This window comes from Streptomyces sp. NPDC091289 (genome assembly GCF_044757365.1).
Classification (GTDB): Bacteria; Actinomycetota; Actinomycetes; order Streptomycetales; family Streptomycetaceae; genus Streptomyces.
Map to the genome: position 1 here is coordinate 1 of NZ_JBIVUT010000031.1, position 56,901 is coordinate 56,901.

Below are 56,901 nucleotides of genomic sequence, written 5' to 3' on the forward strand. Positions count from 1 at the left end.
CGCGCGTCCCCCTCCGGGGGAACGACGCACGACCCTACGGGTCGTAAAGATGATAAAGCCCTACGGGCTTTAAACAATTCCTCCGGAATTGTTTATGAATTCCTCCGGAATTCAAAAGACGGGCGGGTGGTCGGGCGCGTCCCAGCGCTCCGCGCCGGGAACGGTGGTGACGGGTCGTGGGGTGGTACTCCTTCCGGCTCCGCCTACAGGAGAGGCCCGCTGCGCGGGCTGCTGGCTACAGAGAGGGGGCGGCCTGGGGCGGTTGTGCGTCAACCGGCCGGACTGGGCCAACCTCTGACCCTGCATCACCACCCAGACCGGGGTACCGATTGGGAATCTCCCCCACCCCCACCCGAATTAATTACCCCCCTCGAGACATCACAGATGATGCAGCATGTTGAGTGGCCTGACTGCGATCCGCAACACCACCTTGAGCATCGGCGCCTGAAATCAAATATCAGCTAGGGATTCTCTGCAAAGCTTCGCGAATTCATTAAGTTGCCGAAGAAATTCAATTCTTTCGATGCTGTCCACACTATGTCCGTGTTTTTGAAGAAAGAAAATCCCGTTTAGTGTGACCGATAGTTCCAGTGCGGCCTCACCCAAGTGGTCAGGGGACTCAAGGCGCACGAGTTGGAGGATTTGATCCAGTTCCTTGTCGTCCTCTTCAATTGAGACCGTGGTACCTAGGCGGCTATAAATGCGCCGGGCCAGAGTAATGAGGCTGGCGTAGGTTTCTCGCCGGATCTGCCGCAGCCACTGTTGGTGTTGGGCGTCGGCTTGTCGGTCAGCTTGGTATCGCGCCGCCCGGAACGCGATGAGCGCAGCACCCCACGCTCCTGTCGCTCCCAGTACCGCGCCGCCGAGTGCCCCTACGAGTCCTGCCACTGTCGCGTCCACGCAAGAACTATGGGTGGCCGAGCTGCGCCACGGCCAGGAGCTCCGGCCCGATCCGCGGCAGGTGCGGTCGGCGTGGGAGGCTGCGCGGGTCCGGGGCGGGCGGCTGGCGTGTGGTGCCGGTGACGGAACGACCGCCCCGGGCGACTTTCACCTGCTACTGCCGTGTCGCACGCGCACGACACGAGCGCACCGTGGGGCCGACCGGGGTGGTAAGGAAGAATTCGGGCCGCTGCTCCTGGTCGTGCTCCCCGCCGGCTGTGACCGCGATCGTGACCGGACCTGTGACCGCCCCGGAAGGGCGGCCGACCCGTGTCGGCATGCGCACGAGAGCGCGGCACGCCCGGCACGGGGCACCCGCGGCACGCGTCGGCCTCCGCCCAGCCCGGCCGGAGTCCGTCCATCAGTCCGTCCAGGCCCTGTCCGGTGCCGTCCGGCTGGACAGGGCCTGGACGGGGCCCAGAGGGCTCCTGGACGGCTCCTGGCGGATGTCCGGCGGGCCCCCTGGACGGACCGCCGGACGGACTCTGGCCCCCGTCGCCCGGCCGGGGCCGGCCTTGGTTCCGGCCCGCACTTCGTGGGGCGAGCACCTCGGCTAAGAGCCGATGCGTTTCTGGTTCACCCTTCGCGGCTGATCAACGCAGTCGATGGGTTCTCAGGCTGCAACTGTTTATGCCGAAAGCAGGCACAGTTTCAGCGCTAATGCTCGATGACCTGCTGTCTTGCCGCCTACGGTCCTACTTGGGGGTCCTAGGTAGTCATGGATCTACCAGTTCCTCCGGCGCCGGTGACGACGGTGTGCGGGACGAGGGGCGGCGTTGGGTCGGAGCGTGTGGTCGGGCGCATGCTCTTCGGCGGGGGGCACCGTCGGGGTGCCGACGGAAGGAGCGAGGCCATGGGCGAACGGGTGATGACCCAGGAGGAGTCGATCGAGTATCTGCTGCGGCGCTCCCAGCGGCAGGGCGATACGTTCCCGATCCGCCGGGAGTTCATCCAGGCTCGCGTCGAGGGACGGCTCGGAGAGCCGACCACCGGACCGGGGCCACTGTCCGATCTGCTGCGGGCTCCCCACGCCCTGGAACTGCTGCTGCTGGTCTACGCCGTCACCACCGGTGTCGACTTCGGCGTCACCGAGCGCTCGCAGCTCTGGGGTCGGGCGGCCGGGATCTACCTGCTCCCCGACCGGAAGGCGAGTATGGCCGTCTCGCGGCAGTGGCAGCACCTGGAGAAGCTGGGCCTGATCGAGCGGCGGCAGCACGGTCGCCTCAAGCGCATCATCAAGCGCCGAGAGTGCGGCCTGGTCGGGGAGAGTTCTGAGGCCTACACCGTTCCCACCGGCGCCAAGGGCGATGTCTACTTCCGGGTCCCCTTCACATACTGGCGCGAGGGCTGGCACCAGAAGCTGGACATGCCTGGCAAGGCTGTTCTGCTGGCCGCGATGAGCCGGCGGAGAGAGACCTTCACCCTCCCGCAGGACACCCGCGGTGCCCGTGCCCTGGGACTGAGCCGCCACACGGTGACGCGAGGCATCGACGAGCTGCTGTCTCACGAGTTGCTCGTGAAGTCCGGTGCCGAAGAGGTGGTGAACGTGCGCACCAAGCGCGGCTACGAATGGGTGAACACCTACCAGCTGGCCAAGCCGTTCAACATCAACCTGAGCAACTCGGAGATCGAGCGCCTGAAGGCCGAGCGCATGGAGATCGAGCGCGCGGAGGACGAGCGCCTGGAGGCGAAGTACCAGACGCTCAAGGAGGTCGAACTGACGGTCGAGGAGGTCGAACTGCTGGCTCTGGGGGGCAACGCCCGCAGGAAGGCCCGGGGCAGAGGCCGGCTCCGCCATCCCGGCGGGCCGAGGCAGGCTTCACCGGGGCAGCCTGGGTGACCGCCACCGACCACCTGTGGTCGCGCGGTCGGGGACCGCCGGACCCGTCCACCGCCTCGAACACGGCGATGCGCACATACGACAAAGGGAAGCTGCAGGTCGATGCTTGCCGGCTGACCTGAGACTTCCCTGTCGTGATCACGGAATTTCGCCGCTTGTCCTCCGGTCCGTCTCGCAACAGCCGAAAGGGTCGAACTTCTATGACCTCCATCGAACGTACCTCAAACCACCGCCCGAGCATCAGCCCAGCCCTGGCCTGGGCACAGCTCTGCACCGCAGTGGCCTGCGTCTCCATCGCCCTGATCCTGCAGCTCACGGGGGCGACCGCGCTGGCCCTGCCCATCGCGGCCATGGGTGCCGCCGTATTCGGTATCCAGATCACCGTCCACATCAACCCCTCCACCCGCCCGGCAACCCAGGCCCGTCCGGCGGCCGCCGGACGCCGACGGCCGCGGTGGTGGCGCACCTGACCCAGAAACCCGGAGGGTGGCACCCCACCAGGGGGTGCCACCCTCCGGCATGTGTGCGGAGTGGTCACGGGGTCGGCTGGTGGCCGTTCTCGTTCAGAGGTGCCGCCGCCGCCGAAACCGCGCTCACCGTGCAAGGCCCAGCACCGGGGCTGGTGATCGGCTGTACGGGCCGCTAAGAGCTAATCTCCGCCCGGGTGAAGGGGCTGAGGCCCGGGGCGGAGGATCGCCGCTCAGAACGGCGCTGGGGCCTTCTCTGGGGCCTCTTCTGCCGTGGCCGCCTCCACGGCGGCGTCCCGGACCGCTTCCCACTCCCGCAGGACCCGGTCACGGTCGCGCTGGGAGGCGTGCGGCAGCGGGCGCAGTACGGGTCGCCGGGCATGGCGGCGCGGCCGCAGGGGCTGGTGTGTCCGGGGCAGGTGCCGTCGGTGGTCGGGGCACGGGGAGGGCGGCGTCGATCCGGGCGTAGCGGGCCTGGTCCTGGCAGGTGGCGTACTGGTCGCCGGTGCGGGTGCGGGTGCGGGCGGTGCAGGTGTGTCCGTCGTGGCCGGGGCAGAGGGGCCAGCCGAGGTGTTCGGCGCAGTGGGTCGCGCCGACGACGGCGAGGGGCGGGCAGCGGCCGTCGTCGGCGTCGCAGACGGGGTGCCGGTCGATGCCGCGCCGCAACTGCTCCTGCTGCTGTTCCAGGTTGGCCCACGCGGGCGGGGTGGGTGTCGGGCCGTCTTCCCAGCGGCGCCCCTCCCCGGGTGCTGTGCGGTCCGGGCCGGGGGCCTGGTGGGGCACCGCGGCGGTGCCGGCTGCGGAGCCGGGGACCGGCATCGTGGCGGCGGCCTTGAGACGGCCGGAGATCACCGCGCCGACCGTGCGGTGCAGCGGGTCGGGCAGCGAGCGGGCGATCACCTCCCACAGCAGCGGCACCGGCCACCTTGCCGCGAGGAGCCCGGACACCATGAGGCCCTGGTCCCGGAGCGTGGCTCCGGTGAGCAGCAGCTCGGGGTGTGCCGCGCCGATCGCACCCAGCAGATCGATGCCGGGCGAGGAGTCGACCCGCACCGGACCACGGGCCGGGGCACCTCTGGGTATCTGGGTCAAGCGCCAGTGCACCCTCTACGGCAGCCTCCACCCCGACCAGCAACACCTGCTCGCCGCGATCGGCATCACCCGCGACGCCGCCCGGGCGCGGGTCGGCCCGCGTGACTCCCGCCGGCTGACCACCACCCCGCGCTTCGATACCGACGTCGCCCATGCCCGCTCGTACACGGCCCAGCACGGACACCTCGCCGCACGCTCGAGCAAGGAACACGAAGGGTTCCCGATCGGACGCTGGCTGGCCGAACACCGCCAACGCGCCCGCAAAAGAACCGCGACATCACCGTCCAGCACGGCCGCCTCACCCCGGACAAACACACGCGACAAGACGGCTTCTCCCTCGGCACATGGCTGAGCCGCCAACGCCGCAACGCTCGCGCCGGCGCCCTCTCCGCCACCACCGCAGCCGCCCTCGCCAGCTTGGATCCGTGGTGGAACCCGCCCTGGCCCTACCCCTGGCACCGCACCTGGCAGCAATACCGCACCACGATCAGCGGGAACGAACCCGTCCCGGACACACTCCAACGGTGGGCCAGAGCGCAGCGCAGGCAATGGAGTACCCTCCACCCCGCCCAACAACATCTACTCACCCACACCGGCATCACTGGACGAGATCGCAGTGTCCGACAGACCGGCGGGTAACCCGTAGTGACCATCCACTCCACCATGGTCAGGGGCGCTCCCATCGTCTGAGATATGATCTTCGATCGCCCTTCTACGCTGACGCGCCCTCTGCGACGTTGGGATCCCGGCTCTCCCGTGCCTCATCAGACGCTAGAGTTTTCCCACGTCGCCCCGAAGTGGCGTGATTCAACGGCGCGTTAACGGCTGCTGGCCACCAGCGTGTCCGTGCTGTACTGCAAGGGAGCATTGTGCGACTCGTCGAACTCAGCGTCACTAATTTCCGCTCGCTGGGCGACGTCCAGAGCATGCCGATCCATAAGCAGACCATCCTGACGGGCCACAACGACTGCGGGAAAACGGCGACTTTGGACGCCATCGCCTTCCTGCTAGGCGAGCGCCCCCTCGCGGACAGCGATGTCTCTCAGTTTGCCGAGAGTGAACCCACGCGCGCTGCCCTGCCGGCGGCCGACGATGTTGGGGCACCGGTCGCGGTGACGGTGGAAGGGCGGTTCGACCTATCCGAAGTCGAGAAGAAGGCCCTGGGGCTCAGCTCTTCCATCCAGGTGCGCCGTCGGCACGTGGAAGGCGAAGGCGTCTCGCTCGAGTGGCTGGCGCAGGTGCCGCAGAATCCCGCACTACGGAACATCTCCTCGCTGAAGGTGCCTGAGCTCCGCACCCTTGCCTCCGATGTAGGCGTCAAGTTGCGGGAGGACCAGCCGAACGTCAAAGCGAGCTGGACCGAGGTTCTCGAGGATTATGTGGCCTCAGCCCCAACGGTTGCCGGTTGGACGCAGGCGCCCGAGCACGTCGTCAGCGCCCTGCCTCAGCTTCTCTATTTCCGAGGCGACGCCGCGGAGACTCCTGACACTGTGGTCCGCAGCATCCTGACCGCGAAGTTGCGTGAATACACCCTGCGTGAGGAGACCCGACAGAAGATCACCGATCTGGAGTCCGATTTTTCCGGCCTACTCAAGGACGATGCCAGCCGCCTGCAGAAGTTGGTCGAGGAACGATGCGCCCTTGACTCCTTCTCGCTGGAACCGACCGTGCAGTTCCGGCCGACTGTCAGTGGCGTCTCGATGACTGCTGCGGCACCGGGCCAGCGGGCTGTATCACTGGCTGCGGCCGGGGCGGGCCGGTCCCGCAGGATTTCGCTGGCCCTGTGGGAGGCCAGTCAACAGCTTCTCTCAGAATCAGCAAGGGACGGCGCCGCGGGCGGAGTGATCATCGCTTATGACGAGCCCGACACGCACCTTGACTATGAGCACCAGCGTCGCATCATGGACATGATCAAGGTATCGGCGTCCGCCGAGCAATCCACCGTGATCGTTGCCACCCATTCCCTGAACCTGATCGACGGCGTCGACATCCAGGACATCGTGCATCTCAACAGTAGGGATGGGCGAGCCTACGTACAGTCACTCGGCGCAGAGGACAGCGACGAGGATACTCGGCGCTTCCTCTCGAACATGGCGGTTTCCCTGGGCTTCCGCAACAGTGTCCTCCTGCACGAACGGTGTTTCGTCGGGGTGGAGGGCCCCACCGAGTACGCGGCACTGCCAGCACTGTTCAAGCTGGCGTTCGGCTACCCGGTCCAGTCTGCGGGCATCGCGCTGTGGGACTGCGGCGGCAACGACGGTGCCCTCAACTTCGCCAAATTCCTCAAGAAGCACAAGCGCACCGTCTTGTTCCTGGTCGATGGTGACTCGATCCGCGACAAGGAAAAGGAGTTCAGCCTCAATCGTCTGGAGAAGTACGGTTTCACCGAGAAGGACTGCCTATTCCTCGGAGACCCGAACGAGCTGGAGGACGTCTTCAGCGATGATCAGTGGGCCGACACCATGAATGCCGAATGGCCCCGCAAGGACGAGCAGCAGTGGACGTCCACCGACGTTGCAGCTCTGCGCAGCACCGGCAAGTTCAGCAAGTCGCTTCACACCCTGCTGTACCAGCACTCCGAGCATGCCCCTCGCAAAAAGGAGAGCATGGTCGTCGAGCTGGCACAGCGACTGCGGCAGCCCTCAGATGTTCCGCCAGCCTTGGTGAAATCGTTCAAAGATGCGATCAAGGTGGCCAGCGAGGCCGGGTTGCGTCACTGGGCCGAGAACGAGTGAGCCAGCCGCGCTGAACGGCGGGCTTTCATTCGGCTAAGACGCTGCTCACGGGTAGGCGCCTCCCATGAGTGCACTCCGGCAGAAGCCACCCACCGTCGGCCATGTCTGCTCTTCTCCTCACCGCACCACCGGCACCCGGACGGCGCGGGAGGATCTGTATGCCGAACACGCACTGCCATGGCACCCACCTCAACACTCTCCACTCGGTCCGTCACTGGCGTACTCAAAGAGTGCCACGCAGCACTGACAATCGGCAGACCGAGAACAGAGCCCAAGCAAGCTGGCACCTCCTGAAAACTCCCGGCAATGACCTGGGCAGGCTGCTAGACGGCAATGGGGCGTCGGCGTCCGTCGCTGGTGGCGTCGATGGGCGCTCTGCAGACGAAGCTAGCGCAGGCATCCACGGCGATCCCGGTACGGGGCGATGCCTGCCTGCCGCACCGGTCGCTGGGGCGATCCCGAGCTCCTGGGCGAGGTCCTCTTGATCGTCGTCAGCTATGGGCGCAGGCACGGCCGTCGGCAGAGCACCGCACGGCGGTGAGACCGCCCCTCGCCCCGCGCCTGACGGTCAGCTTCTTGGGAGATGCGATTACCTGCCCTCACCAGGTTCTGTCGGTGCCCACAGCGCTGCCGACAACCCTACGCATGTCCTATACGTCGTCGAGGCTGGGCTGGCTCCATGGTTGGTCGGGGGGCGGGCCTTGGGCGCCGAGGAGCTGGGTGATCTTCTCGGCTTCATCGCTTGAGAGATCGGAGAGCAGGCGCGTCGTTGTTCCGAGGAGGGCGTCCAGCGGTACCTGGGTACGTGCGCCGCGGGCGCTGGCGATCCCGGTGGCGAAAATGCACTGGAGAGTCTCGCCGGAGGGGATGCGGGCTACGGCCTCGATGACTCCCTCGGCCTGTCCCAGCGCGTCGCTGATGCCGTCGAGTCGGGTGTCGTGAGAGATGTCGTCGCCGGGCCCGCCGTAGCCGACGTGGCGGTCCGTCACGACCATGCGCAGAGAGGTCAACGGGATGCCGAAGCGGTCGGCCCTGTTCCTCACTTCGTCGAGGCGGGGCAGGTCGTGTTCCTGGCCGGACGGGAGCTGGCGCTGGGACTGGGCGACCAGCACGTGGAAGCGTGGGGTCTGCAGGATCAGCTGGCCGGCCTTCACTGTCCAGCGCCACGGGCTGATGTCCGCGTCTGCCACGCCGGGCACGATCATGCAGACGCGGCTGGTCCAGAGCCGGATCGCCTCACGCATGAGGTACTGGAGGTTGCCGGTGCCTGCAGCCGGGGTGCGCAGCAAGGTGGGGAGGCTGATCATGCGGACGACCCGGTTCCAGAACGCGGTATCGGTGATGTCCTCGGATTCCAGCAGGTACATCAGGGCCGTCTCGTCGAGATGGCCGACGCCTCGCTGAGGTGCGGGGAAGCTGGCGAGCGTGGATCCGCCGCCCTGCCAGAGCGCGGCGAGGAAGGCTGACATCCGGTCGGCGACGTCGGTGGTCATGCGTGCGGTGAGGGCGTCGACAGCATCGCGGGTGGGAACGCGTTCTCCCGCGCGGGCGGCTTCCGCTCCCTGGACGACTGTGTTCAGCAATTCCTCGGTCGCCGGTCTGTCGAGGGTGCCGCGGCCGCCTTCGAGGACGGAGCGGGACACCAGCTGAGGGATGCCGGGAGAGTCGTCGGCCGGCTGGAGTGCGCCGAGCGCGGAAGTGTCGAGGAGGAGCGAGGTGCTGCCGCCGGGTAGCGGGGGGAGGTCTCCTCTTTGCCGTGTGGAAGATAGTTGACCGAGCGCGAGAAGCACCGGCCGGTCGGCACGGGGAAGGCGCTGCAGGTCGTCCTCGAGTTCGCGCTGGTCCGATGTGGTGCGCAGGTAGATGAACCGGCGGGGTGTACGGAGTCTGCCGGGCCATTCCAGGACCATGTCGGGGACGTGGGTGTGGTTGAAGAATTCGGTCTTGGTGACGGTGGCGCCGGGGTCCATGCGGCACAGGTGCCGGGCGACGATGTCCTTGACCTGGGTGAACATCATCCGGTCGTCGGGCTCGTCCATGGCCTGGGAGATCGACTGTTCGACGAGGTTCACCACGAGCCCTCTCTGCGGGTGAGTTCGGCGGCGACGATGGCTGCCCAGTCCTTGAGCGGCAGGAGAGTCTCCTGCTTGTCCGAGAGGACGATCAGCCACAGGCGTGCGGCGACCGACTGGGCGAGTTCGCTGTCCAGGAGTTTTCGGGCTTCCTGGGTGTCGCTCGTGCCGAAAACGCGGCTGCTGTGCTGAAGGACTGCGCTCTCCACCTGGCCAGGTGAGTTGAGGGTGGACCAGGAGTTCGCCCGGAACGGTGCCCAGGTGATCCACATGAAGTGGTCGCTGAGAAGGTGCTGGGCCTGGGCGGCCACGTAGCACTTGGCGAGGAACTCGTCGAACTGCGTGCCCTGATCGCTGGGTTGCGCGTAGTTCTTGACCTCCGCGCAGAACATGTCGTTCTGGTAGGGATCGCCGCGCATGGCACCGCCCAGATCGAAGGAGAAGGTTCGGCCCCCGTACGGCCAGGCGAGGGTCAGCCGACGGCCGCAGGACTCCGAGTCCGTGTTCGCGTACGCACCGAAGATGCGCATCGTGCCCTCGAGCCACTGCTTGGCTCTTCGAGCCCCCGAAAAGCCCTTCACCTGAGCGTCTTCACCAACCACCACAGGCGTAGCTTAGTGCGATCGGGTCATCACAGTGTGCTCGAACGGGCTAATCTCCCACCACACTGAGGGGGTTGGCTTCAGGAAGGGGCAGCTGCGGCCCTGAGGAAGTGAGCCAAAGACGGCCGCGGGATGGAAGGAACTGCCGCGAAGACGCCCTCCTTGATCGGCGGACACGAGACCGTGGTGGAGTGATCCTTCCTCCCGGCCTTCTGCGTACCGCTCCCCTGCGCGGAGAGACGACGTCGTCGCTGATCTGCCGCATCGCCAGCCGCTACGGGCTCGAAGCGAAGGCGTTGCGGTCCTGCTGGAAGTGGCGCAGCCACGCGCCTCGGCACGACGGCGGGGGCGCGCGGGCAGACGCCGAGGTGTTGTTGAACACGGCGGGGCGGCGGCTCCTGGCAGGTCTGTGCGGCGTGGAGGAGGGTGTGCTGGCGCGGGCGCTGCCGTCCTGGGGGCGGGAGGATGCCAGGCTGCCGGCCGCGGATGCCGGGGAGCCGGTGGCGGCGTGGCGGATCGGTGGTGCGGTTGCCGGGCCGGTGGCGTTCGGCTGTCGTCTGTGCACGGCCCGGCGTACGGGGACGGCTGGGCGGGCGGTGCTGTACGCCCCGCGGTGGAACCGTGTGTGTGCACGGCACGCGCGGTGGCTCCTGGACGCGGACGCCGACCAGCCCCACGAGCATCTGGACGTGCGGCGTCTGCCGGAGGTGGTCGCGGCGCAGCGGCGGTGGGCGGGGGTGGCGCGGCGGGCGGTGCGGGCGGGGGCCGAGCCGGAGAGGGTGTTCGCGCTGGCGCAGGCGGTGGTGGCCCGGTGGTGGGAGCAGGCCCTGCACTGGGAGCGGGAGAAGGTCTGGCCGCGGCGGTTGCATCAGGTCGCGGGCGGTGATGCCGGGGGTGATCTGGAGTGGTGGCGGATCGTGGGGCGGGACGCGGTCGTCTTTCCCGAGGTAGTGGCCGTAGCCGATGTGTTGCTTGATCCGGCTATGGCCCAGTTGGTGTGGGTGGACAGCGGTGCCGGGCAACCGCGAGTGCTGCCCGTCGATGGGTTGTTCTGCCGTCGGCTCGGTGAGCGGGTGGGGCGGGAGTGGCTGGGGCCGCTGGCTGCGGCGGACCATGGCGGTCCGCTGATCGCGTGGATGGGCAGCGTCATTCGGCTGCGCCGTGGGGCCGGTGGGCCCCCCGGATACGACAACGACCCCTGGTGGCTGCGCCGGGAGCATCAGCCGGTGACGATGGCGGGGCAGTTGCGGGTGCTGGGCAAGGAGAAGAAGGCACCCGGTTCGGGGACGATGTGGCGGGCGGTGGTGCCGGCCGAGCAGCGGAGCGGATCGGCAGTCTCCTCGGTAGTGCCGAGGAGCAGTTGCTGCAGCTGCGCGGCGTGCAGAGCGGGCCGACCGCCGAGGTCGCCCGGCAGCTGCTGCAAGGTCTCGGTCGCAGTGCTGGTCTGGTCGAGGCGGCCTGGAAGCGGACCGCGGTGGCGGCGGTGAACGGCGGGGTGCCGTTGGAGGAGGTGGCCCGGTGGGCGGATATGTCCCCCGGGACGCTGAGGAGGATGCTGACGGCGGGCGGTCAGGAAGAGGGCGGCTGAGAGCAAGGTGGGACCGGGCGCATCGGCTGTTAGCTGATACGGCACTCGTTTGTGGCAGAAACCCTGAAAACGACGATGCTTGTCGGCGGGAGCGGCTTGGCTGACGCGGGTGATCAGCACAGGAGAGGCCGCCCGGCCCGGGGGCCGGGCGAGGCGAGTGGCCGTGGATCGTCGGAGCGGGTTCGAGGCGGTGTTCCTCGATCCGGTGGGGCAGTCGGTTCAGCAGCGGTGGGCGGATGCCGCCATGACCGTGGGATTCGAGGAGTTGCCGCCGGTGTCGGCGTTCCCGGTGATCCCGGGGCGCCGCTGGGGGCCGGGGCTGTGGTGGTCGGCGACCACCGGGCGGCACGTGGCGGCCGGGTCGAACGCGATGCGCACCCAGTTGATGGTCCTGGACCGCGACCCCGATGTGACCGGGCTCGCGGGGCGTCCGGTGCGGTTGCTGTGGCGGGAGGAACGGGGCCGGGTGCGTTCCTGGGTGCCGCAGCTGTTCGCCCGGTACCGCGACGGCACGGGTGTGCTGGCCGACTGCCCCAGCCACATGGAGGCCGGCGGCGACCGTGCGGTGAAGGCCGCCGAAGCGGTGAGCGCGGCGTGTGAGGAGATCGGCTGGGCCTACCGGCGTCTTGCGCCGCTCGACGACGTCCTGGCCGCCAATCTGAAGTGGCTGGCCGGCTACCGCCACCCCCGCAACGTCGGCCGCCCCGGCCTGACACCTGCGGTGGTGGAGGCGTTCGCGCGGCCGCGGCCGCTGATCGAGGGTGTCGAAGCAGCCGGTGACCCGATCGAGGTCCTGCCGGTGGTCTTTCACGCCCTGTGGCACGGGCGGGTGACGGCAGACCTGGAGGCACCGCTGCATGAACGCGTCCTGGTCGGTCCCGCGGGCTGGAGTGGCCCGGGTCCGGGCACGGCGGGAGGGGCTCGGTGACCGCGCGGCGCAACGCCCGGCCGTCGGTGAAGGCCGGGGCGCAGGTCAGGTTCCGGGGTGTGAAGTGGCAGGTGGTCGCCCTGTCCGGGCAGACCATTCACCTCGTCGGCCCGGACGGCGGTGGCGAGGCGGTGCTCGCCGGGTACCTGTTCGCCGATCCCGGCTTCAGCGTCATCGGAGCCGATGTACCGCAGGCGGCCCCGCAGTGGGGGCTGTTCGAGACCGCCCCCGCCGCGGCACGTGAGAAGGCCCTGGCTTGGCAGCGGCATGTGCGGGAAGTCGAATGCGGCCTTGCCTGCGGGCCCGGCAGTGCTGGAGCGGTGCGTGAGCAGTACGACCCAGAGCGGCACACGCTGGCCGAGCGGGAGCAGGCCAAGGCCGAGGAGCTGACCGCGCTCGGGTTCGGCCGGGTGTCGCGCACCACGGTGCAGCGCATGCGGCTCGCTTATCGCAAGCAGGGCCTGTGGGGGCTCTTGGACCACCGCACCACTCGTGCCTCCAGCCCTACCGGGCGGTCCGACGAACGGGTCGTCGCCGCCGTCCGTGAAGCGCTGCGCCGCCGGCGCGGGCGCTCCAAAGGCACCATCAACGGCCTGTTCCCGCTCATCAACCAGATCCTCGAAGATCAGCATGGCCCCGGCGCGGTACCCGTGCCGTCCCAGGCGACGCTGTACCGGCTCGTCACCACACTCGCCCGCCCCGGCGAACTGCCCAGCGGTCCGGTCCGCCAGGTGCCCGCGAGTGTCGAGGGGCGGGCTTTCACCCCTGCCATGGCGCTGCGGCCGGGCGAGCAGGTCCAGATCGACACCACCCGCCTGGATGTCCTGGCCCTCTTCGACGACGGGCGTCTGGCCCGGCCCGAACTGACTATCGCCGTCGACGTCGCCACCCGCTCCATCCTCGCCGCCGTGCTGTGCCCCAGCGCGACCAAAGCCGTCGACGCGGCCCTGGTGCTCGCGGAGATGGCGGTCCCGCACCCCGCCCGCCCGACCTGGCCGGACATCCTGCGCATGGACCACGCCCGCGCACTCCCCCACCAGCGGCTGGCCACGCTGGACGAGCGTCTGGCCGGTGCGGCGGCCCGGCCGGTCGTCCTGCCCGAGACGATCGTCGTCGACCGCGGCAAAGTCTTCATCTCCCAGGCGTTCACCGCCGCCTGCGAGAGCCTCGGCATCAGTGTCCAGCCGGCCCCGCCCCGCGCCCCCACCGCGAAGGGCATCGTCGAGCGCACCTTCGGCTCCATCAACGCCCTGTTCTGCCAGCACCTGCCCGGCTACACCGGATCCAACGTCACCCGCCGCGGCCCCGACACCGAGAAAGACGCCTGCTACAGCGTCGCCCAGCTCCAGGGCCTCCTCGATGAGTGGCTGGTGCACTACCACCACCGGCCCCACGAAGGGCTGCGCCACCCGATGATGCCCAGGAAGGCCCTCACCCCGAACCAGATGTGGGCCGTCCTTGTCGCGGTCGCCGGGTACGTGCCCGTCCCGCTGACCGGGCGCGACTACCTCGAGCTGCTCCCCGTGCGCTGGCAGGCCATCACCCCCGCCGGCATCACCATCCACCACCGCACCTACGACGCGGACCTCCTCGCCCCGCACCGCAGCCAGGCATCCCCCGTCGCCGGCCGCGGCGGGAAATGGGAAATCCACTACAACCCCCACGACGTGCGCCAGATCTGGGTCCGCCTCCCCGACGGTGAACTCACCGAGATTCCGTGGATCCACCGCGACCACGTCCACCGGCCCTTCGACGAACGCACCTGGCAGCACATCCGCACCCAGGCCGTTGACGGCAACCACGGTGACGCCGAGCAGCACGAAGCCAGCCTCGCCGACGCCCTCGACCAGCTCATGCGCCGCGTCCACAGCGGCCACGCCACCACAACGGAGCAGGCCCTCCTGGCCCGCACCGCTCACCTCCCTCTCCCCGCAGCCCGCGATGGGGACCACGGCACCGAAGCACCCGCCGGCAGCCCGGCGCAGCAAGGCGACGAAGGCAACGACGACAGCATCGACGACCTCGACAACCTGCCCGACGACGACCTCAGCCCCGCCCCGGCCACCGGATTCGGGCTCTACAACGCGCACGAGGAAGCCGCCACATGGTGAACCCCAGCCAGACAAGCGCGAGCAGCACACCAGGCGGTCCCGGCGACAACGGCGGAGCCGAGCTGTCCTGGCCGCTGACCACCTGGCAGGGCTGGCACCGCTTCGCCACCACCGACCCGCCCCGGCCCGGCGACCCGCCCCGCAGCACAGAGGAACGCCTGGCCTACCACTCCAGCTTCGTCACCATCCGCACCCCCGCCATCCACACCCTGGCCACCCAGGTCCGCACCCTGATGATCCTCGGACGCCACCAGCAGACCACCGCACGGCCCTCCCTCATCGTCACCGGACCCGCCGCAGCCGGGAAACCCACCGCCCTCCTGAACGTCGGGCGAACCTGCCACCTCGCCCACACCCGCAAGAACCCGGCACCGCCCGGATCAGCGCACGCCTCGGTACCCGTCGCGTATGTCCTGGTCCCGCCCGGCGCCACCGCGAAAACCCTCATCACCGAATTCGCCCGCTACCTCGGCATCCCCGTGGCCGCGCGCATGACCCAGACCCAGATCACCGAAGCCGTCTGCCACACCTACACCCAGGCCGGCATCCAGCTCGTGATGATCGACGAGATCCACCGCCTCAACCCCCGCACCACCACCGGCGCCCAAACCGTCGACCTTCTGAAAGACCTGAGCGAACGCCTCCCCGCGACATTCGTCTACGCCGGCATCAACGTCACCGACACACCCCTCTTCACCGGCACCCGCAGCGCCCAACTCGCCGGACGCGCCACCCTCGTCGACTGCGGCCCCCTACCCGCCCGCCACGGCACCCGCCACCCCTTCCGCGACGTCATCACCGACATCGAAAACCACCTCGACCTCCAGCAGCACAAACCAGGCACCCTCCCCCGCCACGCCCCCTACCTCCACCAGCGCACCGCAGGCCGCATCGGATCCCTCACCCGACTCATCCGCCAAGCCGCCATCACCGCCATCAGCGACGGCACCGAACGCATCACCAAACAATCACTCGACACCATCCGCCTCGACCACCTCGCCGAAACCCACCACCGCCCCCACACCCGCACCCGAAACCGCTAGCCCCGCCCATCAGACAGACAAAAAGCTCTGACCAGCACAAACACCAATCGGGCCTTTACACGCTAGAACTACCTACAACACACCCAGCCGCCCTCAGCACAGAACACATAACTCCAGCTCAGATACCCCGACCCAGCTGCCAAGACCGCCCATTCCACCTCTCAGCGAACCAGCAACACCCCAGACCAGCCGCCCCGCCACACACCAACAAACCCCCCTCCCAGCGTTATCCGGGGTTGGTGATGTCGGCAGGAAGAAGGTCCGCGGCCGGTTTCTCGGCGATGGTGCTGGTACGCGTAGCAGGGCCGACCGCGGCGGCGCCGGTGGTGGTGGCGGTGGTGGCGGTGGTGGCGGCATGTTCGAGCCAGGTCCAGCCGGCGGCGCACGACGAGTGCCCGGTGGCTGGCTCGTGGGCGATCCGCTGGGCGAACTCGGCTGCCTCAGCGAGCCGGAAGCCGTCGCCGCAGGTGCTGTTGGGTGCCGAGTCCGAAGCGGATGCCGTGCTCGGCCATGGTGGTGGCCGGGGCGACGGCGTTGTTCTTCCAGGCGCTGGCCACCGGGTTGTAGCTGATGGCGGTTCCGGTATCGGTGAGCAGGGTCAGTTCGTTGGGGGGGTCGCGGGGAGGGGATCAGGGTGGTGTGGGCGGCAGGCGGCTGTGGGCCCAGCGCGCCGGTGCGGTGCAGGTATTCCAGGGGCGCAGTCCGTGCTGTACGAGGGAGTATTCGACACCGGCCAGGTGCTCGTTGGCGTGGATCTGCACGGCTGTCCCGGCTTCCGTGGCGAGACGTGCGGTGCGGTGAAGGGTCGTGGGGGTGGCGGCCTCGGGGATCGAGAGGGCGAGGGAGGGCGTGGATCAGCGGGTGACCGTCGTAGCGGGTGAGGTGCTTATCGGCGCTCGCGAGGACAGCGGTGACGGTCGCGGCGTCATCGGCGACGGCAGTCGTAGCGGCCTCACCAGTGACAGTCGTAGCGTCGCCGGCGGCGGTCGCGGCGTCATCGGCGGCGGCAGTCGTAGCGGCCTCACCGGTGACAGTCGTGGTGTCACCGGCGACGTCGTTGCACACGAGGCCGGGCACACAGCGGATCCCGGCATTATGAGCGGCCGACGCGACGACATCGACGTCCGCATCGGCGCGCGTACCGGCATCGGTGACGGTGGTGAAGCCACCGCGCAGGGCCTCCGACGCGGCCAGTTCGGCCGCGTCGGAGGCCGATTCCTCGTCCAGCGTTCCTTCCAGCGGAACCCGGACCCTGCGAAATATCTCCGCCGGCTCCCCGAAAGTGAGCGCGGAACCGAAACTCTGCGTCAGGTGATGATGGGCATCGACGAAGCCGGGCATCAGGAGATGACCGGGCAGCCGTACCACTCGAGCCCCGGATACGTAGGCGCCACTTCCCCGGGCAGGTCCGACGGCGTGGAAACAGCCGCCGTCGACGACCACCGCGTATCCGTCGACGAGGCCTTTGGCAGCGGCACGGCATCGGGTACCAGCAGTAGCGGTCCTGGAGAGCCGAGGGGGTCACGTGTGAGCCGGTTCATCGGTTGTTTCCCGTGCGTGGGGTGGTCAGCCGGGCAGTGACACGCGGCCTGGCATGGTGGGAAAAGGGATGTTGAGTACGGCGGCGACGAACGCGCCCACAGCGACACCGCTTTCGAGGAGGATGCGGACGTTCGACGGGAAGCCGGCGTACACACCGGGGACGAGGATCGGCAGCAGACCCAGCGCCAGAGCAACGGCACAGATGGACGTATTGGTGTGCCGGTCGAGGTCGGAACGGCCCGGCATCTGCACACCGAGCACGGTGATCACCGCGAATACGGCCATGGTTGTCCCGCCGGCCACAGCCGACGGGACGACACTGATCACCCGGGTCACCGGCGCGAGGAACCCGACAACGATCAGGACCACACCGGCCGCGGCGGTGACGTAACGGCTACGGACACCGGTGACCCGCACGATCCCGATGTTCTCTCCGCTGGTCACCATCAGTGGCAGACCGAAAATCCCACCGAAGAGCGAGGTCAGCGCGTCATCACGGACAGTCCCGGGAACGTCGGTAGGTGTATCGATCTCTTTCCCGACCGCCCCGGCGTTGATGGTTGATGACGGTCTGGCCGGTGGCCTCCGCCATCGGAGCGAGGCTGTAGAGCATCAACAGCACCACGGCGACCACACTGGACCGGGGTGAACCGCACGGCATCGGCTCGGGCACCTGTGGCCCCCGCGCCGCCGGCGGCTCGCATCAAGGCCGATACGGCCGAGAGGCCCGGCCAGTACCGTGCCGGCGGCCAGCCCGAGCATGACCGCGAGTTACCGCAGCGCTCCCGTGAGCAGCAGGTAGAAGCACGGCAGTGAACCCGATCGTCGCGATACCGAGCGCGAGGTTCATCGGGTCCGCGAATCCGCGCTCGCCGGGCCGGCCGGTCACCAGGACCGTACCGGCCTTCACGAGAATGACACCCATGATCGCGATCATCGTACCGATGGCCAGCGCCGGGAAAGGCCTCAGCAACCACAAAAAGGGACCCGGCAGAACAACGCCGCCGAGCCCGGCGGCTGTCTCCCACCCGGGCGTGAACCGGCCCAGCGGCTTGGCGTCTGACGCGCCTGGGTCAAGCAGGGCATCACCGTCCTCGAAGTACAGGGCCTGGTCGAGGTGCACCACGGTGGCGGCACTCACCTCGTCGGCGACAGCCTCGACGTGACCGAGCCCGTCGAGCGGCTCGTGGAACGCAGGCGCCGGCTCCCCGGCGTACTCCAAGCGCGTAAAGCCCTGGAGACCAAGCTCGCCGAACTCTTCGCGGAGCGCCGCACGGAGGAGGACCTCGCGGCCCTGCGCGACGCCCTCGCGTATACATGGCGCGGGAGATCGAGCGGCGCGAGCACCGTGTGGAGCGCGACCGCCGCTTCCACGCCGCCATGGCAAAGGGCAGCCCACAGCACACTCTCTCTCCCTCGCGGAGTTCATGCGCTCGGTCACCGGGCAGATCACAGAGCCCCACTACAAAACACCACACCAACAAGGCCGTGCTCGATCCCGAAGAGAATGATCCGCCCGAGGGGACACGACACGTCGACCGGGTCCACGGGGAGCGCAGATGGGTATGCGGCACCCCTGCATGACCGGTCGCTAAGGTCCGGCTGCTCGGCTGGGGCCCGGAGAGCGACGGCAACCGAGACGGCCCGCCCGACGACCCGCGCGCGGACGCGGCCATCCATGTCGCCCAGGCCGCACCGGACCAGGAGAGCACCGTGCCCGGGAATTAGCCACCGCCCTTGACTGGAACCGATAAGACGTGGCCTCTGAGATGCGGGGCCCCTCACCGACCCCACCGCAACCACAACCGCTCAGCAGCCGCAGCCGATCGAGCAGGGTCGAGCGGATGGGAGGGGGAGCGCTCACGCAAGGTGTGGCGCCGGGTGGCCCCTTGACCTCCATGGCTGCAGCCACTAATTTGCCGTGAACGTCGATCCCCTGCCCTCGAAAGGAGGCGACCAGCTGATGTTCACCTACTCCGACCTCGGTCGCCTCGCCGAGTGCACCGCCTGGGTTCCGGGCCGGATCGCGCACGGCTGCTGAGCACGCCCCCTCTCCTTCTGTGCCCTTTTCGTGGCATATTCCGGACTTCCCGGATCTCCGCTTTTCGCGTCGGATTCTCCGGTTTCCCGTCACCTTTTCGCGGCGCCTGGCTGTTGCGCGCCGTTTCGCGCCTGACTCCCCTCACCCGGTGCGTCTGAATAAAAGAGAGCTGTCTGACATTGACGAAGATGATGAACCGACCGAGCGCGCACCGAAACGAAGGCCTGTCATGACGGCGGCACACATCACCATCAACGGGACCGAAGCGCCGGTTTCGCCGGCCGCGCCCCACACCACGCTGCTGGACCTTCTGCGCGAGCGTGGCCTCACCGGTACCAAGGAGGGCTGCGCCGAGGGTGAGTGCGGCGCCTGCGCGGTCCTGGTCGCCCGTCCCGGGACGAACGAGCCCACCGACTGGGTGGCGGTGAACGCCTGTCTGCTTCCGGCCGCGGCACTCGACGGTCAGGAAGTCGTCACCTCCGAGGGGCTCGCCACCGACGGCGGTGCCGGCACGCCCGGGGCGCTTCACCCGGTGCAGGAGGAGATGGCGGTCCGCGGTGGCTCCCAATGCGGTTACTGCACACCGGGGTTCGTCTGCAGCATGGCCGCCGAGTACTACCGGCCCGACCGCTGCGCGCACGCGGAACCGGCCGAGAGCACCGACCCCGAGCACGGGCCGAACGGCTTCGATCTGCACGCCCTGAGCGGGAACCTCTGCCGCTGCACCGGATACCGTCCCATTCGCGATGCCGCGTTCGCCGTCGGTGCGCCCACCGAGCAGGACCCGCTCGCACAGCGTCGTGAGGAGCCCCCGCCCGCACCGGTCGCCACCGAGTACGTCCAGGGCGGCAGCGCGTTCCTGCGGAGGAACACCCTGGGCGAGACCTTGCGGTTGCTGCGCGAGCGTCCCGACGCCGTGGTGGTCGCCGGCTCCACCGACTGGGGCGTGGAGGTGAACATCCGTGCCCGCCGGGCGGATTGCGTGATCGCCGTCGACCGGCTGCCCGAACTGCGGGAGCTGCGCTTCGGATCCGACTCCGTCGAGATCGGGGCGGCGCTGACGCTCACCGAGATCGAACGCCGCCTCGACGGCCGCATCCCGCTGCTGGCGGAGCTGTTCCCGCAGTTCGCATCGCGGCTCATCCGCAACAGTGCGACTCTCGGGGGCAATCTGGGGACCGGCTCCCCCATCGGTGACAGCCCGCCGGTGCTGCTCGCGCTGGAGGCGTCGGTGGTGCTCACCGACGCCGACGGCGAGCGCCAGGTTCCCCTTGCGGAGTACTTCACCGGCTACCGGCAGAGTGTGCGCCGTCCCGGCGAGCTGATCCGCGCGGTACGCGTCCCGCTGCCGCTGTCGCCGGTCGTGGCGTTCCACAAGATCGCCAAGCGGCGTTTCGACGACATCTCCAGCGTGGCGGTCGCCTCCGCGCTCCGGATCGAGGACGGGATCGTCCAGAAGGCCCGTATCGGCCTGGGCGGTGTGGCCGCCACCCCGATCCGTGCCCTCTTGACCGAGGCGGCCCTGGAGGGCAGGCCGTGGGCGGCGGAGACCGTCGAAGCCGCGGCGCGGGTACTGCGGACGGAGGGCACGCCGATGAACGATCAGCGCGCCAGCGCCGCCTACCGCTCCGCGATGCTGGGCCAGAGCCTGCTGAAGCTGTACGCGCAGACCACCGAGGCGGTTTCCTCATGAGCCAACTGTCCCAGCGCCCCGAAAAGCCGGCCGTCGGCGTGTCGATGCCGCACGAGAGCGCCACCCAGCACGTCACCGGCAGCGCGCTCTACACCGATGACCTGGTCCATCGCACCAAGGACGTTCTGCACGCCTACCCGGTCCAGGTCATGAGGGCCCACGGCAGGATCACCGGACTGCGCACCGGGCCCGCGCTCGCCGTGCCCGGGGTGGTCCGCGTGCTGACCGGTGCCGACGTGCCCGGCGTCAACGATGCCGGCATGAAGCACGACGAACCGCTGTTCCCCGACACCGTCATGTTCCACGGTCACGCGGTCGCCTGGGTGCTCGGCGAGACGCTGGAGGCGGCCCGGCTCGGTGCGGCCGCCGTCGAGGTGGAGCTCGACGAACTGCCCTCCCTGATCGGGCTGCGGGACGCCATCGAGGCGGAAAGCTTCCATGGCGCCCGGCCCGTGATGCTCACCGGTGACGTCGACGCCGGTTTCGCCGAATCCGCGCACGTGTTCTCGGGCGAGTTCCAGTTCTCCGACCAGGAGCACTTCTATCTCGAGACGCACGCGGCGCTGGCCCTGGTCGACGAGAACGGGCAGATGTTCGTCCAGAGCAGCACCCAGCATCCCTCCGAGACGCAGGAGATCGTCGCGCACGTGCTCGGCCTGCACAGTCACGAGGTGACCGTGCAGTGCCTGCGGATGGGTGGCGGCTTCGGCGGCAAGGAGATGCAGCCGCACGGGTTCGCGGCCGTCGCCGCGCTCGGCGCCAGGCTGACCGGCCGCCCGGTCCGGGTCCGGCTCAACCGCACCCAGGACCTGACCATGTCCGGCAAACGCCACGGCTTCCACGCGGAGTGGAAGATCGGCTTCGACGCCGACGGCCGCATCCAGGCCCTGGACGCCACCCTGACCGCGGACGGCGGCTGGAGCCTGGACCTGTCCGAACCGGTGGTCGCCCGTGCGCTGTGCCACATCGACAACACCTACTGGCTCCCCAACGCACGCGTCGCCGGCCGCATCGCCAAGACCAACAAGGTCTCCAACACCGCCTTCCGCGGTTTCGGCGGACCGCAGGGCATGCTGGTGATCGAGGACATCATGGGCAGGTGCGCGCCGCTCCTCGGCCTGGACCCGATGGAGCTGCGGGAGCGCAACTTCTACCGGCCGGGGCAGGGCCAGACGACACCGTACGGGCAGCCGGTCACGCACCCCGAACGGATCTCCACCGTCTGGCAGCAGGTGCGCGCCGACGGTCGCGTCACCGACCGGCGGCGCGAGATCGCGGCCTTCAACGCCACGCACCCGAACACCAAGCGGGGACTCGCGATCACCGGGGTCAAGTTCGGGATCTCGTTCAACCTCACCGCCTTCAATCAGGGCGGCGCGCTGGTTCTGGTCTACAAGGACGGCTCGGTCCTGATCAACCACGGTGGCACCGAGATGGGCCAGGGCCTGCACACCAAGATGCTGCAGGTGGCCGCGACGACGCTGGGCATCCCCCTGCACAAGGTGCGCCTCGCCCCGACGCGAACCGACAAGGTGCCCAACACCTCCGCCACCGCGGCCAGCGCCGGGGCGGACCTCAACGGCGCGGCGGTGAAGAACGCCTGCGAGCAGATCCGCGAGCGGCTGCTCCAGGTGGCCGGCGGCCGGTTGGGCACGAACGCCTCGGACGTGCGCATCGTCGAGGGCGTCGCGCGTGCCCTGGGCAGCGCCGAGGAGCTGGCCTGGGACGACCTGGTGCGCACCGCGTACCTCCAGCGCGTGCAGTTGTCGGCCTCGGGCTTCTACCGGACCGAGGGTCTGCACTGGGACGCGAAGGCGTTCCAGGGCTCCCCGTTCAAGTACTTCTCCTACGGTGCCGCCGCGACCGAGGTGGAGGTGGACGGCTTCACCGGCGCGTATCGCATCCGGCGGGTGGACATCGTGCACGACGTCGGCGACAGCCTCTCCCCGATGATCGACATCGGTCAGGTCGAGGGCGGTTTCGTGCAGGGTGCGGGCTGGCTGACGCTGGAGGACATGCGCTGGGACACCGGTGACGGGCCGGGCCGCGGCCGGCTGCTGACCCAGGCGGCCAGTACGTACAAATTGCCCAGCTTCTCCGAGATGCCGGAGGAGTTCCATGTCCGGCTGCTGGAGAACGCCACCGAGGAAGGCGCGGTCTACGGGTCCAAGGCCGTGGGTGAGCCTCCGCTGATGCTGGCGTTCTCGGTACGCGAGGCGTTGCGGCAGGCCGCCGCGGCGTTCGGGCCCGCCGGAGTCAGCGTGGAACTCGCCTCGCCCGCCACACCGGAAGCGGTGTACTGGGCGATCGAGGCGGCTCGCCGGGCCGGTCCCTCCCCGAACGGTCACCCCGGCGACGGGTTCGCCACCGGGACCGGGACACGAACCGGGACAGAAGCGCTGAACGGTGCCTGACATGACCTGGGTCACCGCGGTCGCACGGCTGCGAGCTCGCCGGGAGGCCGGCGTGCTGGTGACCGTCGCGACCGTGCGCGGCCACGCCCCGCGCAACGCCGGCGCGAAGCTCGTCGTGGGGCGGACCGAGACGTGGGGCTCGATCGGCGGCGGCAACGTCGAGGCGGTCACGATCGATCGGGCCAGGGAGATGATCGCCGCGTCCACGCCCGTACCCGAGCTGATCGATTTCGCTCTCAATGACAAGGTGACCAACCGTCACGGCGTGCAGTGCTGTGGCGGCACGGTCTCGGTACTGCTCGAACCGCTCCCGGTGGTAAGGACGGTGGCGATCTTCGGCGTCGGACACGTCGGGATGGAACTGGCGCGCGTCCTGGCCCGTCAGGACCTCGACCTCCATCTGGTCGACAGCCGGTCCGACATCCTCGCCGAGGAACGGCTCGCGGTCCTCGCGGACGCGGTGGCGGCGGTACGGGTCCACCACACTCCGCTGCTGCCCGAGGAGGTCCTTGAGACGCTGCCACGCGGCACGCACGTCCTGATCATGACCCATGATCACGCCGAGGACGCCGCTCTGTGCGACGCCGCCCTGCGGACGGATCACCTCGGCTCCATCGGGCTGATCGGGTCGGTGGCCAAGTGGGGGCGGTTCCGCAGACGCCTCCTCACGGAGGGCGGTCACGACGAGGCCACCATCGATCGGATCAAGACCCCGATCGGGCTCGCCGACATCACCGGCAAGGATCCCGCGACCATCGCCGTGAGCGTCGCCGCCGATCTGCTGCGGGCCTTCGAGACCGAGGGGAACTGACTCTCTCCGCCGGCTCTTCACCCGGATCGGGACCGGCAGGGGCAGCCCCACACCCGTGAGCACGCCCATGCGCGTGCTCACGCACACGTGCGGGGCGGCCCCTCGTCGGCTACTCCCGTGTCACGGGGCAGCGCCCCCTTCCCCTCCCGGGATCGGAACATGGCCGCCGTCGGCTCGCATGTTCGCGACGAGCATCCCGAGTTCGGCCAGGATGTCCTCGCCGACCAGCGAAGGGTCCGCCTCGCGCATCAACACGACGTGCTCCCCGATGCGCTGAGGTGTGAGGCCGCCCGTCACCCCCCCACCCGGACGGGCCGCCCTCCCCCTCGTCCACGACTCGGGCGTTGCGCACCGGCCGTAGCTGCCCATCGCTGTAGATCCTGGCCGGCACCGCCGCGCCGAACCGCTTTCGCGCCTCTGCGCCGCTCATGGTCCTTCGCTGATCGTCCGAAACGGGACGGCTTCTCGCAGGTCCTCGGCGGCCTCTGACCGGCGGTCACCGGTGCGACCGCGCGCGCTGGTCCACTTCGCCTTCACGGACGGGAGCGCCTGGTCGTTCCCCTTCGTCCTCATTGCCGGAAGCCCTGCTCCCGGGCCTCCGATGCGTACCGGTCGTGGTCGGGTCGGCCCTGCGGGCACGCCGCCACCGGACCCGGCTCGTTCTCCTCCTTCAAGAAGATCTCGGCCTGCCCCCCTCATTGGTCGCCGCTGTCCATGCCTCCCCCGCCCTTTGGCCTGTGGCCGCTGCCCGCGCCCCGGGAGCAAGCCGCCGGCACTGTATGTCCAGGCACCGGCCGTCCGGCCCCGGTCGGTGAAGGATCACCTCTGCGGGGGACAGAGAGTGCGTGACGGCCACCCGGTTCTGGGAGGATCCGGACATGCTCATCAACCAGACCCCCGAAGCCGACGCCACAGACGCCCCCTCCTGGCACGAGGTGTACGAGCGAGCCGCACACGAGCCCAACGACCTTGTCAGGGAGGTCCGTTGCGCCGTCGAGTACGGGATGCACGACCCCCGGGACTCGGTGGAGATGCTCAGCGCGTCCGAGGAGACAACGCGGGCCGTGGTGACCGCGTTGTCGAGCCCGTGGTCCCTCTACACCCCGCAGGACGCCGCGACGGTCGCCGCGGGGCTCTTCGTCCAGTTGGAGCACCAGGCTGAGGCCCTCCAGGAGCTCGGGCGCGCGGTCGGACGGATCGCCGGGCGCGGCGAGACGGTACTGCCCGCACCGGCCGGGCCCGGGCAGCCGGCGAACCTCGCCGATGCCCTGGCGGCACTGCGGTCGGTGTCCGAGCAGGTTCGGTCTCTGGTCGCCCGGCACGCCCCCGGCATCGTGCGCACGCTGGACGCCGCGCCGGCCTCGGCCCCCATCGGGGCCGATATGCACGAGACGGTGGCGGCCGTCGCGGGGCTGCTCACCGAGCAGCACGACGGCACGGTGACGCTGAACCGGCACCACGAGGACGGGGAGTTCGAGGATCCCGATGACGACTTCGGGTGCGGCTGCGACATCACGTTCCACACCGCCGAGGACGTGTACACGTTCCACCGCGGCGACTCGGAGTGGTCGCTGGTCAAGGAGTCGGACGGCCGCGAGCTCTCCGACGGCTCCACGGTCTACGACACCTACGACACCTTGAGCGTCAGCCTCGGGACCGCCCACCCCCAGCAGCTCACCGACAGCATCCTGCGGATCGTCGCGAACGATCAGCAGGCCCAGCAGGCCCAGCAAGACTTCTCCGGTGGGCTGCGCTCCGTCCCGACCGGCAGGACCTGACCCCTCCCGGGAGGGCGACTCCTGGTCCTGGGCATCGAGCGGCCGGAACGCAACGGCGTCCCGTGGGCGACCATCGTCGGCTACATCTGGGACGCGGACATGCCACAGAGCACTGCCGGGGGGCAAACGCCGGGTCGACACCTTGCGTGTGACAGCACGGCGGTCCTGGCGTCTGTCGGGCGCGCACGTGCGATGGGTTGCCGTCGCTCCCACGCGGTGGTGCGCGAGCTTCAAGCGCACCACCGCATCCCGTCCGCTCCAGGTGCCCACGCGCACGCGCAGCTCGTCAGGGCCGAGTACGGCCGGTCAGGGCAGGATCTCGACGTAGCCGTCCGTTCCGTGTACGCGGATCCGCTGCCCGTCCCGGATGAGCCGGGTGGCCTGTTCCACGCCTACGACGGCCGGCAGGCCGTACTCCCGGGCGATGACCGCGCCGTGGGTCATCAGGCCGCCGACTTCCGTCACCAGGCCCGCGATGCCGACGAACAGGGGCGACCAGCTGGGGTCCGTGAAGGTCGTGACCAGGATGTCGCCCGCTTCGAGATCGGCCTGGGCCATGTCCAGGATGACGCGAGCCCTTCCCTCGACGGTGCCGGCGGAGACCGGCAGCCCGGTCAGGGCGCCGGACGGCACGTCGTCGCGCCGGTACGCCCCGGTGAGGGCTTCGCCGTCCGAGGTGAGCACGCGGGGCGGTGTGAGCGCGTGGTACGAGCGGAACGCGTCCTTGCGCTGCTGGATGATCCGGTCGTCCAGCCGGTTCGAGCGCACGGCGTCGTGGAGTTCCTGGAAGGTGAGGTAGAAGACGTCCTCCTTCTCGGGGAGCACGCCCGCCCGCACCAGGCGCTCGGCCTCCGCCAGCAGGGCCTGCTTGTAGACGAGGTAGCGGCTGACGATGCCGTACTTCGGGTATTCCCGGTATCCGATGAAGGTTCTGACCCGGTCGATCATCCGATTGGTCTCGTCGGCCTTCCGGTCCCCGTCCGGCAGGGCCCGCAAGCGTGACAGCACGTCCTGTTCCTTCTGCCGTGCCTTCTCCAGGCCCTGCTCGAAGTGCCGTTCGGCGGCTCCCGGCGCGAAGTTCCTCACGTGGTCGAGGATCACGGGTACGAGCGTGGTGGGCCGCTCGCGCCAGCGTGGTCTGGTGATGTCGATCTCGCCGACGCAGCGCATGCCGTACCGGTCGAGGTAGGCCGCGATGGCGTCGCGAGCCCCGGTTCCGCCCGGAAGCTTCGCCAGGTCGTCCAGGAATGCTGTGTCGTCGGTGTATTCGGCGTCCCGCAGGAACGCCACCACCTCCCCGTGCGGGCGGATCACGTCCGCGACGTCGAGCAGCTCCCGTCCCATCTCCGACGTGATGTTGCCGGGAGCGGACAGTGTCAGGGTGTCAGCCGCGTTCTTCTCGCCCAGCCACTCCCCCAGCTTGTCGTTGAGCCACCAGGTGGCCTCCATCCCCGCCATGATCGCCTGCATGCTCAGCGGATCGCTCAGGACCCTCTTGTGCTCCTCGAAGGCCTCCAGCAGAAAGTCGAACAGCGCCGGTCCGGTTTTCGTCCGGATGTCTCGCTCCAGGGTGGCGATGGAGGCCCGGCTGCGCTCGATCAGCTCGGTGACGACGGCCGGGTCGGTCGCGATCGGGACGGGTGGCGCACCGGCCGACGGCGGTCTGCCGGGAGCCATGTCCGGGAGCGACGGGACGAAGTCGCCGCGGTCAAGGACGGTCTCCAGGGCGTCCCTGATCAGCGGGTCGCCCTTTCCCATCGCGTCGAGGAGGCCGTCGCGGGTCGCGGGCGAGGCCAGCCGCGGGGTGACGTCGACGAACAGCCTTCCGCCGGCCTCGTGCATCGGCACCAGGGCCGTCAGCTGCCACATGGAGTAGCCGAGAGGCTTCATGGGGTCGGTCATCATCTGCCCGTGCCCGACGGAGACGTAGACGCGGTTCTCCTCGTCGCCGGTCCCGGGTACGAGGGCAGGGGCAGGGGCGGGGATGGGGAAGAGGGTCGTGATCGGGCGGCTCTGGACGATCCGGAAGCCGTCGTCGACCAGGCACCATTCGATGTCCTGCGGGCGGCCGAAGTGCGCTTCGATCCGCCGGCCGAGCCGCACGAGACGTACGGCCTGTTCGTCCGTCAGCGTCGGCTGCTCCTGCTGTTGCGCGTCGGCCGCCATCTCCCGCGTACCACCGGCCGGCAGGGTGTGAACGGCCCGCTGTTCGGCGGCGAGCGCCCTGGCGACGACTTCGCTGTCCCGCACCGTGAAGACGTCCGGGTTCACCAGACCGGAGACCAGGGCCTCGCCGAGGCCGAAGCCCGCGTCGATGGTGGCGGTCTTCCGGTCGCCCGTGACGGGGTCGGCGGTGAACAGGACGCCGGCCGCGTGCGGGAGGACCATCTGTTGCACGACCACGGCCATGTGGACCGCACGGTGGTCGATGCCGTTGCGCTGCCGGTAGACCACCGCCCGTTCGGTGAACAGCGAGGCCCAGCAGCGGCTGATGTGCCGGAGGACCTCTGGCGGCCCGACGACGTTCAGGTACGTGTCCTGCTGACCGGCGAAGGAGGCGGTCGGCAGGTCCTCCGCCGTCGCGCTGGACCGGACGGCGTAGGCGGCTTCCTCGCCGAGCCGGGCGAGCGCGCCGGTGATCGCCGCCGCGATGTCGCCGGGGATAGCAATCTCTTCGACGGTGCGGCGAATCCGTGCGCTGAGCGTGCGGATCGTCTCCCGGTCGTCCGGGTTCACGCGTGACAGCTCTTCGATCCGGTCGTCGAGCGCCGGAGCCTGTGCCATGACCCGGCGGAAGGCGTCCGTCGTCACACAGACACCGTCCGGCACGTGGACGCCTTCGATCCGCGACAGCCCGCCCAGGTGCGCGCCCTTGCCGCCGACGACCGCGCCCTGCGTCTCGTCGGTCTCGCGGAGCTCCACCACGTACGGCCCGGTCATCGCGACACCTCCGGGGCGGCCGTACTCCGTCGCACTGCGGTGGCCGGTCGGATCACCGGAGTCTCGCTCTCTGTCGCTCTTCTCGTCGCGCACGTTCCCATCCCCGGTCGTCTCTCCCCGTACGTCGTCAGCAACACGCGCACGTCGCGCCCTCGATTCCGCAGGTAGTGGCATCGGCCGACGATTCTGCGCCTTCACGGGGGCCTTGCCGCAAGCCCCCCGGTGAGCTATATGTTGAGAGTGGCAAGGAGAGTTCTCTCCTTGCCTTTGTGTTGTGCGCAGCTCCCTTGCGCACCGGCCCGCTCGGGCGTTCGCGGAGTCATTCCTCCGCGTCGCGGACCAGCAGGGCGATCTGTACCCGGTTCTGGACCGCCAGCTTGGAGAACAGGCTGCCGGTGTGTGCCTTGACGGTCGCGACGCTGATGTGGAGCCTCTGGGCGATCTCCGGGTTTCCCAGTCCGTCCGCGATGGCCCCGGCGGTTTCCCGTTCCCGTTCGGTCAGTGCCGACAGCCGGTCCCGGGCCGCCCGGCGGGACGCGTCACGGGCGTGGGGGGACCGCGGACCGGTGGCCGCCGCGATCACCCGTGCCGTGGCGGCCGGGGACAGTACGGGATTTCCGTCCGCGACGGTTCGCACGGCGTCGAGGATCCGCGTCGGGTGGGTGTCCTTGAGCACGAATCCGAGGGCTCCGGCGCGCAGGGCGCCGAGCACCAGGTCGTCGGAGTCGAAGGTCGTCAGCATGAGCACCCCGGGCGGCGTCGGTCGGGTGAGGAGCTCACGGGTCGCGCTGAGTCCGTCGAGGACCGGCATCCGTACGTCCATCAGCACGACGTCCGGCCGCTGCTCGTCCACCGCGGTGATCGCGGCCCTCCCGTCGGCCGCCTCCGCGACGACGGTCAGGTCCGGTTCGCCGTCGATGACCAGGCGCAACGCCATACGTACGAGTTGGTCGTCGTCGACGATGACGACACGTACCGGCTCCCGCTCGTTGTCCACTCAGGTTCTCTTCTCATGGGTGGGAATCGGCCAGGGCAGTCGCACGGTGAGGACGTACCCGCTGTCGGGTGTGGGGCGGTGGTGGAGGGTTCCGCCGGCGAGCCCGACCCGCTCGGTGAGGCCGAGCAGTCCGAACCCCGATGCCGGTGGTCGCTGTGCGGCTCTTGTGGTGGCCGGGGAGTTACGGACGCTGACACCGAGTTCGTCGCCCGCGCCGCCTTCGACGGCGATGTGGACGGGGGCGCCCGGAGCGTGTTTGGCGGCGTTGGTCAGGCCTTCCTGGACGACCCGGTAGCAGGTCCGTCCCACGAGGTCGGTGGGTGTTCCCGTCACGGTGGTGGTCAGCGTGACGTCCAGGCCCGACGCGCGGGCGTCGGCCACCAGGTCGGGGATGCGGTCGAGGGAGGGCTGGGGTGGTTCGGGGTGGCCCGGGTCCGCCCGGAGCACGCCGAGGACGTCCCGCAGTTCTTCCAGGGCCTGGTGGGAGCCCTCGGCGATGCCGCGGACCAGCAGGCGGTTCTCCTCCGCTCGGAGGTCGCCGCGGTGGTCCAGCACTCCGGCCTGCATGGCGACCAGGGAGATCCGGTGCGCGAGAACGTCGTGCATCTCGCGGGCGATCCGGTTGCGCTCCAGAACTCGTGCCTGCGCCGCTCGTGCCGTCTGTTCCCGCTCCGCGCTTTCCGCGCGCTCCCGCAGGGACCGCACTTCGACGCGCCGCGCGCCGACGGCCATGCCCACGGCTGCCGCGATTCCCGCGCTCAGGGCCGGCAACGTGAGCTGGAGCCAGAACGTGCCCGGCGGGTTCTGGATCGGGTAGAACCCGCCGGCGAACTGTGACGCGGTCACGTAGGCCAGTACGACGGCCCCGATCTCGACGGGCCGGCGGCGGGTGGAGATCGAGCCCAGCGCCACGAGGGCGGCACCGGTGGCGAGCGCCGACGCGGTCGAGGCGATCGTGACCGTCATGGCGACGGCGAGCGGGAACCGCCGCCGCCACAGCAGCGCCGTCAGACAGGCGAGGGCCACGAGCGGATCACCGGTGCGGAACCAGGAGTCCGGTCCGGCGCCCTGTGCGTGCAGCAGCACACCGATGTAGAGCCAGATCGGCACGCTCACCGCCGCGGCCGCCGCCAGCCGCCAGGTCTGCTGCCACCATCCGAGCCGTGGCGCGCCGTCCGTGTTCACCCGTTCAGTATCGCGAAGCCGTAAGGGCCGGTGAGTCAGCCCCAGGGTGGATGTGCCCTGGACCGGAGTCGTACCACCCCCTCGCCGCTGGTAGGACCGGCCTCGGGCCGCGGGGTCGATGTGGCCGGCTGCGCCGCACGGACAGACTCGTCCACGTGCCGAGACGACCGGACGCGAGACGGAGATGCCCGATGCGTGAGCGTGGCCTTGTGGCGATCGAGGCGGCCGGGATGGTGATGACGGCGCTGGCCTCCCAGGCGGTGATCCGCGGTCTGCTCGACCGGGACGCCGAGCTGCTGTGGGGTCTCATCGGACGGTTCCCCGGCGGCTCCGCGGGTCGGATGGTGTTCCTCGGGATCGTCGCGCTGCTCTCGGTGGTGTCCGGTGGCTGGGCACACATCCGGCGGGAGTCGGCCGTCGAGCGGGCCGGCGGCTGCGGGGGGGTCCGGGGCCGGGAGGCGGTCCGAACCGATCCTGGAGGACGGGCCCGCTCCTCGGTGCCACCGAGGGGGTGAAGGCCGGGGGACGGTGGCCGTCTCTCACGACCGCTTACGCCACACAGCCAGCGGCGGGCGCTGCGAGCCCGTGTTTCCGGCGCCCGTGCGCCCTTTTCCAGGAGGACATCACATGCGTAAACCCTTCTCCCTCGCCCTCGCCCTCGGCGTGGTGGCACTGGCGACCGCGATGCCGGGAGCGTCGGTGGCGGCGGCTCCGGGCGCCGTGGGCGGGGGGCCGGGCCCTGTGCGGTGGGGCCCGTGTCCCGAGGACGTCGCCTCGCCCCGTCTGGAGTGCTCGACGCTCGACGTTCCGCTGGACTACCGGCGCCCGGACGGCCGCCGGATCGAGATCGCGATCTCCCGGCTGGCGAGCGAGAATCCGTCGAAGCGCCGTGGTGTGCTGCTGACCGATCCGGGTGGCCCCGGGGGTTCGGGGCTCGGCTATCCGGCTGTTCTCGCCGCCTCGGGGCTGCCCCGGAAGGTGCTGGACTCCTACGACGTGATCGGCTTCGACCCCCGTGGCGTCGGCCGCAGCGCACCGGTGACCTGCGATCTGACGCGGGAACAGCAGTACCGCGGCAACTTCGCTCCGTACGCGCACACCCCGGCCGACGTCGCGCGGGAAGCGGGGTACGCGCGGACCGTCACGAGGCAGTGCGCCACCTCGCGGACGGCGTGGATGCTGCCGCACATCACCACCGCGAACACCGCACGCGACATGGACCGGATCCGGGCGGCGCTCGGCGAGCCGAAGGTCTCCTACCTCGGCCATTCCTACGGCACCTACCTCGGTGCGGTGTACGCGACGATGTTCCCGAAGCGCGGCGACCGGGTCGTCCTCGACAGCAATCTTGGTCCCGGCGGCTACGACTCCACGGCCATGCGGCTGTTCGCCCGGGGGCTGGAGGACCGGTTCCCGGACTTCGCGGAGTTCGCGGCCGCGCATCCCGAGTACGGTCTGGGCGCCACGCCGGAGCAGGTGACCGCGAAGTTCTTCGACCTCGCGAAGCGGTTGGAGAAGAAGCCGGTCCAAGGTGTCGACGGGACGGCGTTCCGCGGGGTCACGTTCGAACGTCTCTACGCCGATGCTCTCCTGCCTCACCTGGCGGAGTTCTGGCAAGCGGTCGACACGGACCGGCCGTTGCCGCCCTCTCCCCCGCTGCCGCCGGACCTGGAGAACCTCATGGCGGCGCGCTTCTACGTGATCTGCGGTGATTCGCGCTGGCCGGGGGCGGTTCGGGAGTACCAGCGCAATGTCGTGGTCGACCGGCTGCGGTATCCGATGCTCGGCGGCTCCACGGCGAGCATCGGGCCGTGCGCGTTCTGGCCGGCCGAGCGGGTCGAGCCGCCGGTGCGGATCGGTGACCGGGGGCCGTCGAACGTGCTCATGGTGCAGAACGAACGCGACCCGGGGACGCCGCTGGCCGGCGCCCGGGAGCTGCGGCAGGCGTTCGGTCAGAGGGCCACGATGGTGACGGCCGACCAGGGCGGGCACGGTGTCTATCCGTTCGGCGGCAATGTCTGCGCGAACGATGCGGTGACGGCGTTCCTCACCACCGGGCAGCGCCCGGAGCGGGACCTCGGCTGCGCGGCCGAACCGGGCGAGTAGGGGGAGCCCCGTGATGTTCGAGGCGTAGCGGCGGCGTCGGGCCCCGCAGCGGGTCGAACCCGGGGACGGGCGGGCGTCGGAGCGCTTTCGCCGGTGGCAGTTCGTCCTTCCGCGCCGCGTTCCGTCTTCGGGCTCGAGCGGTGCCCTTCATGAGGGCGGGGTTGTGCCGGAACAGCCACACCCGTCGCCACACCCGTCCCCACGCGCGTCGCCGCTTCCGCGCAGGTCCTCCAGCTCTTGCCGCAGGTCCTGCACCATGCAGTGGAGGGCCTGCACCGCGACGATGGCGACACCGTTGGCGTCGACCGGGTGGATGGAGCGGGCATCGGGGCCCAGGCCGAAGGAGGCATGCCAGTCCTGTGCCATGGGGTCGAGGTGCCGGACGTCTTCCTCGCCCCGGTAGCTCCACGTGCTCACGGGCAGCGCGGCCACCGCCCTCAGGATGTCGTATCCGTTCCGCTGCGCCGCCGGGGTGCTCCGGCGGCCGTCCTTGTGATCCTGCTCGTGGTCGTCCGCCTGCGTCGGCGCGGGGGGCCACCCGACCGGATCGATACGGCACTTGAGCGCACGGTCACTCGTTGGGGGCTCTCCGCCGTGGAAGCCGATGTTGTACGTCGGCATCGAGGAGGACTCACGAGTCGGCATGCCCCGTGACACGTCCTCGTCGTGGCGGGCACGCTCCGTCACCACGTCAAGAAGGTCCAGGATCGCGATCGTCTCCGGGTGGTCGTCGCCCAGGACTCTCCTGAACGCGTAGACCGTCCTTCGGCACAACGTCAGAGCCGAACGAGCACCCTGGGAGTTCAGCAGGGCGATGACCACGTTGTTCCGGACACGGAGCGTGTCGGGGTGCTCCTCCCCGAGCGCCATACCCAGGCGCTCGGCGATGTCTTCGAACTCCTCGACGGCCACCGTCGAGATGCTGGTGCCGGCCCGGATCGCCCTATGGTTGGAGGCGGCCTGCAGGGTCTGCGGATGGTTGGGGCCGAGTAGCAGCCGGGTGCGGGTGAGAACATCGGAAAGCGCGGCGAAGGCCGCTTCCTCGTCGTCCTCCAGGAGGCAGAGCGCCTCGACCTCGGCCGCGTGAATGCTGAGGGGGTGCTCCACCCCCAGCAGCGACATGCCTCCACCGGCCGCCCGGCCCTCCCGGCGGCCCAGGCGTGTGCCGCCGCCGCCGCACTGAACGTCGCCGGATGTTCGGGGCCGAAGGTTTCGACCATCGAGGGCAGAAGGTCCGCCAGTTCCACATGTGCGTGGCGCCAGTTTCCGGTGCGGCCGCCGGTGCGCGCCATTCCCCTCCCCAGCGCGCGAGGAGCCAGATGACCGGGTCGCGGTCCGGGCGGTCGGCCTCGTCGGCGACGACCTCGATGTAGCGTCGGCTCGCCTCGTGCCAGTGCCCCACGTAGCAGCTCCACAGGGCCTCACGGAGCGCGGCGAGGTGGGTGAGTAGGTGATCGCGACCCAAGTATGTCCGGCAGTCGGAACGCAGACGCGACGTCAGTTTCAGGGCGACTCCCGCCTCTCCGGTCTCGCCCGCCCGGGCGGCCCCGTCCCAGCTGCCGATCCAGCTGTCCGGTGCGCTGCGTGACTTTCGCGTGTACTGCTGGTCCACGAGGCGCTGCCAGTCCCGCTGCCATGCTGTGTGGTCGATCTGGACAGGACGCCCGTTGGCCTCGGCCACATGGGCGATGCAGCGCAGAACGGTGTCGATGACCGGCCAGTCGCCGTTGCCGACCGGGGCGTCGCGCTTCTTCAGATAGCCGTAGAGCGTCGAGCGTCTGATGGCCCCGAAGTGCGGCGTGCCGCTGCGGCGTGGCTCGGCGGCCGAGAGCTCCGCCACCTCCAGCATCCGGCGGCGGGTCACTCCTCCGTCGTGCATCAACTGCCCTGGCTCTGACCGGACCTGACGCCATGTATGCGTAGCTCCCCCAGACACACCGGCTCTCGTCGTCATCCATGTGGACGTTGCGGACGTCCGGGAATCGTTCCGCGAACCGACCTCAGCCTCGTACTCGGGCTCGTACTCATCTGCTCGGATGGCTCGCGACCGTGACCGCACTCGTGTCGGTCATCGCCGTGACCGTCCTGGCTCTGGCCGGCCACGGCAGCACGGCTGCCGCCGTCGGAGCCATCGGGGCCGGGGTGAGCGCCACCGGCGGGATCCGGGTCACCGTCCGCATTCAGCGTTGAAGTACCGGCGTGCCGTCGGACGGACCGCGGTCGCTGCTGACCTTTCGCCAGATGCCTTGTACACCAAGGCGTTTGAGCACTTTGCATCATCACCGGCGAACTTTGAACACTGTGGTGACGAAGTATGGACGCCGCCGGTAGAAGCCTCCTACTGTTCTCGGCGCAGCCACCGGAGCCCCTGTCCGGACGCGCTGCCCCACCGCACGAGCCGAACGTTCACCCCCGGGCGCCGGGTGGCCCCACCCACCGCCGCGACGTGCCCCTCGCTGCGAGGGGCCAGGAGGAAGAATGCATCCACGGCCGCTCCACCGTTGCCGCAGACATCTCACCGGCCTGCTGGTCTCCGCGTTTCTCGTCGGCGCGTTCTCCGCCGTTCCGGCCGCCGCCGCTCCGGTGCCGCGCGACGAACTTCCGCCGCAGGAGCCGGGAGTCACCCTGCGTGTCTTCGATGTGCAGGTGCCTCTCAGCGAGTTGTGCGACATCAAGACCGGACAGACGCCGAACGTCGACAAGTTGATGACCGAGATCGACTGGAGCTCTCCGGACGACTTCGGCTTCGGCGACCACTTCGTCTCCGAGGTCACGGCCAATCTCGCCGTTCCCGAGGACGGTGCGTACGACTTCCGGCTGATCAGCGACGACGGTTCGCGGCTGCGGATCGACGACTCCACCGTCATCGACCACGACGGGGTGCACGGCGCGGACCCCAAGGACGGTTCCGTCGAATTGACGGAGGGTCACCATGCCTTGAGAATCGATCACTTCGACCGTACGGGTGACCAGCAGGTCACCCTGGAGTGGAAGCCGCCCGGTGCCGGGGACTTCGCCGTCGTGCCGAACTCCGTGCTGTCCACCGACGCCGACGTCGTACGGGTGACGGCGCCGGGCCGCAAGGAGTGCGAGGGCGCCCTCGACTCCCCCGGCGACGGGCTGCCCCTGACCGAGACGCACCCGGACTACGCGCTCACCGATCTGCGCCCCGCGGGCTTCGAGCCGCAGGTCACCGCGATGGACTGGCTGCCCGACGACCGGCTCGCCGTGACCACCTGGGGCGGCACGGACAACGAGACCGGTGAGGTCTACCTCCTCGACGGCGTCCAGGGCGAGACCGGTCCCGGCAGTGTGACGGCGAAGAAGGTGGCCGAGGGGCTCAAGGAGCCCATGGGCATCAAGGCCGTCGACGGCAAGCTCTACGTCTCCCAGAAGCACGAACTCACCGAGCTCACCGACTCCGACGGCGACGACGTGACGGACGAGCGGCGAACGGTCGCGACGTGGCCGTACGGCGGGAACTTCCACGAGTTCGCCTTCGGACTGCTGTACCGGGACGGCTACTTCTATCTGAACCTGTCCGTGGCGATCGACCTGGGCGGGGCGACGACCGACCCGCAGCCGGCGGAGAACCGCGGCTCGACCATCAAGGTCAACAAGGAGACCGGCGAGGTCGACTACATCGCCGGTGGCCTGCGTACGCCCAACGGCATCGGCTGGGGCCCCGAGGGCGACATGTTCGTCCTCGACAACCAGGGCAGCTGGCTGCCCTCCTCGAAGCTGCTCCACATCAAGCAGGACCGCTTCTTCAACCACTACACCAACCCGTCCGGCCCCTTCGACGCGAAGCCGGTCACCAAGCCGGTGCTGTGGCTGCCGCAGAACGAGATAGCCAACTCCCCCAGCACGCCTCTGCAGTTGACCGAAGGACGGTTCGCCGGGCAGATGCTGTTCGGGGACGTCACGTACGGCGGTATCCAGCGCGCGTACCTGGAGAAGGTCGACGGCGAGTACCAGGGTGCGGTCTTCCGCTTCACTCAGGGCCTGGAGGCGGGCGTCAACCGGATCAGTATGGGCCCGGACGGCGCGATCTACGCCGGTGGCCTCGGCGCGGGCGGCAACTGGGGTCAGGAGGGCAAGCTGGCCTACGGGCTCCAGAAGCTCTCGCCCAGCGGCGACAAGGCCTTCGACATCCTGGCCATGCGCGCGAAGCCGGGCGGTTTCGAGCTGGAGTACACCGAGCCGCTCTCCGAGGAGACGGCCGCGAAGCTCGCCGAGAGCTACCGGGTCGACCAGTGGACGTACGCCCCCACTCCGCAGTACGGCGGGCCCAAGATCGACGAGGAGTCTCTCGAGGTCAGTGCGGCCACCCTTTCCGAGGACGGCAAGAAGGTCACGCTGACCATCCCCGGGCTCAAGGCGAACCGAGTGGTCCACGTCCGCTCCCCGCGACCGTTCTCCTCGCAGAGCGGTACGGAGCTGTGGAGCACCGAGGCCTGGTACACCCTCAACTCCCTGCCCGGCGACCAGCCCCCGGCCACCCGGTACGAGGCGGAGGAAGCCACCCTCACCGGCGGCGCGGACGTCGACACCGAGCACGCGGGCTACTCCGGCGGCGGCTTCGTCGACAACTTCGGCGAGGAGGGCGCGGCGGTCACCTTCGACGTGGAGGCCGAGAAGGCGGGTCCGTACGACGTGGGTCTGCGCTACAGCAACGGGCCGGACCCGGCCCCGGGCACCAAGACCGTGAGCGTCCACGTCAATGGCGAGAAGGTGCGGCAGATCGAACTGCTCTCCACCACCGACTGGAAGACCTGGTCGACGGGGACCGAGCAACTGGAGCTGCGCGAGGGGCGCAACACCATCACCTACGCGTACGACAGCGGCGACACCGGGCATGTGAACCTGGACATGATCACCGTCCATCCGAAGGGCACCCGTGTCCAGCTCTTCGACGGCACGGACCAGGGTGGTTGGCAGCACCCGGACGGCCGCACGCCCGAATGGCCGGTGAGCGGCGGCGAGATGGAGATCAACAACGGTGACCTGCGCACCAAGCAGGGGTTCGAGGACTTCCGCGTCCACGTGGAGTTCTGGCTGCCGAACCTCCCGCCGGACGTGACCGGCCAGGACCGGGCCAACAGCGGTGTCTATCTTCAGGAGCGGTACGAGGTACAGATCCTGGACTCCTACGGTGACGACACGCTCGCCGACGACGAGGCCGGGGCGATCTACACGAAGAAGGCCCCGGACGTGAACGCGGCCACGGCGCCGGAGACCTGGCAGACGTACGACATCACCTTCCGCGCCGCCCGGTACGACGCTTCGGGGGCGAAGACGGAGGACGCCCGGATCACCGTCGTGTGGAACGGCGTCACCGTCCACGACGACGTGGCCGTCGACGGCCCGACCGGTGGCGGGGCCGCCGAGGGGCCGACGGCGGGAGCGATCAAGCTCCAGGATCACGGAAGTAAGATCCGCTACCGGAATGTGTGGGTCGAGCCGCTCACCTAGGGCACGGCCGGATACGACGTTTCCGGGGTGGCAGCGGTCGGCTGTCGCCCCGGAGGCGTTCACTCAGGTGCTCTCGTGCGTCTCGGCGTCCCCGCCGCACCGCCGCGCCGCCGCGCCGCCACGACCTGCCCCTCCACGATTTCCCCTACCCCGGGGACCGTGCGCCCGGTGGGGCCGGCCGTCGCTATCGTGCTCCCGTGACTCGCTCCGCGCAGCGTCCGCTGCTGTTCCTCGACGTCGACGGGCCGCTCATCCCCTTCGGCGCGGCGTCCCACCCGTATCCGACCTACGGGGCGGGCCCCGAAACTCCGGGCGCCGGTGCGAATCCGCTCCTGGCCAGGATCGATCCCCGGCACGGGCCACGGCTCGCGGCGCTGCCCTGCGAGCTCGTCTGGGCGACGACCTGGATGGAGGACGCGAACGAGTGGATCGCCCCGCGCATCGGCCTGCCGCGGTTGGCCGTCGTCCGATGGCCGGAGCCTTCCGAGGGCGACGGCACGGCCGGACGGGAGGAGCGGAAGGAACAGGAGGAGCAGGAGGAGCGGGACGCGAGAAGGGGGCTGCACTGGAAGACCCGCGCCCTCGTCGCGTGGGCCGTCGGCCGCCCCTTCGTCTGGGTCGACGACGAGATCACCGACACCGACCGGGCCTGGGTCGCCGTCCATCACCCGGGCCCCGCCCTGCTCCGCCGGGTGGATCCCCGGCAGGGTCTGACGGACAGCGACTACGCGGTGGTCGGGGCCTGGCTGCGGCGCGCGGTGGACGCGTAGGCGCCCCGTAGGACGGGCCGACCGTGCTCCGTCAGGCTGTGCTTCTCCGGCAGGAGAGGACGACCAGGAACGGCCACAGTGCCTGGGAGAACGTCACCACACGCTCGGCGACACCGGGCGCCCTCGCGCTCTGCAGCTCCGCCAGGAACCACAGCGCGCTCGCGCACATCAACGCGCTCGCGGCGAGCGACACATCGAGCCTCAGCCCCCACGGCGCCGGCCTCCCGCCCCGCACGGCGGCCAGGGGAGGCCACACCGCCAGGAGCACCAGGCCCAGGGTGGCCACCGCCCCGTGCTCCAGTGCTCCACCGCTGTCCGGCGCGGGCACCAGGGTCAGGGCGAGTGCGCACAGTCCCCCGCCGGCCAGGGCCACCCGCCCGGGCAGCGCCGCCGACCGGAGCGCGTGCGCCGTCACCACGTAGCACGTCCCCAGCACCAGCAGCGCCCCCGTCATCAGCCAGTAGCTGGCAGCTCCGTAGGAGGCCAGCACGCTCAGGGTCTGCCTCGCGGGGTCGTACTCCGGGCCTTGGCGCAGTTGCGCGATCGTCCAGGAGCCGACCAGAAGCACAGGGGCGCAGCCGGAGGAGACCAGGGCCCACCAAGGAGCAGATCGCATCGAGCCAGCATAAATGTGCAGATCTTTCCTGCTGCTGATCACCGCCGTCTTTCAGCGGGCCGTGCCGCCGGCCGCGGGCGCGGCCATCGGCAGCGCTCGGGCACTCAGGCCGACATCACCCGCAGGACCAGCGCGGCGACCGCCAGCAGGGCGAGGACCACGGGCGGAGCGATCTCGTAGTCCTTGGCGCGCAGGTGGGTGATGACGGCCCCGATGAAGTACAGGAAGGCGCCGATGGCGGCGGCGGACCCGATCAGCGGCACGCCGAGGCCGATCAGGAGGCCGAGGGAGCCGGCCGCCTTGAGCGAGGCCAGGCGGGGGAACCAGGTGTCGGGAACGCCCACCTTGCCCATCGAGGCCGTGATGGCCTCGTTGCGCGTGAACGTCAGTACGGCGGAGGCGCCGAGCGCGAGGGCGAGAAGGACGCCGACCACGGCGTAGGCGATGAACATGGTTTACCTCGGAATCATCAACGATGGACAGGCCTGGATCGTTGACGACTATAAACGATTTCCCCTGTTCCACAATGGACGTCCTGATACCGTGGGGCAATGCCAGCTCAGGACAGGGCCATCCAGGAATCTGCGGGGCCGTCGACGACTCCCGGCGCTCCGGACCATCGCCTCGGCTTCCTGCTCGCCTACCACGGCAACGCGTCGCAGACCTTGATCCACAAGGCGCTCGCGGCCACCGGCATCACCCCGCGGCACATGATGACGCTGCTGCAGCTCGCCGAGGGGCCAGTCACACAGAAGGCGCTCATCGAGAGGCTCGACGTCGACCCCAGCGTCCTCGTCGCCCTCCTCAACGATCTCGAGGGCGGCGATCTCGTACGCCGCCGACGCGACACCGCGGACCGGCGCCGGCACATCGTCGAGATCACCCCGCAGGGGACATCGCAGCTCCGCACGTCGGACATGGCGCTCGACACCGTGGAGCACGAGCTCTTCGCGGACCTGTCCGAACGTGATCGGGTGGCGCTCCGCCGGCTGCTGGGCAAGCTGCGAACCTCGCCGCAAGACTTCAGCTGCACGGAGGACTGAGCCCCGGCGCTCCCCCTCCGCACCGGCGCGCGGAGCTGGAGAAGACGGTGCTCTCCCCGCCCGCAGCGCCCTTCCCGGTGCCGTAGGCCCTGTGCCCGTGTGGCGTCGGTCGTTGTCCCGTCGCCGGCGCCGTCCGGTGTCGTTTCCGCGCCGCCGCGGGCCTGCCGCACCCGGCCTTAGGCCAACAGCGTTGACGTTGCTCAAGTGCACGCCCCTCATGGACGAATCCAAGAGGCAGGCGCCGGTCCGCACGGCCCTGCACTCCGGCAGGGCCCCACTCTCCGACACGGCTCGGCTCTCCCGCACGGCCCCGCTCCCTGACGAAAGGCACATCCACCATGCGCGTACTGCTCGTCGGCGCAGGTGGCGTGGGCACGGCGATCACCAGGATCGCCGCCCGCCGCTCATTCCTGGACCACATGATCGTCACCGACTACGACCTGTCCCGGGCCGAGGCCGCGGTGGCCGCGCTCGGCGGGGAGAAGGCCCGGTTCACCGCGCTGCGCGTCGACGCCTCGGACCGGGCGGCGGTCACCGCCCTCCTCGCCGAGCACCGGTGCGACATCCTCGTGAACGCCACAGACCCCCGGTTCGTGATGCCGTTGTTCGAAGCGGCCCTGGCCGCCGGCGTCGACTATCTGGACATGGCCATGTCCCTCTCCTCCCCGCATCCGGAGCGCCCGTACGAGGAGTGCGGGGTCAAGCTCGGCGACGCGCAGTTCGAGCGCGCCGCCGCGTGGGAGAAGGCCGGCCGGCTCGCGCTCGTCGGCGTTGGCGTCGAGCCGGGGCTCTCCGATGTCTTCGCCCGGTACGCCGCGGACGAGCTGTTCGACACGATCGAGGAGATCGGCGTCCGGGACGGCGCGAATCTGGACGTCGACGGCTATGACTTCGCCCCGTCGTTCTCGATCTGGACGACGATCGAGGAGTGTCTGAACCCGCCGGTGGTCTGGGAGAAGGACCGGGGCTGGTTCACAACGGCCCCGTTCAGCGAGCCGGAGGTCTTCGACTTCCCCGAGGGCATCGGCCCGGTCGCCTGCGTCAATGTCGAGCACGAGGAGGTTCTGCTGATCCCGCGCTGGGTGGAGTCCCGCCGGGTCACCTTCAAGTACGGGCTGGGTGACGAGTTCATCGAGACCCTCAGGACACTCCACAAGCTCGGTCTCGACCGCACGGACAAGGTGACCGTGCCCGGCGGCGACGTGTCGCCGCGCGATGTGGTCGCGGCCTGTCTGCCCGACCCCGCCTCCCTCGGTGAGCTGATGCACGGGAAGACGTGTGCCGGCACCTGGGTGAAGGGAACGAAGGACGGCGCGCCCCGCGAGGTGTACCTCTACCACGTGGTCGACAACCAGTGGTCGATGCGTGAGTACGGCTCCCAGGCCGTGGTCTGGCAGACGGCCGTCAACCCGGTGATCGCCCTGGAGCTCGTGGCGAACGGTGCCTGGAGCGGCGCGGGCGTGCTCGGCGCCGAGGCGCTGGACCCGCGCCCGTTCCTCGATCTGCTCGTCGCGTACGGGTCCCCGTGGGGCCTGCGCGAGCAGTGACGGCGGGCTCACCGAAGGCTCACCGAAGGCCCACCGAAAAAAGTGGCGGAGATTTCGGGCGACGATGTCGAGAATCCGTATCCGGCTCCGTCCCCGTAGTGAAAGCGGCCGCAAGGGGCCGCACAGCACCGAGGAGCACATCATGGCCAAGTACCTTCTGCTCAAGCACTACCGCGGCGCCCCGGCCCCGGTCAACGATGTCCCGATGGACCGGTGGACGCCCGAGGAGATCTCGGCGCACATGCAGTACATGCAGGACTTCGCGGACCGGCTGGAGAAGACCGGGGAGTACGTCGACGGTCAGGCGCTCGCTCCCGAGGGCGCTTGGGTGCGGTACGACGGCGAGGGCCGTCCGCCGGTCACCGACGGGCCGTTCGCCGAGACGAAGGACCTCATCGCCGGCTGGATGATCATCGATGTCGACGGTTACGACCGCGCCGTCGAGCTGGCCGGGGAGCTGTCGGCCGCTCCGGGGGCGGGCGGGAAGCCGATCCACGAGTGGCTGGAGGTCCGCCCGTTCCTGTCCGCCTCACCCACGATCACGGAGTGACACCACGATGAACGAGGCCCTCCTGCGGAGCCTCACGCCGAGCGTCCTGGGAATCCTCGTCCGCCGCGGAGCCGACTTCGCGGCGGCCGAGGACGCCGTGCAGGACGCCCTGGTCGAGGCGGTCCGTGTATGGCCGGACGATCATTCCTCAAGCTCTCGGCTTCACTCGGGCAACGGAGACCCCGTCCGCGACCCGAAGGGCTGGCTGGTCGCCGTGGCCTGGCGGCGGTTCCTCGACGCCACCCGGGCCGACACGGCCCGGCGGCGGCGGGAGGACCTCGTCGACGAGGAGCCCCCGCCCGGTCCCGCGCCCGCGGTGGACGACACGCTTCAGCTCTATTTCCTGTGTGCCCACCCGTCGTTGACGCCGTCGTCCGCCGTCGCGCTCACCCTGCGCGCCGTCGGCGGACTCACGACCCGTCAGATCGCCCGGGCGTATCTGGTGCCCGAGGCGACCATGGCGCAGCGCATCAGCCGGGCGAAGCGCACCGTATCCGGTGTGAGGTTCGATCAGCCCGGCGATGTCGCCACCGTGCTGCGCGTCCTGTATCTCGTCTTCAACGAGGGCTATTCCGGTGATGTCGACCTCGCCGCCGAGGCGATCCGGCTCACCCGGCAGCTCGCGGCCGCGATCGACCATCCGGAGGTCGCGGGTCTGCTCGCCCTCATGCTGCTCCACCACGCCCGCCGCGCGACCCGGACCGCGCCCGACGGGAGCCTGGTGCCTCTCGCGGAGCAGGACCGGGACCGCTGGGACACCGGAATGATCGCGGAGGGCGTCGGGATCCTGCAGGCGGCCCTCGCCCGCGACCGGCTGGGCGAGTTCCAGGCCCAGGCCGCCATCGCTGCACTCCACGCGGACGCACGGGCTGCCGAGGAGACCGACTGGGTGCAGATCGTCGAGTGGTACGACGAGCTCGTGGGTCTGACGGACAGCCCGGTCGTCCGGCTCAACCGGGCGGTGGCCGTCGGCGAGGCCGACGGCCCGCGCGCCGGGCTGGCCGAACTTGCCGCGCTGAGCGACTCGTTGCCCCGGCACACGGCCGTGGCCGCGTATCTCCACGAGCGCGACGGCGACCTGGCGACGGCGGCACGGCTGTACGCGGAGGCCGCCCACAAGGCCCCCACGCTCGCCGAGCGCGACCATCTGACGCGCCGGGCCGCCCGGCTCAACGCCGACCGGCCGCGGTAAGCCGGGCCGGGGTCACGGCTCCGGTGCCCGGTCCGGCGTACGGCTCAGGCACCAAGCACCGGGCACCAGGCACCAGGCACCAGGCCCGGTGTACGGCTCAAGCGCGGCAGCGCAGCATCTCCAGCGGTGGGTTGGCGAGGAGGTCCGCCCAGAACTCCTCGCCGAACCGGCGCAGGCCGGCCTCGGACACCTCCAGGGGGACCCAGGCCAGGTCGCTGAATCCGGCCGCGCGCAGGCACTTCTCGTAGACCTCGCGGCGCGGGCAGGTGGTGACGAAGCTGATCGGCGGGTCGAGCAGCGCCGTGATCCGGACGCGCGGTCCGGTCTCGGCCTCCTCGCCGGTCCGCTCGGAGAGGAAGCCGTACGGGCTCGGGGACGGGCCGTCGAAGCGGAAGTCGGGTGACTGGGCGAGCACGAAGAACTCCCCGCCGGGGGTCAGATTCCGGTGCACATTGCGGCACATCCGCTCCATGGCGGCGATGTCTTCCGCGTAGTTGAGCAGTTGGACGGCCAGGGCGACGTCGAAGCTCCGCTCGAGGGGCGGAAGTTCGGAGACGTCGCCGACCTCGTAGTTCACGCCCAGCGGGTCGCGTCGTTCCAACTCCTTGGCTGCGGCGACCATTTCAGCGGAGATGTCGACGCCGAGCACGTCCGTGGCGCCGCGCCTCCTCAATTCCCTGCTGTAGAAGCCGGTGCCGGATGCCAGGTCAAGCACCGACCTGCCGCGTACGTCCCCGACCATGGCCAGGAAGCTCGGCACCTCCGCGTGGTGCGCCAGCGGCAGCGCCTTGAACCCCTCGAAGGCCTCACCGATCTCGTCGTACTGCTGCGTACTCAACGTTCTCCCCTCCCGTTGTTCCGTCCTGCCCTCGGCTTCGGGCCGCTCCGCCCAGGTCTTCGCGCGGCTCCGGCGGACAGTCTCGCGCGCCCCCGGCGGACCTCCGTACTGGCAGAAGCCACAAGATCGTGGGCTTCCTCCCGGCGTCACGTACGGGTCGGCGGACTCCCGCACCGCACCCGACGGGCCGTTCCCGTCGGGTGCGGTGCGGCGCGGTGCGGGGCCGGGCTCGGCGCCCGGGAGCCCTCCTGGTGGCTAGTCGCTACTGCCGCCGTCGAGCGGCGGGTTGGCGTTGCGGAGCAGCTCCTGGAACTGTCCGGAGAACCAGTGCCCGGCCACCGGGGAGTCGGGCAGGGCGCCCGTGAGGTTGAAGCCGTTGCGGCCGTTACCGGTGTACGTCGGGTCGCACATCCGGTCGAAGCCCTTGCCCTCGTCGTTGTCGACGGGTTCGCTGCTGCCGTCGGACTCGCCCGGCGGCTTGGCCCAGACGTAGGCGTCGATGCCCGGCTCGGGTGCGACCGTGGGGCGTTCACCGATGCCCGCGCCGCTCTGGTTGCACCAGTTGCCCGCGTGGATGCGGCGATCGGTGCGACTGCCGTCGACATAGGCGTCGACGTCGGTCAGCGGTCCGGGTCCGGCGGGCCGGGAGGGGCCGCCCCAGCCGTTGCGGGCGGTGTCGATGAGCATGCCGAGGTCGGCGGCGAAGCCCTGGCGGACCAGTTCCGTGCGCAGGCCCTGGGCGAACGAGAGCTCGTCCACGGAGAAGTTCCAGTCCACCCAGCTCGACTGGCGCACCGTGGTGCCGTTCACGGAGTCGGTCACCGCGAAGTGGGGCTCCTGGAGTGCCGAGTAGTTGGCCGTGTTCACGATGAAGCCGTGCACGTCGGAGACGGTGGCGCCCTCCATCGTCGCGGCCTTCTTGAACTGCTCCGCCGCGGGAACGAAGTTGGAGTCCCAGCCGAGCCAGCCGTGGTGGGCCGCGTCGACGTAGTTGTAGACGTTGGGCAGGGCGCCGAGCGTGTGGAGGGCGTACCCGATGCCCTTCTCGTAGTTGCCGTTGGCCTTCATCGTGACGCACTCGGGCGTCGAGCCGGCCGTGCCTCCGGCGTTGGTGACGAGGTTGGGCAGCGAGTCGGGTTCGATGAGCGTGACGATGCGCAGACTCGCGTAGGCGGGGTCGCCGAGGATGTCGGTGATGGGGTCGATGTAGTCGTTCTTGTAGCGGTCGAGTTCGGTGGGGCCGAGTTCGCCGTTGGAGGCGAGTGCGGCGCAGTCCCGGCCGGGCAGGTTGTAGATGACGACCTGGAAGAGGTCGGCTCCCTGGCCGACGGCCGTGTCGAGGTGCGCGCGTAAGCCTCGCGCGCCGGGTGTGCCGTCGATCGCGGCGATGCGGTCCATCCAGACGAACGAGGGCTCGTCGGCGATGACGCCGCCGCCGGGTTCCGCGGCGGCCTTGGCGGACCAGTCGGGGTTCACGTACGCGGTGGCGCCCGCATAGGGGTTGTCGACGCGGTCCGCGGCCGACGCCTGTCCGGGGGCGGCGACCGCGAGCGATGCGCCCATGATCAGGGCGGAGAGTGCGGCGGCCGTTCGTATGCGCGGTGCGTGCGGGGTGGTGCCTCTGATTCCTCTGATCTCGCTGATTCTCATTGCGGCTCCGTGCTCCTCTCGTACGTCCGTCGCGGGTGTCGACGGACGGGTTCAGGGGTCCGTGACGCTCGGGAGGCAGGGGTGCGGGTGGGGGGAAGCGGGAGGGAAAAGCAGGTGCGTGGGAGCGCTCCCAAACTGACGCGGCATCCGATGACTGTCAAGCGTTCCAGCGCAATCACCTTGCGCAGGAGGGAAGTTGGAAGCGATTGGAGCGCTCCCACTGCGGGGCGGAAACATCACGGGGATGCGTCAAGGGCCGCGTTCGCGTCGCCTATTGGCCGACTACCGACTTGCGGGGAAGCGCGGGAACTCCGTGGAAGAAGATGCCGTAACGCTGGTCTAGGCCAGGCCGTGTCCGTCCCCCTATCCTCACCTGTAGCCGGTGACACACCCTTCCCCCACCCAGGTTGCCTGCCGGCTCGTGCCCCCCACTCAATTCCGCTCGAGCAGCCGGGTGACCTCCCCCCTTCGCCGCCTCCAGGAGGCCACGGTGAAATTTCGCACCAGAAGCTCGGCGATCATCGGCACGCTCTGCCTCGTCACGTCGTTGGCGCTGGCCACGGCGTCGGCCGACGAGCCCGCCGCCGCCCCGGTCCAGCCGGTGAACGCCTCCCTGACCGAAGTGGCCAGGGCCCAGGGGCCGTCCGCCGGTGCGGCCGGGCCCGATGACACCCTGTGGATAGCCGAACGCGCGGGCACCGTACGGGTCCTGGACGGTTCGGGTCTCGGCGAGCCGGTCCTCGACATATCCGACGAGACCACCACCGACGGCGAACGCGGCTTGCTGGGCGTCGCGTTCGACAAGACGTTCGCGCACTTCTACATCTCGTTCACCGACCTCGAAGGCACCAGCACGGTGGACGAGTTCGCCGTGGAGGGTGGTCAACTCCAGCCGGACACACGGCGCACGGTCCTCACCCAGACACAGCCGTACGCGAACCACAACGGCGGGGACATCAAGTTCGGCCCCGACGGCTACCTGTACATCGCCTTCGGCGACGGCGGCTCGGGCGGCGACCCGCACGGCAACGGGCAGAAGCTGGACACCCTGCTCGGCAAGCTGCTGCGGATCGACCCGAGCGGCGGTGAGCCGTACGCGATCCCGGCGGACAACCCGTTCGTGGACGACGCGGACGCGAAGGACGAGATCTGGGCGTACGGGCTGCGCAATCCGTGGCGGTTCTCCTTCGACACGGGCACGGGCGACCTGCTGATCGGCGACGTCGGCCAGAGCGACTGGGAGGAGATCGACTGGGCCCCGGCGGACAGCGAGGGCGGCGAGAACTACGGCTGGTCCTCCATGGAGGGTACGCATCCCTTCCGGGGCGGCACGGAGCCCGCGAACCACGTCCCGCCGGTGCACGAGTACGACCGTACGGGCCTCGGCTGCTCGGTGACCGGCGGATTCGTCTACCGCGGCGAGGCGCTCCCGGACCTTCAGGGGAGCTATGTGTTCAGCGACTACTGCGACGGCACCCTGCGTACGCTCCAGCTGGCGGACGGCGAGGTGACCGGCGTGGGTGACCTCGGGGTCAGCGGCGGCGAGGTCATCTCGTTCGTGGAGGGCGGTGACGGCGAGCTGTACGTGCTCGGCAGTAACGGCACCGTCTCCCGCGTCGACCCCGCGTGAGCCGCTGAGCCGCGCGGGAGGCCGGCCGCACGGACCGGTGGCGGGGCCCCGTCGATCATGACGATCGGCGGGGCTCCGCCTTTTCCGCGCCTTCGCCGCGCTGGTGGCCGCGGCGGGCGTCCCGGTCGAAGATGCCCAGCAGTTCGCACGGCCCGCCTTCGGCGCCGATGGCGTGCGGGAGCATCGTGGGGAACTCCGCCGCCTGGTTCGTCTCGATCCGCAGGCGGCGGTTGCCCAGGAGCAGGATCGCGGTGCCGGAGAGGACGACGAGCCACTCACGGCCCGGATGGGCGCGCAGCCGCGCGGGGTTGGCGGGCGGCGGTTCGGTCATGCGCTGGCGGATGACGGTCATGCCGGGTTCCGCCTTGATGGGCCACCGCATCTGGCCGTGGGCCCCGTCGATCATCGGGTTCGAGACGATGTCGTCGGACGCGGTCTCGACCAGCTGGTCGAGGGAGGTGTCCAGGGCGCGGGCGAGGGTGACGAGCTGGTCCAGGGCCAGGCGGCGCCGGCCGTTCTCGATGCGGCTGAGCGTGGACTGGCTGACCTTCGCGCGGGTGGCCAGCTCTTCCAGGGACCAGCCCTGGGCCACGCGCAGGGCGCGGATGCGTTTGCGTACCAGGCTGTCCAGCTCGCCATCTTCTTGCGTCATAGGCATGATCGTATGCTATGGAGGCAAGTCGCGCTTAGCGTCGTCCGTGCTCGGCCCCGGAATGAAGAGGGCTCGCACGGAAGAGGAATCCATGAGTACGAACCAGTCCGGTCCGGTGCGCGTCGATCCGGACGACGTCCCGGGCGAGTCCGGCGACGGCGTGCCCGACTCGCGTCGGCGCCGCACGATCCTGATCACGGTGTGCCTCGCGCTGATGGCCGTGATCGCCTCGGTCTCGGGGCTCAACGTCGCCCAGCCCGACCTGGCCGTCGCCTTCGGCGCCTCGCAGAGCACGGTCCTGTGGATCATCAACATCTACACGCTCGGCCTGGCCGCCCTGCTGCTGCCGCTCGGCGCGATCGGCGACCGGCTCGGCCGCAAGCCGGTGCTGCTGACCGGTCTGACCGTCTTCGGCCTGGCCGGTGCGGTGGCGGGTCTCGCCCCGTCGGCCGAGGTCATGCTCGGCGCACGGCTACTGAGCGGGGTGGGCGCGGCGATGATCATGCCGATCACCCTTGCCGTGATCACCACGACCTTCCCCGAGAAGGAGCGGGGCCGGGCGATCGGCGTGTGGACCGGGGTCGCCGGGGGCGGCGGCGTGCTGGGCATGTTCCTCTCCGCCGCGCTGGTCGACGTGGCGAACTGGCGGTGGCTGTTCGTCCTGCCGCTGGTACTCGGCGCGGTCGCTCTGGTCATGACGCTGCGATACGTTCCCGATTCCCGCGAGTCGTCCGGGCACGGGTTCGATGGCGGCGGGGCGCTGACCTCCGTGGTGGCCGTGGTCGGACTCATCTTCGTGCTTCAGGAGGGGCCGGAGCGCGGCTGGACCGCACCGGTGACGCTGCTCGGCCTGGCCGTCGGGGTGATCGCCGCCGTCGGCTTCGTAGCTTGGGAGCTGCGCCGCGGGGATGCCGCGCTCCTGGATGTACGTCTGTTCGGCGAGCGCGGACTGGCCGGGGGCTCGGTGACTCTTCTGGTGGTCTTCGGGGTTCAGGCGGGCATCTTCGTGGTCCTTTTCCCGTTCTTCCAGGCCGTCCTCGGCTGGTCGGGGCTGCTGTCCACGCTGGCCCTCATGCCCATGGCGGTCCTGATGATGGCGGCCTCGGGTCTCGCGCCCCTGCTGGCCGGGCGGATCGGCGCCCGCGCCACCATGGCCTCGGGGATCCTGCTGGCCGGCGCGGGGCTCGCGCTCATGGCCGGGATCGTCTCCGTGGACGGCGGCTATGTGTCCGTGCTTCCCGGCATGCTGGCGATGGGCCTCGGGATGGGCCTGGCGATGACGCCGTCCACCGAAGCCATCACCGGTGCACTCCCCCGCGAGCGCCAGGGGGTCGCGTCCGCGCTGAACGACGTGACCCGGGAGTTCGGCACCGCGCTCGGCGTCGCCCTCCTCGGTGCGCTGCTGTCCTCCGGCTATCGCGACGCCATCGGCTCCCGGCTCGCCGGCGTCCCCGAGGGCCCGGCCGGCGTCGCGCGCGAAGGCGTCGCCAACGCCGTCGAGGCGGCGAACGGCGCCGGCCCCTATGCGCAGGAGCTGATCCGGGCCGCGCGGCAGTCGTTCGTCGACGGCTGGCAGAACGCCATGTGGGCGGGGGTCGCCGTCATGGCCGCGCTGTTCCTCTACGTTCTGGTGCGGGGGCCGCTGCGTCCCGCCCGCGCGGAGGGGAGCGCTGCGCCGGCTGCCGGCCCGGACGCGGCGGAAGCCCCGGAACGGGCCGACGCGACCGTTTCCTGAGCTCGGGCGGGGCGGGCGGGCGGCTGAACCTCGCGTGGGGCGGGCGCGCCTGGGAGAATCGGTCAGCATGGTGGACACACGGGTGCGGATCAACGCCCTGATCGTCGATGCCGCGGACCCGGAGCGGCTTGCCGCGTTCTGGTCCGAGCTGCTCGGCAGGCCGATCGTGGGCCGCACGGGACCCTATGTATGGCTGCGGCGCGAGCACGGTACGGGGCTGGGATTCCAGCGGACCGACGAGCCCCGGCGGGGCAAGAACCGGATGCACTTCGATGTCGCGGCGCCCGATCCGGCCGCCGAGCGGCAGCGGGTCGAGGCGCTCGGCGGACATCGGCTGGAGGGGTACGACGACGGTGGCTTCCTGGTGATGGGAGACCCCGAGGGCAACGAGTTCTGCATCATCCCCGAGGGCCCCTTCGAGCTCGACGACGAGGGGCGGACGGACTACCTCGGCTGACGCACGGTCCGCTACGGCGTCGGCCCACCCGGGTCCGTCGTCGGCCCCGCGTTGCGACGGGGGCGCGCCCGGCACGTACGGTACGGCAGGTGAACGAACCGCTCGAAGCCGTGACCGGCACCTCTGCGGACGGACCCGTCCGGGCCACGACGACCCGCGTGTTCCTGGCGCTCGCCCCGCCCGACGAAGCGAAGGAAGAGCTGGCTCGGGTGCTGCGGCCGGCCTACGCGGCGTACCCCCGCATGCGGTGGAACCGTATCGAGGACTGGCACATCACCCTGGCGTTCCTCGGCGAGCTGCCGGTCACCACCGTGCCGCCCCTGATGCCTCCGCTCGCCCGGCTCGCGGCACGGCAACAGCCCCTGCGGCTGGCGCTGCACGGCGGCGGGCACTTCGACGAGCGGGTGTGGTGGACCGGGGTGACGGGGGACCTCGAAGGGCTGCACCGGCTCGCCACCGACGTACGCGCCCTGGTCAGGGAGTGCGGTGTGCCCTTCCCCGACCGGCCGCTCCGGCCCCATCTGACCCTGGCCCGGTCCCGCCGGGGCGACCATGCGGCCACGGTGGAAGCGGCCGCCGGGCTGGCCGGGTTCGCCGGCCGGAGCTGGGACGCGGGCCGCCTCCACCTCGTCGGCAGCAACATCGGCCGTGGCCCGGGGCCGATCCACTACCGCGACATCGCGTCCTGGGCTTTCCTGTCCGGGGCGGACGGGGCGTGAACACCTCGGTCCCCCACGGCGGTCGCGGCAGTCGCGGCGCTAGCCGAGGACGAACGGGAGAGCTGATGCCTGTCCGCCCAGTTCGCGCGTCTCGGCTTCGGTCGGGGCCCGCCGCCCGGTGCCGACCAGCAGCACGTCCTCGTCGGAGAATGACGCGGGGAACGCCGCCCCGCTGATCCTCTCGATCGACTCCCGTAACCGGGCAAGCCCTTCCGGGGGCGGTCCCGCCGCGTCCGGGAGGTGCATGACCAGGTCGAGGTGGTGCAGCGTCCACTCCAGTACGTACGCGGAGAGGTAGTCGCCCGCGGTGAGGACCTCGCCGCGGGTGCTGACCCGGAGAGCGGGATCGGCGAGCCGGGCGGCCCGGCCCGCGGCGGAGCCGACGTCGTCGAGGTGGAACTTCAGCAGCCCCGGGTCCTCGTAGGCGGCGGCCAGCCGCATGGTCAGGGCGTCGAGCGGGTCGTCGCCCGTGGGTGGCGTACCGGAGACGGTCCAGTAGGTCACCGCGTCACGGGTCGGCTCCGTTTCGGCGGGTGTCACCAGGGTGATCAGGACGTCCTGTGCGTCGATGATCAGGTGGCACACCAGGTCCCGTACGAGCCAGCCGGTACAGCCGGACGGCCGGCCGAAGTCCTCGTCGGGAAGTCCGGCGACAGCCGTACGCAGTGCGGTCCATGAGCGTGCGAAGAGATCCACGCCTGCGACGGTAGTGCGCCGCCGGAATGCCGGCCAAGCCGCACGTCCCGGTCACTCGGTCTCGTCGCGCGCGGGCCGGGCGTGCGTCAACAGGAACTCGGTCGCCCGTGCGATGGCTTCGGCGGACGTGCCGTGGACGGCCTCCGACTCGTCCTCCCGCAGGTCCGCGCCCGTGGCGGTGTACCACCAGGCGTCGGCGCCCGGGTCGTGGTGGATGACGGCGTCGCCGCCCGCGTAATGGAGCGGGATGGACTCGCTGGCGGACTTCTTGGGCACGGCGTGGGGCCACTTGAGGCGGGCCGACTGGCGCTTGATGCCGCCCCAGGCCGCGCCGAGCTGCGCGTAGCTGGCTCCGCCGCGCCCGGCGACGGTGGCCGCGCTCTCGGCCAGCCGGTCGACGGACCGTTTGGCCTCGTAGAGCGACCGCAACATCGCCAGCTGCACATCGGGCGCGGCCATGAGCGCGGCGTCGAAGGGCTTGCCGGCGGTGCGGTAGGCGAGGGCGCGCGTCGAGATCCGTTCGGCCAGCGCCCGGACCGCGTCGAGCATCTGATCGTCCATGGCGAACATGTCGTCGTCGCCGGGCTCGCTCCAGGCGGGGTCGACCGGGGTCAGGACCGTGGCCCAGAAGTTCTCGTCGCTCTGATCAGGGGTCGGAATCGCCTTCACATCGTCCATGCGACAAATTTAGCTGCCACTTGAGTGATGGGCAATTGTTTATGTCGCCACCGCCTTGCGACAGGATTGACTGTCATCAGGTTCGGGGGCGACGCCCCCGGTCAGTAGGCGTCGACAGCTTCCCCCAGGGCGGCGGTGAGGCGGCTCAGGACTTCCTGCAGCCCGAGGACCTCGTCCAGGGACAGGCCGGTCGCGGCCATCACGCCACGAGGGACGGACAGTGCGCGCTCGCGCAGCCGCGCACCCTCGTCGGTCAGGTCGATCAGGACGGAGCGTTCGTCCTCGCGGCTGCGCTCGCGCCGGACCAGTCCGGCGCTCTCCAGCCGCTTCAGCAACGGCGAGAGGGTCCCGGAGTCCAGATGGAGACGCCCCCCGATGACCTTGACCGGCTGCGGGCCGTGCTCCCACAGGACCAGCATGACCAGGTACTGCGAGTAGGTGAGACCGAGATCCTTCAGCGCCTGCCGGTAGAAGCCGCCGAACGCCCGCGACGCGGCGTGCAGCGAGAAGCAGACCTGATGGTCCAGCCGCAGCAGTTCCGCTTCGGGGATGTCGGGGAGTTCGGGCGTGGCGCTCGGAGCAGTGGTCATGGAACCAGCGTACCGCCGACCACCCTATTGAGTTGCGCACAACTCAGTTGTGTGCAATCTTTATGCGAGTGGCCGCGACCATCCCGGTCGGGGCTCCAGAGGAGGGTCATCCATGGACGCGTTGTACACCGCCGCCGCCACCGCCAACGGGCGCGAGGGCCGTGCCGTGAGCTCGGACGGTCAGATCGACCTGCCGCTCGCCATGCCCCCGGCGCTCGGCGGCAACGGCAAGGGCACCAACCCGGAGCAGCTCTTCGCCGCCGGCTACGCGGCCTGTTTCGCCAGCGCGATGGCCGCGGTCGGTCGGGAGATGAAGGTCGACACCAAGGACGCCTCCGTGACCGCCGAGGTCTCCATCGGCAAGGAGGGCGACGGCTTCGGGCTCGCGGTGGTCATGCGGGTGGAGCTGCCGGACTCCCTCGCGGGCGAGGCCGGGCGGAAGCTGGTCGAGGCCACCCACGCCTACTGCCCGTACTCCAAGGCCACGCGGGGCAACATCGACGTCGAGCTGGTCATCGAGTAGTCGCTCCCTTCCGTCTCGCGCCCGGCCGAAGCGTGCCGTTGTCGCGACGGGGGCTGGCCGAGAACCCCCTTCGGCCGGCCCCCGTTCATCGCGAGGTCACTCCTTCATCGCGAGGTCACTCCTTCAAGTGAGCCAGCACCGCGCCCACCGCGCGGTGCACGGCCTCGCGCGATTCGTCGGTCGGGTCGAGCGTCTCGAAGCCGTGGCGGCCGTCCGGTACGTCGATGACCTCGACGTTCGCTCCGCAGCGGGCGGCCTCGGTCAGGAACTCCTCGACGGTCGCGGCGATCTCCGCGCTCTCGCGCCCCGCCCGGACCAGCACGACGGGCAGCCGCCCCGCGCGGGAGACCGCCCGGACCGGGTGGAAGCGGGCGTCGGCCAGTCCCCAGCTCGGCAGCGGCGAGAGGATCGGATAGTTCGCCGCCACACAGCGCAGCCAGGCCGGGGGCTCCGTCAGCCAGTCCGCCGCGAGCGGGCCCCCGCCCGAGAAGAACCACAGGGCGACCCGGTCCGCGTCCACCCGCGGATCGGCGCGCACCCGCTCCACCGCATCGACCACGTCCGCGGCGGCCACCTCGTAGTCGGTCACGGCGTGCAGGCGGTGGTCGAGCGTCACGCCCACCGCTCCCTGCCCGGCGACGAGGCGCGCGTATCCCGTCAGGGTCGGCCAGTCCCGGGGCGTGGGCAGCGCCTCGACGGGCACCGGACCGCCGTGCACGAACACCACGGCCGGGTGCGGCCCCGGGCCGTCCGGCACATACAGGTCGGTGTTCCCCGTCCGTTCGCGGGGCCGTTCGGGTACGTCGAGGAGGAACGGCCGCAGATGGGCCGGCGGGTGCGCGGCGTCGGCCGAGGTCAGCCTGTGGCCCCCACCGGACGCGGCCTCGGCCAGGGTCGCGGCCAGCTCGACGGGGCAGGACAGCATCGGCCAGTGCCCCGTGGGCAGCTCGAAGAAGGCCACCTGCGCGTCGGCCAGGGCCCGGAGTGCGGGATCGCCGACGTCCACCATGATCTGCAGCATCTCGATGCCCGGCCCGTTGCCGGTGCACAGCACCCCGGTCACGGGCACCGCGGCCACGGCGCCGGTGAGCCGCAGCGGCTGGAGCAGTGTGCCCAGTGGCTGCGGCGCCGCGAGGGCGGTGAGCCCGTCGAGCGCCGCCTCGGAGAGGCCCGCGGTGCTCCCCCAGCGGGACCAGGCGTCCCGGGCCGGGGGCGGCAGCTCACCGCCGGTGGCCGGCTCCCCGCTCCCGGCGGCGCGCTCCGCGATCTCCGCGCGCAAGCGCTGGTCGGGTACGGCGGCCAGGGCGGGCACGCCGTCCCTCGGCATCCCGGCGTCCAGGTGAACGATCCGGGCGACCGCCCCGGCCCGCCGGTCGGCCGCGCCGAGCACCGGGTGGATGCCGTAGTCGTGACCCACGAGCACGATCTTCCGGCCCGGCTCCGCGGCCACCGCCGAGTCGATCGCGTCGAGCACATCGGCGATATGCGTCTCCATGTCGACAGTCCCGCCGGGACCACCGGGATCACCGGGGCCGCCGGGGCGTCCGCCGAGTCCGGTGAGCGCCGCGATGCGCACCTCGGCGCCGTCCGCCGTCAGCCGCGCGGCGGTGTCCCGCCACACGTGCGGGCCGGTGAACGCCCCTGCCACCAGGATGAATACGGTCATGGTCACTCCTTGTCACGGCGTCTCCCGCGCTCCGGCCCGATCCCCCGGCAGCGCCCGCCGGTACCGTAGGAACTCCCCCTGGTGGAGGTTCAAGTGTTCTCGTCGTACGACGGCTTGTGCACCATCGGTGAACTGGCCGAGCACGCGGGCGTCAGTGTCAAGACCGTCCGCTTCTATTCGGACCGCGGACTGCTGCCGGAGGCGTCCCGCAGCGCGGGCGGGCACCGGAGGTACGCCCCGGACGCCGTGGACCGGCTGGCCATGATCCGTTCCCTGCGCGGCCTCGACCTGCCGGTTCCCGAAGTGCGCCGCATCCTCGACGAGCAGGACGGGCGCGACGGGGCCGGGGCGGAAGGTTCGGGCGGCGCGGGCGGCGCGCTGGAGGATGCCGTGGCCGGCCGGCTGCGCGCTGTGGGGTCCGAGCTCGCGGCGCTGCGCTGGCGGGAGGCCGCGCTCAGGCTGGTACAGGAGTGCCCGCCGGCCGAACGGCCCGGCCGGCTGCGGCTGGTCGGGGCGGTCGCCGCCCCGCCGAGCACCGCCTCACTGGCCCGTTTCTGGCGTGCGTGGCTGCCGGCCCGGATGCCCGCCCGTTCCGTCTCCGCGTTCCTGGAGGCGGCGGTGCCGCACCCGCCCGACGACCCCCGGCCGGCGCAGGTCCTCGCCTTCGCCCGGCTGCACGCCTTCGTGACCCGTCCGTGCGGCGGCGGCGAGGGCGGTGGCTCCTGCCAGCCCCGGGCGCACGGCGTCGCGGGGGCCCGTGCGTCGGCCGTGCTGTACGCGGGTCTCGCCGAGGCGTACGACCTGGCGGGCGGGGAACAGCGCCGTGGTGCGGCGCCTGCCGCCGGTGAGGCGCTGGACGGGTTCGTGGACGCGTACGCGAGCACGTACGGGGCCCACGACACGCCTGCCTTCCGGCGCCTGCTGGCGGGCCGGCTCGCGACCGATCCGCG

The 56,901-nt window shown here is 70.2% G+C and carries 50 protein-coding genes and 1 pseudogene (1 of these 51 only partly in view); 29 read left to right on the top strand and 22 right to left on the bottom strand.

Features of this window, described 5'->3' with window-relative positions:
* Positions 1-450: 450 nt before the first annotated feature.
* Positions 451-900, bottom strand: a complete 450-nt coding sequence (locus ACIQPT_RS32750; RefSeq protein ID WP_401161271.1) for a hypothetical protein — start codon at positions 898-900, stop codon at positions 451-453.
* Positions 901-1,792: 892 nt separating this feature from the next.
* Between ACIQPT_RS32750 and ACIQPT_RS32755 the strand changes: the two genes are divergently transcribed.
* A complete protein-coding gene (locus ACIQPT_RS32755) occupies positions 1,793-2,779 on the top strand; it encodes a hypothetical protein (protein WP_401161273.1) in 987 nt (328 codons plus the stop codon).
* 200 nt (positions 2,780-2,979) lie between these two features.
* Complete coding sequence (locus tag ACIQPT_RS32760; RefSeq protein ID WP_401161275.1) at positions 2,980-3,249, top strand: hypothetical protein; 270 nt, start codon at positions 2,980-2,982, stop codon at positions 3,247-3,249.
* A gap of 324 nt (positions 3,250-3,573) precedes the next feature.
* Here ACIQPT_RS32760 and ACIQPT_RS32765 read toward each other — a convergent pair whose 3' ends face one another.
* Positions 3,574-4,338 (bottom strand): hypothetical protein, encoded by a 765-nt coding sequence (locus ACIQPT_RS32765; RefSeq protein WP_401161441.1) that lies wholly within the window; start codon positions 4,336-4,338, stop codon positions 3,574-3,576.
* Here ACIQPT_RS32765 and ACIQPT_RS32770 point away from each other — a divergent pair.
* The 3 genes from ACIQPT_RS32770 to ACIQPT_RS32780 all read left to right on the top strand — a co-directional run bounded on the left by ACIQPT_RS32770 (position 4,274) and on the right by ACIQPT_RS32780 (position 7,073).
* The gene (locus tag ACIQPT_RS32770) at positions 4,274-4,690 is read left to right on the top strand and encodes a Helicase associated domain protein (protein ID WP_097865774.1); all 417 of its coding nucleotides are present in this window, start codon (positions 4,274-4,276) and stop codon (positions 4,688-4,690) included. The genes ACIQPT_RS32765 and ACIQPT_RS32770 overlap by 65 nt on opposite strands.
* Positions 4,615-4,977 carry a helicase associated domain-containing protein gene (locus tag ACIQPT_RS32775; RefSeq protein WP_401161420.1) on the top strand — a complete coding sequence of 121 codons (363 nt, stop codon included), beginning with the start codon at positions 4,615-4,617 and terminating at the stop codon, positions 4,975-4,977. Before ACIQPT_RS32770 ends, ACIQPT_RS32775 begins: the two co-directional genes overlap by 76 nt.
* Before the next feature lie 230 nt (positions 4,978-5,207).
* Positions 5,208-7,073, top strand: a complete 1,866-nt coding sequence (locus ACIQPT_RS32780) for an ATP-dependent nuclease (RefSeq protein WP_401161277.1) — start codon at positions 5,208-5,210, stop codon at positions 7,071-7,073.
* Positions 7,074-7,723: 650 nt separating this feature from the next.
* On the opposite strand, the gene ACIQPT_RS32785 is transcribed toward ACIQPT_RS32780, so the two are convergent.
* Both ACIQPT_RS32785 and ACIQPT_RS32790 read right to left on the bottom strand, forming a co-directional pair.
* Entirely contained in the window at positions 7,724-9,088 is a 1,365-nt protein-coding gene (locus ACIQPT_RS32785) for a hypothetical protein (protein ID WP_401161280.1), read from the bottom strand.
* 53 nt (positions 9,089-9,141) lie between these two features.
* Entirely contained in the window at positions 9,142-9,750 is a 609-nt protein-coding gene (locus tag ACIQPT_RS32790) for a hypothetical protein (protein WP_401161281.1), read from the bottom strand.
* Between the two features lie 188 nt (positions 9,751-9,938).
* On the opposite strand from ACIQPT_RS32790, the gene ACIQPT_RS32795 reads away from it, so the two are divergent.
* The 4 genes from ACIQPT_RS32795 (at position 9,939) to ACIQPT_RS32810 (ending at position 15,417) form a co-directional block, all read left to right on the top strand.
* Positions 9,939-11,234: a DNA-binding protein gene (locus ACIQPT_RS32795; protein WP_401161284.1), complete on the top strand. Its 1,296-nt coding sequence runs from the start codon at positions 9,939-9,941 to the stop codon at positions 11,232-11,234.
* A 258-nt stretch (positions 11,235-11,492) separates the two neighbouring features.
* Complete coding sequence (locus tag ACIQPT_RS32800; protein ID WP_401161422.1) at positions 11,493-12,263, top strand: TnsA-like heteromeric transposase endonuclease subunit; 771 nt, start codon at positions 11,493-11,495, stop codon at positions 12,261-12,263.
* Positions 12,260-14,374: a Mu transposase C-terminal domain-containing protein gene (locus ACIQPT_RS32805; protein ID WP_401161286.1), complete on the top strand. Its 2,115-nt coding sequence runs from the start codon at positions 12,260-12,262 to the stop codon at positions 14,372-14,374. Before ACIQPT_RS32800 ends, ACIQPT_RS32805 begins: the two co-directional genes overlap by 4 nt.
* Before the next feature lie 74 nt (positions 14,375-14,448).
* The gene (locus tag ACIQPT_RS32810) at positions 14,449-15,417 is read left to right on the top strand and encodes an ATP-binding protein (RefSeq protein ID WP_401161424.1); all 969 of its coding nucleotides are present in this window, start codon (positions 14,449-14,451) and stop codon (positions 15,415-15,417) included.
* 629 nt (positions 15,418-16,046) lie between these two features.
* Here the strand turns inward: ACIQPT_RS32810 and ACIQPT_RS32815 are convergent.
* The 4 genes and pseudogenes from ACIQPT_RS32815 to ACIQPT_RS32830 form a co-directional block, all read right to left on the bottom strand.
* On the bottom strand, positions 16,047-16,178 hold the full coding sequence (locus ACIQPT_RS32815; protein ID WP_401161442.1) for a hypothetical protein: 132 nt from the start codon (positions 16,176-16,178) through the stop codon (positions 16,047-16,049).
* Positions 16,179-16,338: 160 nt separating this feature from the next.
* Positions 16,339-16,758: pseudogene (locus ACIQPT_RS32820) on the bottom strand (amidohydrolase family protein); the annotation flags it as partial.
* Between the two features lie 225 nt (positions 16,759-16,983).
* Positions 16,984-17,517: a solute carrier family 23 protein gene (locus ACIQPT_RS32825; RefSeq protein WP_401161426.1), complete on the bottom strand. Its 534-nt coding sequence runs from the start codon at positions 17,515-17,517 to the stop codon at positions 16,984-16,986.
* Positions 17,518-17,662: 145 nt separating this feature from the next.
* The gene (locus ACIQPT_RS32830) at positions 17,663-18,085 is read right to left on the bottom strand and encodes a hypothetical protein (protein ID WP_401161289.1); all 423 of its coding nucleotides are present in this window, start codon (positions 18,083-18,085) and stop codon (positions 17,663-17,665) included.
* 60 nt (positions 18,086-18,145) lie between these two features.
* Here ACIQPT_RS32830 and ACIQPT_RS32835 point away from each other — a divergent pair, with 60 nt between their 5' ends.
* From ACIQPT_RS32835 to xdhC, 4 genes are all read left to right on the top strand, one after another.
* On the top strand, positions 18,146-18,700 hold the full coding sequence (locus ACIQPT_RS32835; protein WP_401161428.1) for an FCD domain-containing protein: 555 nt from the start codon (positions 18,146-18,148) through the stop codon (positions 18,698-18,700).
* 529 nt (positions 18,701-19,229) lie between these two features.
* Positions 19,230-20,693 carry a xanthine dehydrogenase small subunit gene (locus tag ACIQPT_RS32840; protein WP_401161291.1) on the top strand — a complete coding sequence of 488 codons (1,464 nt, stop codon included), beginning with the start codon at positions 19,230-19,232 and terminating at the stop codon, positions 20,691-20,693.
* A complete protein-coding gene (gene xdhB, locus ACIQPT_RS32845) occupies positions 20,690-23,107 on the top strand; it encodes a xanthine dehydrogenase molybdopterin binding subunit (RefSeq protein ID WP_401161293.1) in 2,418 nt (805 codons plus the stop codon). Before ACIQPT_RS32840 ends, xdhB begins: the two co-directional genes overlap by 4 nt.
* A gap of 1 nt (position 23,108) precedes the next feature.
* Positions 23,109-23,918: a xanthine dehydrogenase accessory protein XdhC gene (gene xdhC / locus ACIQPT_RS32850; RefSeq protein WP_401161295.1), complete on the top strand. Its 810-nt coding sequence runs from the start codon at positions 23,109-23,111 to the stop codon at positions 23,916-23,918.
* A 120-nt stretch (positions 23,919-24,038) separates the two neighbouring features.
* Here the strand turns inward: xdhC and ACIQPT_RS32855 are convergent, their stop codons facing one another.
* The gene (locus ACIQPT_RS32855) at positions 24,039-24,173 is read right to left on the bottom strand and encodes a hypothetical protein (protein ID WP_401161297.1); all 135 of its coding nucleotides are present in this window, start codon (positions 24,171-24,173) and stop codon (positions 24,039-24,041) included.
* A 623-nt stretch (positions 24,174-24,796) separates the two neighbouring features.
* Here ACIQPT_RS32855 and ACIQPT_RS32860 point away from each other — a divergent pair.
* A complete protein-coding gene (locus tag ACIQPT_RS32860; protein ID WP_401161299.1) occupies positions 24,797-25,696 on the top strand; it encodes a hypothetical protein in 900 nt (299 codons plus the stop codon).
* A 306-nt stretch (positions 25,697-26,002) separates the two neighbouring features.
* Here the strand turns inward: ACIQPT_RS32860 and rph are convergent, their stop codons facing one another.
* The 3 genes from rph to ACIQPT_RS32875 form a co-directional block, all read right to left on the bottom strand.
* Complete coding sequence (rph, locus tag ACIQPT_RS32865; protein ID WP_401161300.1) at positions 26,003-28,636, bottom strand: rifamycin-inactivating phosphotransferase; 2,634 nt, start codon at positions 28,634-28,636, stop codon at positions 26,003-26,005.
* Positions 28,637-28,955: 319 nt separating this feature from the next.
* On the bottom strand, positions 28,956-29,633 hold the full coding sequence (locus ACIQPT_RS32870) for a response regulator (RefSeq protein WP_401161301.1): 678 nt from the start codon (positions 29,631-29,633) through the stop codon (positions 28,956-28,958).
* The gene (locus ACIQPT_RS32875) at positions 29,634-30,818 is read right to left on the bottom strand and encodes a sensor histidine kinase (RefSeq protein WP_401161303.1); all 1,185 of its coding nucleotides are present in this window, start codon (positions 30,816-30,818) and stop codon (positions 29,634-29,636) included.
* A gap of 191 nt (positions 30,819-31,009) precedes the next feature.
* On the opposite strand from ACIQPT_RS32875, the gene ACIQPT_RS32880 reads away from it, so the two are divergent.
* Positions 31,010-31,333, top strand: coding sequence for a hypothetical protein (locus tag ACIQPT_RS32880; RefSeq protein ID WP_401161304.1), 324 nt, complete (start codon positions 31,010-31,012; stop codon positions 31,331-31,333).
* Between the two features lie 112 nt (positions 31,334-31,445).
* Positions 31,446-32,924 (top strand): alpha/beta hydrolase, encoded by a 1,479-nt coding sequence (locus tag ACIQPT_RS32885; RefSeq protein WP_401161306.1) that lies wholly within the window; start codon positions 31,446-31,448, stop codon positions 32,922-32,924.
* A 147-nt stretch (positions 32,925-33,071) separates the two neighbouring features.
* Here the strand turns inward: ACIQPT_RS32885 and ACIQPT_RS32890 are convergent, their stop codons facing one another.
* Positions 33,072-34,046 carry a tetratricopeptide repeat protein gene (locus ACIQPT_RS32890; protein WP_401161308.1) on the bottom strand — a complete coding sequence of 325 codons (975 nt, stop codon included), beginning with the start codon at positions 34,044-34,046 and terminating at the stop codon, positions 33,072-33,074.
* Positions 34,047-34,973: 927 nt separating this feature from the next.
* On the opposite strand from ACIQPT_RS32890, the gene ACIQPT_RS32895 reads away from it, so the two are divergent.
* The 3 genes from ACIQPT_RS32895 to ACIQPT_RS32905 all read left to right on the top strand — a co-directional run bounded on the left by ACIQPT_RS32895 (position 34,974) and on the right by ACIQPT_RS32905 (position 39,169).
* A complete protein-coding gene (locus ACIQPT_RS32895) occupies positions 34,974-35,114 on the top strand; it encodes a hypothetical protein (protein ID WP_401161310.1) in 141 nt (46 codons plus the stop codon).
* Positions 35,115-35,402: 288 nt separating this feature from the next.
* Positions 35,403-38,399: a family 16 glycoside hydrolase gene (locus tag ACIQPT_RS32900; protein ID WP_401161312.1), complete on the top strand. Its 2,997-nt coding sequence runs from the start codon at positions 35,403-35,405 to the stop codon at positions 38,397-38,399.
* A gap of 197 nt (positions 38,400-38,596) precedes the next feature.
* Positions 38,597-39,169, top strand: coding sequence for a hypothetical protein (locus ACIQPT_RS32905; protein ID WP_401161313.1), 573 nt, complete (start codon positions 38,597-38,599; stop codon positions 39,167-39,169).
* Positions 39,170-39,200: 31 nt separating this feature from the next.
* Here ACIQPT_RS32905 and ACIQPT_RS32910 read toward each other — a convergent pair whose 3' ends face one another.
* Both ACIQPT_RS32910 and ACIQPT_RS32915 read right to left on the bottom strand, forming a co-directional pair.
* Positions 39,201-39,785: a DUF998 domain-containing protein gene (locus ACIQPT_RS32910; protein WP_401161315.1), complete on the bottom strand. Its 585-nt coding sequence runs from the start codon at positions 39,783-39,785 to the stop codon at positions 39,201-39,203.
* A gap of 104 nt (positions 39,786-39,889) precedes the next feature.
* The gene (locus ACIQPT_RS32915) at positions 39,890-40,237 is read right to left on the bottom strand and encodes a DoxX family protein (protein ID WP_401161316.1); all 348 of its coding nucleotides are present in this window, start codon (positions 40,235-40,237) and stop codon (positions 39,890-39,892) included.
* Between the two features lie 99 nt (positions 40,238-40,336).
* Between ACIQPT_RS32915 and ACIQPT_RS32920 the strand changes: the two genes are divergently transcribed.
* The 4 genes from ACIQPT_RS32920 to ACIQPT_RS32935 all read left to right on the top strand — a co-directional run bounded on the left by ACIQPT_RS32920 (position 40,337) and on the right by ACIQPT_RS32935 (position 44,117).
* On the top strand, positions 40,337-40,828 hold the full coding sequence (locus ACIQPT_RS32920; RefSeq protein ID WP_401161318.1) for a MarR family winged helix-turn-helix transcriptional regulator: 492 nt from the start codon (positions 40,337-40,339) through the stop codon (positions 40,826-40,828).
* 338 nt (positions 40,829-41,166) lie between these two features.
* Positions 41,167-42,375 carry a saccharopine dehydrogenase family protein gene (locus ACIQPT_RS32925; RefSeq protein WP_401161320.1) on the top strand — a complete coding sequence of 403 codons (1,209 nt, stop codon included), beginning with the start codon at positions 41,167-41,169 and terminating at the stop codon, positions 42,373-42,375.
* 142 nt (positions 42,376-42,517) lie between these two features.
* Positions 42,518-42,925, top strand: coding sequence for a YciI family protein (locus tag ACIQPT_RS32930; RefSeq protein WP_401161322.1), 408 nt, complete (start codon positions 42,518-42,520; stop codon positions 42,923-42,925).
* A gap of 7 nt (positions 42,926-42,932) precedes the next feature.
* A complete protein-coding gene (locus ACIQPT_RS32935) occupies positions 42,933-44,117 on the top strand; it encodes an RNA polymerase sigma factor (protein WP_401161324.1) in 1,185 nt (394 codons plus the stop codon).
* A 97-nt stretch (positions 44,118-44,214) separates the two neighbouring features.
* Here the strand turns inward: ACIQPT_RS32935 and ACIQPT_RS32940 are convergent, their stop codons facing one another.
* Both ACIQPT_RS32940 and ACIQPT_RS32945 read right to left on the bottom strand, forming a co-directional pair.
* Positions 44,215-44,955: a class I SAM-dependent methyltransferase gene (locus tag ACIQPT_RS32940; protein WP_401161326.1), complete on the bottom strand. Its 741-nt coding sequence runs from the start codon at positions 44,953-44,955 to the stop codon at positions 44,215-44,217.
* 255 nt (positions 44,956-45,210) lie between these two features.
* On the bottom strand, positions 45,211-46,518 hold the full coding sequence (locus tag ACIQPT_RS32945) for a glycoside hydrolase family 6 protein (RefSeq protein WP_401161430.1): 1,308 nt from the start codon (positions 46,516-46,518) through the stop codon (positions 45,211-45,213).
* Positions 46,519-47,095: 577 nt separating this feature from the next.
* Here ACIQPT_RS32945 and ACIQPT_RS32950 point away from each other — a divergent pair.
* A complete protein-coding gene (locus tag ACIQPT_RS32950; protein ID WP_401161328.1) occupies positions 47,096-48,235 on the top strand; it encodes a PQQ-dependent sugar dehydrogenase in 1,140 nt (379 codons plus the stop codon).
* A gap of 55 nt (positions 48,236-48,290) precedes the next feature.
* Here the strand turns inward: ACIQPT_RS32950 and ACIQPT_RS32955 are convergent, their stop codons facing one another.
* On the bottom strand, positions 48,291-48,887 hold the full coding sequence (locus ACIQPT_RS32955; RefSeq protein WP_401161329.1) for a helix-turn-helix domain-containing protein: 597 nt from the start codon (positions 48,885-48,887) through the stop codon (positions 48,291-48,293).
* A gap of 91 nt (positions 48,888-48,978) precedes the next feature.
* Here ACIQPT_RS32955 and ACIQPT_RS32960 point away from each other — a divergent pair, with 91 nt between their 5' ends.
* The 3 genes from ACIQPT_RS32960 to thpR all read left to right on the top strand — a co-directional run bounded on the left by ACIQPT_RS32960 (position 48,979) and on the right by thpR (position 51,798).
* Entirely contained in the window at positions 48,979-50,622 is a 1,644-nt protein-coding gene (locus ACIQPT_RS32960) for an MFS transporter (protein ID WP_401161331.1), read from the top strand.
* A gap of 67 nt (positions 50,623-50,689) precedes the next feature.
* Positions 50,690-51,079, top strand: a complete 390-nt coding sequence (locus ACIQPT_RS32965) for a VOC family protein (RefSeq protein ID WP_401161333.1) — start codon at positions 50,690-50,692, stop codon at positions 51,077-51,079.
* A gap of 89 nt (positions 51,080-51,168) precedes the next feature.
* Positions 51,169-51,798 (top strand): RNA 2',3'-cyclic phosphodiesterase, encoded by a 630-nt coding sequence (gene thpR, locus ACIQPT_RS32970; RefSeq protein ID WP_401161334.1) that lies wholly within the window; start codon positions 51,169-51,171, stop codon positions 51,796-51,798.
* A gap of 39 nt (positions 51,799-51,837) precedes the next feature.
* On the opposite strand, the gene ACIQPT_RS32975 is transcribed toward thpR, so the two are convergent.
* From ACIQPT_RS32975 to ACIQPT_RS32985, 3 genes are all read right to left on the bottom strand, one after another.
* Positions 51,838-52,494, bottom strand: a complete 657-nt coding sequence (locus ACIQPT_RS32975) for a maleylpyruvate isomerase N-terminal domain-containing protein (RefSeq protein WP_401161335.1) — start codon at positions 52,492-52,494, stop codon at positions 51,838-51,840.
* Positions 52,495-52,545: 51 nt separating this feature from the next.
* Positions 52,546-53,172 carry a hypothetical protein gene (locus ACIQPT_RS32980; protein WP_401161337.1) on the bottom strand — a complete coding sequence of 209 codons (627 nt, stop codon included), beginning with the start codon at positions 53,170-53,172 and terminating at the stop codon, positions 52,546-52,548.
* 101 nt (positions 53,173-53,273) lie between these two features.
* Positions 53,274-53,762 carry a MarR family winged helix-turn-helix transcriptional regulator gene (locus ACIQPT_RS32985; protein ID WP_401161339.1) on the bottom strand — a complete coding sequence of 163 codons (489 nt, stop codon included), beginning with the start codon at positions 53,760-53,762 and terminating at the stop codon, positions 53,274-53,276.
* A gap of 112 nt (positions 53,763-53,874) precedes the next feature.
* Between ACIQPT_RS32985 and ACIQPT_RS32990 the strand changes: the two genes are divergently transcribed.
* Positions 53,875-54,285 carry an Ohr family peroxiredoxin gene (locus ACIQPT_RS32990; RefSeq protein WP_401161341.1) on the top strand — a complete coding sequence of 137 codons (411 nt, stop codon included), beginning with the start codon at positions 53,875-53,877 and terminating at the stop codon, positions 54,283-54,285.
* Between the two features lie 115 nt (positions 54,286-54,400).
* Here ACIQPT_RS32990 and ACIQPT_RS32995 read toward each other — a convergent pair whose 3' ends face one another.
* The gene (locus tag ACIQPT_RS32995; RefSeq protein ID WP_401161343.1) at positions 54,401-55,951 is read right to left on the bottom strand and encodes an alpha/beta fold hydrolase; all 1,551 of its coding nucleotides are present in this window, start codon (positions 55,949-55,951) and stop codon (positions 54,401-54,403) included.
* 93 nt (positions 55,952-56,044) lie between these two features.
* On the opposite strand from ACIQPT_RS32995, the gene ACIQPT_RS33000 reads away from it, so the two are divergent.
* Positions 56,045-56,901, top strand: partial view of a MerR family transcriptional regulator gene (locus ACIQPT_RS33000; RefSeq protein WP_401161432.1) — the 5' portion only. The gene runs 229 nt beyond the window's last position; the window shows 857 of its 1,086 coding nt (coding positions 1-857); it begins with the start codon at positions 56,045-56,047; its stop codon lies beyond the right edge, outside the window.

Excerpts from the sequence above, each read along its gene's own strand:
- ACIQPT_RS32755 (WP_401161273.1), top strand. The coding sequence starts at position 1,793 with ATGGGCGAACGGGTGATGACCCAGGAGGAGTCGATCGAGTATCTGCTG.
- ACIQPT_RS32760 (WP_401161275.1), top strand. The coding sequence starts at position 2,980 with ATGACCTCCATCGAACGTACCTCAAACCACCGCCCGAGCATCAGCCCA.
- ACIQPT_RS32770 (WP_097865774.1), top strand. The coding sequence starts at position 4,274 with ATGCCGGGCGAGGAGTCGACCCGCACCGGACCACGGGCCGGGGCACCT.
- ACIQPT_RS32785 (WP_401161280.1), bottom strand. The coding sequence starts at position 9,088 with ATGTTCACCCAGGTCAAGGACATCGTCGCCCGGCACCTGTGCCGCATG.
- ACIQPT_RS32840 (WP_401161291.1), top strand. The coding sequence starts at position 19,230 with ATGACGGCGGCACACATCACCATCAACGGGACCGAAGCGCCGGTTTCG.
- xdhB (WP_401161293.1), top strand. The coding sequence starts at position 20,690 with ATGAGCCAACTGTCCCAGCGCCCCGAAAAGCCGGCCGTCGGCGTGTCG.
- xdhC (WP_401161295.1), top strand. The coding sequence starts at position 23,109 with ATGACCTGGGTCACCGCGGTCGCACGGCTGCGAGCTCGCCGGGAGGCC.
- ACIQPT_RS32860 (WP_401161299.1), top strand. The coding sequence starts at position 24,797 with ATGCTCATCAACCAGACCCCCGAAGCCGACGCCACAGACGCCCCCTCC.
- rph (WP_401161300.1), bottom strand. The coding sequence starts at position 28,636 with ATGACCGGGCCGTACGTGGTGGAGCTCCGCGAGACCGACGAGACGCAG.
- ACIQPT_RS32880 (WP_401161304.1), top strand. The coding sequence starts at position 31,010 with ATGCGTGAGCGTGGCCTTGTGGCGATCGAGGCGGCCGGGATGGTGATG.
- ACIQPT_RS32885 (WP_401161306.1), top strand. The coding sequence starts at position 31,446 with ATGCGTAAACCCTTCTCCCTCGCCCTCGCCCTCGGCGTGGTGGCACTG.
- ACIQPT_RS32890 (WP_401161308.1), bottom strand. The coding sequence starts at position 34,046 with ATGTCGCTGCTGGGGGTGGAGCACCCCCTCAGCATTCACGCGGCCGAG.
- ACIQPT_RS32900 (WP_401161312.1), top strand. The coding sequence starts at position 35,403 with ATGCATCCACGGCCGCTCCACCGTTGCCGCAGACATCTCACCGGCCTG.
- ACIQPT_RS32910 (WP_401161315.1), bottom strand. The coding sequence starts at position 39,785 with ATGCGATCTGCTCCTTGGTGGGCCCTGGTCTCCTCCGGCTGCGCCCCT.
- ACIQPT_RS32915 (WP_401161316.1), bottom strand. The coding sequence starts at position 40,237 with ATGTTCATCGCCTACGCCGTGGTCGGCGTCCTTCTCGCCCTCGCGCTC.
- ACIQPT_RS32920 (WP_401161318.1), top strand. The coding sequence starts at position 40,337 with ATGCCAGCTCAGGACAGGGCCATCCAGGAATCTGCGGGGCCGTCGACG.
- ACIQPT_RS32925 (WP_401161320.1), top strand. The coding sequence starts at position 41,167 with ATGCGCGTACTGCTCGTCGGCGCAGGTGGCGTGGGCACGGCGATCACC.
- ACIQPT_RS32930 (WP_401161322.1), top strand. The coding sequence starts at position 42,518 with ATGGCCAAGTACCTTCTGCTCAAGCACTACCGCGGCGCCCCGGCCCCG.
- ACIQPT_RS32935 (WP_401161324.1), top strand. The coding sequence starts at position 42,933 with ATGAACGAGGCCCTCCTGCGGAGCCTCACGCCGAGCGTCCTGGGAATC.
- ACIQPT_RS32945 (WP_401161430.1), bottom strand. The coding sequence starts at position 46,518 with ATGGGCGCATCGCTCGCGGTCGCCGCCCCCGGACAGGCGTCGGCCGCG.
- ACIQPT_RS32955 (WP_401161329.1), bottom strand. The coding sequence starts at position 48,887 with ATGACGCAAGAAGATGGCGAGCTGGACAGCCTGGTACGCAAACGCATC.
- ACIQPT_RS32960 (WP_401161331.1), top strand. The coding sequence starts at position 48,979 with ATGAGTACGAACCAGTCCGGTCCGGTGCGCGTCGATCCGGACGACGTC.
- ACIQPT_RS32965 (WP_401161333.1), top strand. The coding sequence starts at position 50,690 with ATGGTGGACACACGGGTGCGGATCAACGCCCTGATCGTCGATGCCGCG.
- ACIQPT_RS32980 (WP_401161337.1), bottom strand. The coding sequence starts at position 53,172 with ATGGACGATGTGAAGGCGATTCCGACCCCTGATCAGAGCGACGAGAAC.
- ACIQPT_RS32985 (WP_401161339.1), bottom strand. The coding sequence starts at position 53,762 with ATGACCACTGCTCCGAGCGCCACGCCCGAACTCCCCGACATCCCCGAA.
- ACIQPT_RS32990 (WP_401161341.1), top strand. The coding sequence starts at position 53,875 with ATGGACGCGTTGTACACCGCCGCCGCCACCGCCAACGGGCGCGAGGGC.
- ACIQPT_RS32995 (WP_401161343.1), bottom strand. The coding sequence starts at position 55,951 with ATGACCGTATTCATCCTGGTGGCAGGGGCGTTCACCGGCCCGCACGTG.